Genomic DNA, 57,059 nt, shown 5'->3' with positions numbered 1-57,059 from the left:
CACCGCCGTGGCCGCGATCGCCCCGCGCACACCGCGCTTGAGTCGTTGCGACGCCACAGTCGCGTGTCACTCCTAACGTATGAACCGCCTGCCGGTCGGGCGTGCGTGTCCGCACCTGCCCGACAGATCTGGTCAGTTGCTCCGGCTCGGCACCCCGACAGGCCGATTCGGCGGTGAACCCGCGTCGCCGTCCAGGATGGACGGCTGCCCGCCGCGAGATCTCGGCCAGGTTACGAAAGGTGAGCCCCGGCGTCCACCCGCAGGGGCCGGAAATCCTTCCAGGTTGGCAACGATCCTCGAACGGCCGTCCCGTGACCTCACGGTGTGACCGCCCGTGGTGTGAAAAACACGGCCCGTGTCACACCCGTCCCAGGCGTGCCAGCAGCACCGCGGACGGCACCGGGTGCGCACCCCGCCGTCGGACGGAGTCCGCGACCGCCCGGTCGGACGTGACCACGACCACCGGACGGCCCTCCGGCTCCGCGGTGACCAGAGCACGGATCACGTCGTCGGCCAGCACGCCGGGATCGCTGAACAGCACGCGCACCCCGCGCGGCGCACTGGTCGGCACCGCCACCACGCCCGCGCCGTCGAACACCAGGGTCACCTCGGCCCCGGTCCGCGCCGCCAGCACGGCCAACTGGTGCACCAGCCGGTCGCGCTGGTCGGACAGCGACAGCTCCGGGTAGCCGGTCTTGGTGACGTTGTAGCCGTCCACGATCAAGTGCACGGCGGGCAGCGCCAGCAGGCGGTCCAGCGCCGCCGGGTCCTCCACCCGGCCCACCGCGCCCTGCGCCGCGCTCGCACCGCGCACCAGGTCCGCCGGGCGCGGGCCGGCGCCACCCAGGGCCAGTTCCCGGCGCAGTCCGTTCACCGCGCCGTCCAGCGTGTCCACCAGCAGCGCCAGGCGCACCTCGTCGGCCTGCCGGGCCTCCTTGGCGGACTGCCGCGCCACCTCGGCGTCGGCCTCGGCCCGTTGCGCCTTGGCGCGCTCGTTCTCCGCGCGCTCGCGTTCCCGGTCGCGTTCGGCGGTGATCCGGCGGACCTCCGCCTCCGCCTCGGCGCGCGCCCGTTCCGCCTCGGCCTGCGCGGACTCGGCCCGGTCCTTCGCCTCGCGCAGCCGCACGCCCTGCTCGCGCAGGCGCTTGCGCAGCCGCTCCAGCTCGACCTCGGCCTCCTCCCGGATCTTGTCCGTGACGCTGGTGGTCTCCGCCCGCTCCGCCTTGAGCCGCTCCAGCTCCTGGTCCAGCCGGTCCGCCCGCTGCACGGCGGCGTCGCGCTCCACCCGCAGCGAGGCCTCGGTCGCCCGCCGGGTCACCAGCTCGACGAAGTGGGCCGCCACCTCCTCGCCCTGCAGGATCGCCGCCGCACCGGCCGCGACCGGGTCGGGCGAGGTGGCCTCCAGCGCGGCGGGCCGGTTGCGCCGCAACCACTCGACCACGGCCGCCCGGAAGTTCGACGAGTTCCGCAGACCCGCGATCAACGCGCCGCCGCCCAACCGCGCGCGCTTGGTCGGCGCGAACCTGGCGACCGCCCTGAGCTGCTGCGGGACGTCGACCTTCGCCAGGTCGCCCAGGGCGTCCGCGCTCAGCTCCGCCAACCGGGCGCGCAGCTGCTCCGGCAGCGCCCCCCAGTCCACAGTGGACTCGACGGGCGCGTCCGGCTCTCCGGTCACGAGTCCGTCGTCGGGCGCTATCGGGTCCTGCACCCGTACAGGCTACGGCCCCGTGACCGTTGACACCGACTTCCCCGCCCCGTCGGCCGGCCTGCGGGAATCGAAGATTGTCGTACCCCCTCGCTACGGTGCGCGGCGATGACTACCCCGACCACCGCCCAGCTGACGTTCGACGAGCTGGGAACCCCGTTGCGGGACACCACGTTCGTCGTGTTCGACCTGGAGACGACGGGCGGCAGCGCGGCCGCGGACGCGATCACCGAGATCGGCGCGGTGAAGGTCCGGGGCGGTCGGGTGCTGGGCACGTTCTCGACCCTGGTCGACCCGGAACGCGGTATTCCACCGCAGGTGGTGGCGCTGACCGGGATCACCCAGTACATGGTGACCGGCGCGCCCCGGCTGGCGACGGTGCTGCCCGCCTTCCTGGAGTTCGCCGCCGGATCCGTGCTCGTGGCGCACAACTCCGGGTTCGACGTGGGGTTCGTCAAGGCCGCCTGCGAGCGGCACGGGTACCACTGGCCCCGGCCCACCGTGCTGTGCACGGTCAAGCTCGCCCGCCGGGTGCTGTCCCGGGACGAGGCGCCGAGCTGCCGGTTGTCCGCGCTGGCGCAGCTGTTCCGGGTCGGGACGGTGCCGAACCACCGGGCGCTGACCGACGCGCGGGCGACCGTGGAGGTCCTGCACCACTTGCTGGAACGGGTCGGTTCGGTCGGCGTGCACTCGCTGGAGGAACTGCTCGCGTACCTGCCGGAGGTGACACCGGCGCAGCGCCGGAAGCGGGAGCTGGCCGCGCATCTGCCTTCGTCACCCGGTGTGTACCTGTTCCGGGGTCCGAACGAGGAGGTGCTGTACGTCGGCACGGCTTCGGACCTCCGCAGGCGGGTGCGGCAGTACTTCACCGCGTCGGAGGGCCGGCGGCGGCTGCGCGAGATGGTCGCGCTGGCCGTCCGGGTGGACGGGGTGGTGTGCGCGCACTCGCTGGAGGCGGAGGTGCGGGAGCTGCGGCTGCTGACCGCGCACAAGCCCGCGTACAACCGGCGGTCGAAGAACCAGGGCGGCTGGTGGTGGCTCACGCTGACCGAGGAGCCGTTCCCCCGCCTCTCGCTGGTCCGCACGCCGCGTCCGGGGGCGGTCGGGCCGTTCCGGTCCCGGCGGGTGGCCGAGGAGGCTCAGGAGGCGCTGCTGGAGGCCGTGCCGCTGCGGGCCTGTTCGCAACGGATCCCGGCCCGGAACCCGAGTGGGACGCCGTGCGCGCTGTACGAGCTGGGTCGGTGCAAGGCTCCTTGCGCCGGGCGGCAGTCGGTGGACGAGTACGCGCCCGCCGTCGTCGCGTTGCGGGCGTTGGTGGCCGGTGAGGACACCGCGCCGTTGCGAGGGGTGGCCGCGCACCTGGAGGAGCTGTCGGGGGTGCACCGGTTCGAGGACGCCGCCGCGCGCCGGGACCGGTTGGCGGGCCTGGTGCGGGTGCTGGACCGGGGACAGCGGCTCGCCGGGCTGGCGGTCCTGCCGGAACTGGTGGCCGCGCGGCCCGATGGCGCCGGGGGTTGGGAGTTCGCCGTGGTGCGGCACGGCCGGCTGGCGTCGGCCGGAGTGGCGCGGCGGGGCGTTGCGCCGATGCCGGTGGTGGACGCGTTGGTCGCGTCGGCCGAGACGGTGCTGCCCGGGGACGGGCCGCTGTTCGGGGCACCCCCCGAGGAGGCCTCGGTGGTCCTGCGGTGGCTGGACCGGCCGGGAACCCGGTTGGTGTACTGCGACCGGCCCTGGACGTCCCCGGCGGGCGCCGCGGGGGCGTGGCGGGAGTGGGTGGAACGCGCCGAAGCCGGCCGGGACCAGTACCGGGTGGCGGGCCACTAGCATGTGGGCACCCCGACCTTGACCCAGGAGGACGCTGTGATCACCGCGATCGTGTTGATCCAGGCCGCCGCCGAGACCATCCCGGACGCGGCACAGGCGATCGCCGACATCGAGGGCGTCACGGAGGTGTACTCGTGCGCCGGTGACGTGGACCTGATCGCGTTGGTGAAGGTCGCCCGGCACGAGGACCTGGCCGAGCTGGTGCCCGGCCACATCTCCAAGGTGCCCGGCGTGCTCAACACGGACACCCACATCTCGTTCCGGTCCTACTCCAAGCGGGACACGGAAGCCGCGTTCTCCATCGGGCTCGACGAAGCCTGACGGCCGACCCCGGACGCACGGGAAAGGCCCCCGCACCGGTCGGTGCGGGGGCCTTTCCCGTGGGCTCAGTCCTCGGGCTGGGAGGGCTTGCCCGCCAGTTCGGCGGACGGCTTGTTCTCCCCCGTGAGGGAGTCCTTGGCACCGCCGGTGTCCTTGCGGGCCCGGGCCAGGGCCGCGGTCTCCTCCGGGGCGTCCGGCGTCAGGAAGCTGCCGGGCACCGGGTGGCCCGCCGAGCCGAGCTTGTTCATCTTCTTCGGCACCGGGGCGCCCTGGTAGGCCAGGGGCAGCGGGTGGCCGTGGTCGTCCACCGGGCCCAGCGGCTGGTGGAGTTCGATGAACTCGCCGTGCGGCAGGCGCTTGATGATGCCGGTCTCGACACCGTGCTCCAGGACCTCGCGGTCGGCGCGTTGCAGGCCGATGCAGATGCGGTAGGTCAGGAAGTAGGCGATCGGGGGGATCACCAGCAGACCGATGCGGCCCATCCACGTCGTCGCGTTCAACGAGACGTCGAACTTGTACGCGAAGATGTCGTTGGCGCCCATGACCAGCAGCACCATGAAGTACGAGATGGACATGACGCCGAGCGACGTCCGGACCGGCACGTCACGCGGGCGCTGGAGCAGGTTGTGGTGCGCGTAGTCCTTGGTCAGCTTCCGCTCGATCCACGGGTACGCGGCGGCGATGCCGGTCAGCAGCGGCAGGCCGAGCATGAACGGCAGGAACGGCTCGGGCACCGTGTAGTCGCCCAGGTACAGCTCCCACGCCGGCCACAGCCGGACCAGGCCGTCGGTCCAGCCCATGTACCAGTCGGGCTGCGAGCCGGCCGAGATGTGCCCCGCGTTGTACGGGCCGAAGTTCCACACCGGGTTGATCTGGAAGACGCCGCCCATGATCGCGGTGATCGCGACGACCACCGCGAAGAAGCCGCCGCCCTTGGCCGCGAACACCGGCATGATGCGCACGCCGACGACGTTGGTCTCCTTGCGGCCCACGCCCGGGAACTGGGTGTGCTTCTGGTACCAGACCAGCGCCAGGTGCGCGGCCACCAGCGCCAGGATGATCGCGGGGATGACCAGGATGTGCAGCGTGTAGAACCGCGGGATGATCTCCGTGCCGGGGAACTCGCCGCCGAAGGCCAGCCAGTTCAGCCACGTGCCGATGACCGGGAAGGACAGCAGCAGACCGGCCATCACCCGCAGGCCGGTGCCGGACAGCAGGTCGTCGGGCAGCGAGTAGCCGAGGAAGCCCTCGATCGCGCCGAGCATGAACAGCACGATGCCGATGACCCAGTTGATCTCGCGCGGGCGGCGGAACGCGCCCGTGAAGAAGATCCGGAACATGTGCACGACGATCGCGCCCATGAACAGCAGCGCCGCCCAGTGGTGCACCTGCCGCACGAACAGGCCGCCGCGGAAGTCGAACGAGATCTCCAGCGTCGACTCGTAGGCGCGCGACATCGGCACGCCCTGGAGGTTGGTGAAGGTGCCGTTGTAGATGACCTCCTCCATGGAGGGGTCGAAGAACAGCGCCAGGTACGTGCCGGACAGCAGCAGGATGATGAAGCTGTACAGCGCGATCTCGCCCAGCAGGAAAGACCAGTGCGTGGGGAACACCTTGTTCAGCTGTTTCCGCATGCCACCGGCCATGTGGAACCGGTCGTCAGCCCACTTCGCGGCGCCACCCGCCGCCCTGGCGGCGGCGTTCTGCCGCTTCGTCGGCGTGGTGATGCCGCTCATGACTTACGCTCCCAGAACGCCGGACCCACAGCCTCGATGAAGTCGCTGCGGGCAATCAAGTATCCGTCCTCGTCCACCGTGATCGGAAGCTGCGGCAGGGCACGGGTTGCCGGACCGAACCTGGGCTTGCCGTAGTGGAAGACGTCGAACTGCGACTGGTGGCAGGGGCACAGCAGCAGACCGGTCTGCTGCTCGTACAGCGATGCCGGGCACCCCAGGTGGGTGCAGATCTTCGAGAACGCGTACAGGTCGCCGTAGTTGAAGTCCTCTTGACCCGCACGTTTGACGACCTGCTGGCCCGGGCGGAACTTGAGCAGCAGCACCGGGGCGTCGACCCGCTTGGTGGCCATGATGAGCGCGTGCTCGTCGTTCCGCTCGGACTCCCGGAACGGGAAGACGGTCATGTAGCCGCCCGCGTCCAGGTCCTCCGGCCGCACCAGCTGCACGTCGTGCGGCTTGCCGGTGTAGTTGCGCAGGTAGACCTTCTCGCCGTGCTCCGACTTCCACCCGGTGTGCCAGAGCGAGTCCTTGCTGTCGCTGTCCGCCCACGGGTTGCGCACCAGGCTGCCCAGCGGCAGCGCGACCACGCCGAGGCCGAACACGCCGGCGCCCAGGCCCGCGGTCCGCTTGATCAGCGACCGGCGGCCGATGGTGGAGCGGCTGCCCGCGTCGGCCAGCTCGGCGAGCACGGTGGCCTTGTCGACCTCCGTGGAACCGCCGTCGTGGCGCTGCTGGACCGCCAGCTCCTCCGGGATGAACTTCTTCGTGTAGAGCAGCGCGCCCACGCCCAGGGCGAGCACCGACAGGCCGAGCGTGAAGCCGATCAGCGGGGTGTACAGGCTGTACACGAAGTGGTCCGGGGTGTTCGGCTGGTGGTACTTCCACGGCCAGAACAGGAAGGCGGCGAGGAACGCCAGGCCGGACAGGGCGGCGACGGTGAACCAGAGGGCCACGGTGCGCTCGGCGCGCTTCTCCGCGCGGGTGCCCTCGACCGGCCACCGCTCCTCGTAGTGGACCAGCTCGACACCGTCGAGGTTCGTGCCGAGCTTGACCAGCTCGTCCCTGCTCATCCCGGCGAGGGCGGCCTCGTCGGGCAGGTCCTTCGGCTTCTCGCCGCTCATGCCTTGGCTCCGATCCAGAGGGTCACACCGACCAGCGCGGCGATACCCACGATGAATGCGATCAGACCCTCCGATACCGGCCCGAGGCCGCCGAGGGGGGCGCCGCCGGGGTTGTTGTTCCCGTCGGTCACCGACTTGATGTACGCGATGATGTCTTCCTTCTCCTCCGGCGTGAGCTGCCGGTCGGAGAACTTCGGCATGTTCTGCGGGCCGGTGAGCATGGCCGTGTACACCTGCTCCTCGGTCACCCCGTCCAGCTCGGGTGCGAACTTGCCGGACGACAGCGCCCCGCCGCGACCGGTGAAGTTGTGGCACGCCGCGCAGTTGAGCCGGAACAGCTCGCCACCGCGGGCCGGGTCGTCGCCGCGCAGCGCCTGACCCCGCTCCTCGGGAGTGGTCGGGCCGCCGCCGCGGGACTGGATGAACGCGCCGAGCGCGTCGATCTCCTCCGGCGTGAACACCGCCGGCTTGCGCTGGGCCTGGGCCTCCTGGCGGGCCAACGGCATCCGGCCGGAGGACACCTGGAAGTAGACGGACGCCTCGCCCACACCGATCAGGCTCGGGCCGCGGGCCTCGACGCCGTCGAGGTTCTTGCCGTGGCACGAGATGCAGGTGTTGTTGTAGAGCTGCTCGCCCAGCCGCACCCGGGCCGGGTCGTCCTGCGCCTGCGCGGTCTGCGGCTGCGGCGCGAGCGCGGAGAACAGGAAGCCCGCGGACAGCAGCGCGAAGCCCAGCGCGAGCAGGCCCGAGATCCGCCTGCGCAGCTTGGTGCCGCGCTTCCGGGCCCGTGTGGTGTTGGTGGTCATGTGTGCGGCAACCCTTGCTGGTGTGAGTTCGGGGTTCGTGCTGGTCGTCAGGGCACGATGTAGATGACGGCGAACAAGCCGATCCAGACGACGTCGACGAAGTGCCAGTAGTACGACACGACGATCGCGGACGTCGCCTGCGCGGGGGTGAACTTGCTCAGCTTCGTGCGGACCAGCAGGTAGCCGAACGCGATCAGACCACCGATCACGTGCAGGCCGTGGAAGCCGGTCGTGAGGTAGAAGACGGTGCCGTAGGCGGAGCCGGCGATGGTGGTGCCCTCGTGGACGAGGTTGATGTACTCGCCCGCCTGGCCGCCGACGAAGATCGCACCCATGATCAGCGTCACCAGGTACCAGCGACGCAGGCCGAACACGTCACCGCGCTCCGCCGCGAACACGCCCCACTGGCAGGTGAACGACGAGGCCACCAGGATGATCGTGAAGAACAGTGCGTAGGGCACGTTCAGGTGGGTGGGTGCCGGGGGCCACGGTCCTTCGTTCTGGGCCTTCACCGTGAAGAACATGGCGAAGAGCCCGGCGAAGAACATGAGCTCACTGGACAGCCAGACGATCGTGCCGACGCTGACCATGTTCGGGCGGTTCAGCGAGTGCACGCGCTGGCCGATGGAGGGCGCTGCCGTTGTCACACGACGCATTATTGCTTGCAGGTTTTCGCTCCGCCCATCGGGTCCGGGGCTGTTCGGCCGGTCATCCTGGTCACACGGGCGGTGAGGTGTTCATGGGCTTGTTGCGCCGGTTGCGGGATCGACGTGCCCGACGGGGCGAACCCGCAGTGGGGATCGATTCACCCGGGCTGGTCGTCGTGGTGTCGGCGTTCGACGTCGCGGAGGCCGACTCGGCGGCCCTGGCCCGCTCGCCCCGGTGGCGCGCGGCGGCCCCGGCGGTGCTCCGCCACCACCTCGCACTGCCCCCTGACCAGGTCGAACGCGCTCGGGAGCTGCTCGCGCCGGACGGCTGGCAGGTGCGTGAAGGTGACGTTACTTACGCGTTGCGGGTGCAACTCCTGAGCGCGCTGTCGTGCGCCCGGGAGCGGTCCCGGATGGCGAGCCTGGCGCAGCGGCTGGGCGGCGACTGGATCGGTTGGGACGCTCTCCAGGTCCCGCAAGGGTCCGCATAGGTGGGCCGGATAACATCACGGTCACCTGGCACCCGACCCGCCGGAGGATCACGCAGATGAGCACGCAGACGACCAGGATCCTGGTGTTCAGCCACCGCCCCGAGGTGCGTGAGACGATCATCACTGCCGTGGGGCGGCGTCCGGCGCCCGACCTGGGCCGGGTGGAGTACGTCGAGGCGGCCACCATCGCCGACGTGCTGTACGAGGTGGACGGCGGCAACGTCGACCTGGCCATCCTGGACGGCGAGGCGCAGCCCACCGGCGGCATGGGCCTGTCCCGGCAGCTGAAGAACGAGATCACCGACTGCCCCCCGATCGTGGTGGCGGTGCGCCGCAAGGACGACCGGTGGCTGGCGACGTGGTCGCAGGCGGACGCGGTGCTGGTGCACCCGCTCGACCCGCTGGCCGCCGCCGAGACCGTGGCCGAGGTGCTGCGCTCGACGACCGTGCCCGCCGTGCGGGGCTGAGCCGCCATGACCGCCGAGCGCACGTGGCCGTTACTGCTCAACCAGCTCATCGACCGGGTGGACCTCACCGAGGACGACACGGGCTGGGCGATGGACCAGATCATGTCCGGCGCGGCCACCCCCGCCCAGGTGGGCGCCTTCGCGGTGGCGCTGCGGGCGAAGGGCGAGACCCCCGAGGAGGTCGACGGCCTCGCGACGGTGATGCTGAAGTACGCCCACCGGTTCACCGTGGACGTGCGGGCGGCGGACATCGTCGGCACCGGCGGCGACAGCTCGGGTTCGGTGAACATCTCCACGATGGCGACCCTGGTCGCGGCGGCGGCGGGCGTGCCCGTGGTGAAGCACGGCAACCGCGCGGCGTCGTCGAAGTGCGGCACCGCCGACGTGCTGGAGGCGCTGGGGGTGGCGATCGACCTGCCACCGCCGGGCGTCCAGGCGACCGTGCGGGAACTGGGCATCGGCTTCTGCTTCGCCCCGGTCTTCCACCCGGCGTTCAGGTACACGGCGGGGCCGCGGCGGGAGATCGGCATCCCGACGTCGTTCAACCTGCTGGGGCCGTTGACCAACCCGGCGCAGCCCAAGGTGGGGCTCATCGGGTGCGCCCGCGCCGCAGCGGCGCCATTGATCGCCGGGGTGTTCGCGCGACGGGGCAACACGGCCCTGGTCGTGCGCGGCGACGACGGTCTGGACGAGATCACCACCACGACCACCACGTCCGTGTGGGTGGTCGACGGTGGCGCGGTGCGGACCGACCGGATCGATCCGGGCGTGCTGGGCATCCAGCCCGCGATGCCGGACGACCTGCGCGGTGGGGACGCGGCGGTCAACGCCGAGGTGGTGCGCGAGCTGGTGGCCGGCAAGCCGGGTGCGGTGCGGGACGCGGTGCTGCTCAACGCGGCCGGCGCGATCGCCGCGCACAGCGGGTTGAGCGGTGACCTGCACGCCGACCTCGCGGGTGCGCTGGGCAAGGCCGGCGAGGCGGTCGACTCGGGCGCGGCGGCGGACCTGCTGCGCCGGTGGGCGGCGCGGTCGACGGAGCTGAAGGGCCGACTGGCCGAAGGCTGAGCACTTCCGGGGCACCGCGACCCGCTGCGGTACCCGACCGGGTGGTCGGAGCCCGCAGCTCGCCGTGTCCCGCGGGACCGGGCCGCGGTCGTCAGCCGTTCGTCGCGCGGCCGGCGGCGCGCAGCGGCGTCGACCTCGGAGCAGGGCCGGTGGTGGCGGCGACACGGGCGAGTGAGGTATCAGCCACCTTTTTACTGCCCGGTAACGGTCTCGGGGGATGCTGTTCCCATGCTCTACACGGTGATGAAGCGGGTGGTGGCGCCGACGGCGCGGCTGGTGTGGCGGCCCCGGGTCGAGGGGCTGGAGAACGTGCCGGCGGAAGGCCCCGTGATCCTCGCCGCGAACCACCTGTCGTTCATCGACAGCATCGTCATCCCGATGGTGGTGCCGCGCCGGGTCTCGTTCCTGGCCAAGGCCGAGTACTTCGAGGGCACCGGCCTCCGGGGAGCCCTCTCCCGGTACTTCTTCGGCTCGCTCGGCCACGTTCCGGTACGCCGGGGTATCGGGAGGGCGGCCAGGGCCTCCCTGGACACCGCCGCCGACATCCTGGCCGCGGGCGGCGCGTTCGCGATCTACCCGGAGGGCACCCGCTCGCTCGACGGCCGGCTGCACCGCGGCCGCACGGGGGTGGCCCGGATGGCCCTGGAATCCGGCGCGCCGGTGGTCCCGGTCGGCCTGATCGGCACCGACCAGGTCCAGCCGGTGGACGCGAGGCTGCCCCGGATCCGCCCGGTGACCATCCGGTTCGGCGAGCCGCTGGACTTCTCCCGGTACGCCGGGATGCACGACTCGCTGCCGGTGCTCCGCTCCGTCACCGACGAGGTCGTCTACCGGATCCTCGACCTGTCCGACCAGGAGTACGTCGACCGCTACCAGGGCTCAGACAAGGCCGCCTGACCCGGCGGGGCCGCCCGGGAACCCCCGGACACGCCGATGGCCGCCGCTCCCGCGAGGGAACGGCGGCCATCGGCGTCGGGCAGGTCAGTCGTGGTTCGGACCGGTGTGGTACTCGAACACCAGGCCGCCCACCGCGATCAGCACCAGCACCACCGCGATCACCAGCAGCCACACGTGCCAGAACGCCATCGCCACGCCGGCCGTCGCGGCGGCCGCGGCCAGGCCGATCGGCCAGTACGAGCCGGGGCTGAAGAAGCCCAGCTCGCCCGCGCCGTCGGAGACCTCGGCGTCCGCGTTGTCCTCCGGGCGCACCTCGATGCGCCGGGCGACGAACCGGAAGTACGTGCCGACGATCAGCGCCAGGCCGCCGGTCAGCGCCAGGGCGACCGTGCCGGTCGGCTCGACGGCGCCCGTGTCGGCCCACGTCCAGTAGCCGTAGACCACGGCCACCAGGAACGAGAACGCCATCACCAAGTCAAAAATGCGGGCTTCGACCTTCATCGCAGCGTTCTCCTACTTGCCGCCGCCGGACGCCTCGCGGACGGTCCGGTCGGTTTCAAAGGGCTTGGTCGTGACCGCGTGCGGCGTGCACAGCTCGCCGCAGTCCATCTCGGCCAGCGCCTCGGCGGCGGTGTACGGCTGACCCGTCTTCGGGTTGTCCTTCTCGCGCAGCGACATGTACTCGTCGAACTGGGCCGGTTCCAGCGCGCGGACCTCGAAGTTCATCACCGCGTGGTAGACGCCGCACAGCTCGGCGCAGCGGCCCACGAACGACCCGGTGCGGTCGATCTGGCTGATCTCGAACGAGTCGTCCTGGTTGTTCTTCTTCGGCGCCGGGAAGACGTCCCGCTTGAAGTGGAACTCCGGCACGTAGAACGAGTGGATGACGTCGGTGGACGACAGGTTGAACCGGACCGACCGGCCCTGGGGCAGCACCAGCAGCGGGATCTCGCCGGACGAGCCGATGGTGCTCACCGGCTGGTCCGCCCGGTCCGTCTTGTACTGGGGGTACTTGAACTCCCAGTTCCACTGGAACGCGACCACGTCGACCGTCACGTCCGGATCCCCGGTCTTCTTCGTGACGTAGTTCTGGGTGACCGCGGTGAAGTAGAACAGCACCGCGACGATGATGGTCGGCACGACGATGAGGACGAGCTCCAGCGGCAGGTTGTAGGCCACCTGGCGGGGCAGTTCCTCGCTCTTCTTGCGGTGGAAGGCGATCGACCAGAGGATCAGCCCCCAGACGATCACACCGACCGCGAGCGCGGCGACGACCGACCAGGTCCACAGCTCGCGCATCCGCTCGGCCTGCGGCGTCACGGCCACCGGCCAGCCGAAGCGCAGCACCTCATCCGTGGAGCAACCGGTGGCCCCGACGCCGACCAGGCCGACCAGCCCGACGACCTTCGCCAGCCGCGCTGCCCTGGTGCCCTCCTTCAGGCCCACTGCTCGCCGCCTCCTCGTTGAAAGCTCACCGCCGCCGGGAAGCGGCGATCAGACGCAGGCAGGAGCGAACCTCAGCCCCTGCCGGATCATGCGGGAGCGTAGCTCAGCCGGTGCGTGAGCACCCCTCGGGGGCGGCCCCCGTGCGGTGCAGTTTCGGTCACACGAAGGGCTCCCGGCATACTGGGTACTTCCTCCACACCCCACGAAAGGTGCGACGGCGTGTGCGGCCTGGTTGGACTGGTTTGCCCTGGCGAGAACGAAGCCGAGCAGGCGCGCTCGGCGGTGGCCGCCGCTATGCGCTGCCAGCGGCACCGCGGCCCCGACGAGACGGGCACCTGGCAGGGCGGCGAGGTGGTGTTCGGCTTCAACCGGCTGGCCATCATCGACATCGAGCACTCGCACCAGCCCCTGCACTGGGGCCCGCCGGAGCTGCCCGGCCGGTACACCGTCAACTTCAACGGTGAGATCTACAACTACCTGGAGCTGCGGGCGGAGCTGACCAAGCAGTTCGGCGCGGTGTTCGCCACCGACGGCGACACCGAGACCATCGTCGCGGCCTACCACTACTGGGGCCCGGCGGCGGTGGCGAAGCTGCGCGGCATGTTCGCGTTCCTGATCTGGGACTCCGAGCGCCGGGTCGTGTTCGGCGCGCGAGACCCGTTCGGCATCAAGCCGCTGTACTACGCGGACGGCCCCGGCGGGGTGGCGTTCTCCAGCGAGAAGAAGTCGGTGCTGGAGCTCGCGCCGACCCTGGGCATCCGCCCCGAGGTGGACCGCAAGGCGCTCCAGCACTACCTGATCCTCCAGTACGTGCCCGAGCCGGAGTCGATGCACGGCCAGATCCACCGGGTGGAGTCGGGCACGTCGTTCACCGTGCAGCCGGGCGGCAAGCCGGTGTTCGAGCGGTACTTCCCGGCCACGTTCCGGCCGCGCGTCGTGCACGGCGAGGCGGACGAGAACCGGCTGTACGACGAGATCACCGAGGCGCTGCGGGACTCGGTGGCCAAGCACATGCGGGCGGACGTGACGGTCGGCTCGTTCCTGTCCGGCGGCATCGACTCGACGGTGGTCGCGGCGCTGGCCAAGGAGCACAACCCGGACCTGATCACGTTCACCACCGGGTTCCAGCGGGCCGGGTACTCCGAGATCGACGTGGCGGCCGAGTCGGCGGCGGCGATCGGCGTCAAGCACGTCGTGCGCGCGGTGACGGCGCAGGAGATGATGGACGCGCTGCCGCTGATCACCTGGTACCTGGACGACCCGGTGGCCGACCCGGCGCTGGTGCCGCTGTGGTTCATCGCCCGCGAGGCGCGCGAGCACGTGAAGGTCGTGCTGTCCGGCGAGGGCGCGGACGAGCTGTTCGGCGGCTACACGATCTACCGCGAGCCGCTGTCGCTGGCGCCGTTCGAGAAGGTGCCGGGCGCGCTGCGCAAGGCGATGGGCAAGGTGTCCACGAAGATCCCGCAGGGCGTGCGCGGCAAGGACCTGCTGCGGCGGGGCGCGCTGACCCTGGAGGAGCGCTACTACGGCAACGCCCGGATCTTCCTGGACGACCAGCTGCGGCAGGTGCTGCGCAGCTACGACCCGAACGTGTCGCACCAGGACGTGACCGCGCAGCCGTACCGCGAGTCGCAGGGCTGGGATCCGGTCACCCGGATGCAGCACGTGGACCTGTTCACCTGGCTGCGCGGCGACATCCTGGTCAAGGCCGACAAGGTGACCATGGCGAACTCGCTGGAGCTGCGGGTGCCGTTCCTGGACCCCGAGGTGTTCCGGATCGCGTCCCAGGTGCCGTCCGAGCTCAAGCTCACCCGGGAGACGACCAAGCACGCGCTGCGCCGGGCGATCCGCGACATCGTGCCCGCGCACGTGCTGAACCGGCGCAAGCTGGGCTTCCCGGTGCCGATCCGGCACTGGCTCAAGGACGAGATGCACGAGTGGGCGATCGACATCGTGCGCCAGTCGCAGACCGACCAGTACATCGACAAGAACGCCGTGCTGCGGGTCATCGAGGAGCACCGCTCCGGGGTGGCCGACAACAGCCGCCGCATCTGGGCGCTGCTGGTGTTCATGCTCTGGCACGGCATCTTCGTGGAGGGCCGGATCCGCCCGGTGGTCCCCGAGCCGCACTACCCGGTCAAGCTCTGACCCGCACGGACGAAAGCCCCCGGCACACCGCCGGGGGCTTTTCCGTCGCCCGCCCGGCGCTCACACCGCGGTCGCCCGGCCGGCCAGGCGCGCCGCGGTCTTGTCCGCCAGGTGACCGCCGGCCCGCCCCGACGCGCCCCGGCCGGCCGGTACTTCCGCGCACTTCCCGGCCAGGTGCTCCGAGCGCCTGGCGTCCAGGATCACCTCCACGTCCGCGACCAGCCGGGACAGGTGGGCGCGGCTGCGCTCCAACGCCTCGATGCGCTGCTCGACGGTGCCCAGTTCGTCCTGGAGCATCTCCAGCAGCGGCACGCAGCCCGCCTCGTCGTCCGGCAGCTCCACCTCCTCGCCGAACGCGTGCGCGAGCACCAGCCGCGCCAGCCGGACGTTGAGGCCCGAAGCGATCAGGCAGCGGACGCTGCGGACGCGTTCCACGTCGGCCTCGTCGTAGACGCGGTAACGGGACTCGGTGCGCTGGGGCGTGAGCAGGCCGTGCTGCTCGTAGTAGCGCAGCATCCGCACGGTCGCGCCGGTCCGCTCACTCAGCTCGCCGATCAGCATGTATTCCCTCCTGGGGACAAAAGAGCCGTCCATCACCCGAGCTTGACCCTGACGTCAGTGTCACACTTTACGGTCGCTCACGTGATCGCCTTCGTCCTGATGCTGTGCGCATTCGCCGTGGGAACCTCCGAGTTCATCGTCGTCGGAGTGCTGCCCGAGGTCGCCTCCGACCTCGACGTCGCCCTGCCGACCGCGGGCCTGCTGGTCACCGCGTACGCCGTGTCCGTCGCCGTCGGCGGACCCGTGCTCACCGTCCTCACCGGGCGCCTGCCGCGCCGGTCCCTGCTCATCGCCGTGATGGTCCTCGCGCTGCTCGCCTCCTCGGCGTGCGCGCTGGCCGGCGACTACACCACCCTGATGGCCGCCCGCATGGTCGCGGCGCTCTCCCAGGGCCTGTTCTTCGCGGTCGCCTCCCAGGTCGCGGTGGCCGCCGTGCCGCCGGAGAAGCAGACCGCGGCCATCGCCAAGGTGGTCAACGGGGTGGCGCTGTCCACCATCCTCGGCATCCCGATCGGCACCCTGATCGGCCAGAACTACGGCTGGCGCGCGTCGTTCGCGCTGGTCGCGGCGCTCACCCTGGTCGGCCTCGTCGGGGTCCTGCTGGGTGCCCCGAAGGTCGACCACGAGCCGGACGCCGGCGTGCGGGCCAGCCTGTTCGCGTTCGGCCGGAAGACCGTGCTGCTCGGCCTGGCCACCACCGTCCTGTCGTTCACCGGCATGATCACCGCGTTCACCTACGTGGCGCCGGCCCTGCGGGACATCACCGGCTTCAGCCCGGCCTGGGTGACCGGCGTGCTGCTGATCTACGGCCTGGGCACCATCGTCGGCAGCACCATCGCGGGCCGCGTCCCGCCGGGCGCCATCGCCAAGGTGCTGCCCATCCCGCTGGCCGCGCTGACCGTGCTGCTGCTCGCGCAGGGCTTCCTGCTGGAGACCAAGGTGACGGCCATCGTGGCGGTGTTCGTGCTGGGCGCGAGCGCGTTCGCCTCGGGCCCGCTGCTGCACACGTTCCTGATGGGTCAGGCGGGCTCGGCGGCCGGCCTGGTGGCGTCGGTGAACATCTCGGCGTTCAACGTCGCCGCGGCCCTCGGCCCGATGATCGGCGGCGTCGTCATCACCAGCGGCCTGGGCCTCCAGTGGACCGCCGCGGTCGGTGCGGTCCCGACCGTCCTGGGCGTGCTGGTCGCCCTGCTCATCGGCCGTCTGGTGCGCCGGGGTGCCGCACCGGCCGAGCCGACGCCGGTGACCCTCGCCCACGCGTAACGCACCCGACAGCCCTACCGGACGGCTACCGTCCGGTAGGGCTGTTGTCAAGGCAAATATCCGCCTAACGTCCCAACGGTGAGGAACACCGAGGCGGACACGCTGGACGAGTTGATCGACGACTGCACCGCGATGCCCGCGGAACTGCGCCCGACGGCCGGGGAACTGCCCGAAATGAGGGCGGCGTCCCCGTCCCCCTGGCAGGTCACCGACGCCTGTGTGGCCCAGGTCGACGACCTGGACGCCTACGTCTGACCCGATCGAGGCCCTCACCCACCAGGTGAGGGCCTCGGCACACGAAAGGCCCCCGCCACCAGGCAGGGGCCTTCGCATCAATCTCGTCGAGCCCTCTCGGGCCCTGTCACGCTCGGTGAACCCGTCTGCCGACTCAGTGGAACGAGTCGCCACAGGCGCACGAACCGCCCGCGTTCGGGTTGTCGATCGTGAAGCCCTGCTTCTCGATCGTGTCCACGAAGTCGATCACCGCGCCTTCCACGTACGGGGCGCTCATGCGGTCCACGGCCACCTTGAGGCCGCCGAAGTCGCGCAGGGCGTCGCCGTCCAGCGTGCGCTCGTCGAAGAACAGCTGGTAACGCAAGCCGGCACAGCCACCGGGCTGCACGGCGATGCGCAGGTGCATGTCGTTGCGGCCCTCCTGGTCGAGCAGCGCCTTGGCCTTCACGGCAGCCGCATCGGTCAGCTTCACGCCGTGGGTGGGCGGTGCGTCAGGAGTCGAGGTCGCTGCATCCTGAGCGGTCGTCATGGCTCTCCCTCAGAGGTCCTTTGCGGGCATCTATCCCCAGCAAACACGGGCGGTACCCGCTTTGTTCCTTACCCCATGCTCCCACAGTCGTCAGGACCGGGAGTGTGACCACTGCCTCGCCACCTCCGAGGCCAGGTCGGACAGCGTCCCGGCCGGGTCGCCCACGGACTTCGCCACGGATCCGGCGTGCTCGGCCACCGAGTACGACTCCCGCACCCCGACCGCCCCGGCCTCCCGCCGACCGACGCTCACCTGACCGGCCAACACCAGGCACGGCAGCCCCCGTTCCGCGGCCCCGCCGGCGACCTCCGTGACGAGCTTCCCGCGCAACGACTGCCAGTCGAAGCTGCCCTCACCGGTGACCGCCAGGTCGGCCGTGTCCAGCGCCTCGTCCAACGACGTCAACCGCCGGACCAACCCGGCCCCGGACGTGACGGAGGCCCCCAACGCCATCAACGCCGCCCCGAGCCCGCCGGCCGCACCCGCCCCGGCCAGGTCCCGCACCGGTTCGAGCACCGCCATCCCCGCCAACCGGGCCTCCAGCCGCTCCACGACCTCCGGCGAAGCGCCCTTCTGCGGACCGAACGCGAACGCCGCCCCGTGCGGCCCGAGCAGCGGGTTCTCCACGTCAGAGGCCGCGACGAGCCGCACACCCACCGCGTCGACCACTTCCAGCAACCCGGCGCCGCCGTCCGTCGTCGCCGAGCCACCGAGCCCCACCACGACCGTCCCGACACCGGCCCGGACGGCCTGCGCGACCAACTCCCCCACACCCCGGGTCGTCACCGTCTCGACCGTCGCGGCCCGCTCCTCCCGGGGGACCAGGTGCAGCCCGCACGCCTGGGCCGACTCGACGTAGGCGGTCCCCTCGTGCTCCAGCCACGACGCGGTCACCGCCTCCCCACGCGGCCCGGTGACCGTCGTCTCGTGCAGCACACCGCCCAACGCAGCGTGCAGCACTTCGACGAACCCAGGCCCGCCATCCGCCAACGGCCGGAGCACCAACTCGTCGGAAGGCACCGCCCGCCGCCAACCGGAGGCGATCGCCTCAGCGGCCTCCCGAGCGCTCAACGTCCCACCGAAGCAGTCCGGCGCAATAACAACTCGCACCTCGCGAAGGGTACGTAACGGGCCATCTCCTACTCTGGGGGCGTGAGGTTCCTGCGCCGCAACGCCGACGAAGCCACTCCGACCGCCGAAGACACCCCGGCGGAGGTGACGCCCGTCGATCCCGCGCGCACAGCAGGCAAGGGCAAGCCGACCCCGAAGCGCCGCGAGGCGGAGAGCAAGCGCCGGGGCCCGGTCCCCCCACCGCCCCGCACCCAGCGCGAGGCGCTCAAGCGCATGCGCGGCAACAAGGTCTCCAAGGAGGAACGCCGAGCCGCCGCCGTGGAACGCCGCCAGCGCATGATGGCCGGCGAGGACAAGTACCTCCTCCCCCGCGACCGGGGCCCGGTCAAGGCCTACATCCGGGACCTGGTCGACTCCCGCCGCAACCTCATGGGCCTCTTCATGCCCCTGGCGATCCTCGTCTTCGTGGCCCTGCTGGTCCCGATGCCCCAGGTCCAGCAGTACGCCACCCTCGTCACCACGTTCATGCTGCTGGCGATGGTCGTCGAAGGCGTGGTCCTGGGCCGCCTGGTGACCAAGCGGGTACGCGCCAAGTTCCCCCAGGACACCACGCGAGGCCTCTCCATCGGCTGGTACTCGTTCATCCGAGCCAGCCAACTACGCCGCCTGCGCGTCCCCAAGCCCCGCGTCACCTACGGCGCCAAGGTCTGAGGCCCACACAGCGCGCCACGCGCGCACCCCTCCCTGCTGCCCACCCACCTTCAAGCTCTTCGAGCTCCAAAGCTCGAAGAGCTTTGCCAGCATCCTCGGCGGCCTGCCCGTCCGGCGAGGACGCTTTTCGCCCTTTGGAGATCCTCACCCCCACTTCATTAGCAACCCGAACGACCGCTCACTAGACTCCACCGCATGGAGTTCCGACGCCTCGGCCGCAGTGGCCTGAACATCAGTGAGATCTCGTACGGCAACTGGCTGACCCACGGTTCCCAGGTCGAGGAAGAGCAGGCCACCGCCTGCGTGCGCGCAGCGCTGGACGCCGGCGTGACCACCTACGACACCGCCGACGTGTACGCCAACACCAAGGCCGAAGAGGTGCTCGGCCGCGCGCTGAAGGGCGAGCGCCGCGAGTCCCTCGAGATCTTCACCAAGGTCTTCTGGCCCACCGGCCCCGGCGGCCCCAACGACAAGGGCCTGGGCCGCAAGCACATCACCGAGTCGATCAACGGCTCCCTGAAGCGCCTCCAGACCGACTACGTGGACCTCTACCAGGCACACCGCTACGACCGCACCGTGCCGCTGGAAGAGACCATGCAGACCTTCGCCGACCTGGTCCGCCAGGGCAAGGTGCTCTACATCGGCGTCTCGGAGTGGAACGCCGAGCAGATCGCCCGCGCCGCCGCGCTGGCCCGTGAGCTGAAGGTCCCGTTCATCTCCAACCAGCCGCAGTACTCGATGCTGTGGCGGGTCATCGAGTCCCAGGTGGTGCCGACCTGCGAGCGCGAGGGCATCAGCCAGATCGTCTGGTCCCCCATCGCGCAGGGCGTGCTGACCGGCAAGTACCTGCCCGGTCAGCCGGTCCCCGCCGGCTCCCGCGCCACCGACGAGAACGGCTCGAAGTTCATCGCCCGCTTCATGCGCGACGAGGTGCTGGAGAAGGTCCAGCAGCTCAAGCCGCTGGCCGAGGAAGCCGGCCTGACCCTCGCGCAGCTGGCCGTCGCCTGGGTGCTCCAGAACCCGAACGTCGCCTCGGCCATCGTCGGCGCGTCCCGCCCCGAGCAGGTCACCGAGAACGTGAAGGCCGCCGGCGTGAAGCTGGAGGCCGAACTCCTCCAGAAGATCGACGCCATCCTCGGCGACACCGTCGAGTCCGACCCGCGGCTCACCGTCACGCCCTGACGCCCCCGCGCACAGGCATCACGGAAAGACCCACCCGACGAACAGTCGGACCACGAACAGACGCACCGACAGACGGACGAACGAACGCCCCGGCCCTGGCTCACCCAGGGCCGGGGCGTCACTCCACCGGCGCCAACGACATCGGCCCGTACACCTCGGACTCGCTCCGCAGCAGCGTCACCTGCGCCACCCCGGCCGCCCGCAGCGACGTCCACTCCACCCCGAACCAGTCCTCGGCCGCCGTCTGATCCGGGAAGACCTCCTGCGGGCCGTCGACTTCCCGCCCCTGCTCGTCCTGGTACCGCCAGCGGTACTCCACGACGGCCTCCTCAAGCTGCCCTCCGGGTAACGTTCCCGGTCAGGCTATGTCGAATGGAAAACCGGATGGGGTGCGGTGTGACGCGTCGGACACTCGTGCTGGGCGGCGCGCGCTCGGGCAAGTCGGCGCACGCCGAAGGCCTGGTCACCGACGACGTCGTCACCTACGTCGCCACCGCCCGCCGCTACCCCGACGACGCCGACTGGGAACTGCGCATCGCCCAGCACGTGGCCCGCCGCCCCACCACCTGGCACACCGTGGAGGCCCCGGCCCCCGGTGACCTCCCCGCCCTGCTCACCGCCACCGCCGAGACCGATCCGCCGATCCTGGTGGACGACCTGGCGACCTGGCTGGCCGGCGCGCTGGACGACGCCGGCGCGTGGGAGGGCCACGGCACCGGCGAGGTCGAACGGCACTGCACCGCCCTGGTCGACGCGGTGTCCCAGACCCGCACCCGGCTGGTCGTCGTCTCCGCGGAGGTCGGACTGGGCGTCGTGCCCGGCACGCACTCTGGCAGGCTCTTCCGGGATCACCTCGGCTCGCTCAACGCGCGGCTGGCCGAGGTCTGCGACGAGGTGCTGCTGGTCGTCGCCGGAATCCCACTGCGACTGCGCGAAGCCGGAGGTAGTCGGTGACCATCGAGTTCCCGCCCGTCCAACCGCCGAACGACGACGTCCGCCGCCAGGCGGTCGCCCGCCACGGGGTGTTGACGAAGCCCGCGGGTTCGCTGGGCAAGCTGGAGGAGTTGGGCGTGTGGGTGGCCGCGTGCCAGGGCGAGTGCCCGCCCCGGCCGTTCAGCCGGCCCCGCGTCGTGGTGTTCGCCGGTGACCACGGCGTGGCCGGGCGCGGCGTGTCGGCCTACCCGAGCGAGGTCACCGGCCAGATGGTGGCGAACTTCCTGGCCGGCGGCGCGGCGGTGAACGTGCTGGCCACCGTCGCCGGCGCGACCGTCCGGGTGGTGGACGTCTCGGTCGACTCCGATACCGCCGTGGGCGAGCACCGGATCCGCCGCGGTTCCGGCTCGATCGACCGCGAGGACGCGCTGACCCGCGAAGAGGCCGAGCAGGCCGTCGAACTGGGCCGCACCCTCGCCGACGAGGAGGTCGACGGCGGCGCGGACATCCTGATCGCCGGCGACATGGGCATCGGCAACACCACCCCGTCCGCCGTGCTGATCGCCGCCCTGACCGGCTCCGAACCGGTCGCCGTGGTCGGTCGCGGCACCGGCATCGACGACCGGGGCTGGATGCGCAAGACGGCGGCGATCCGCGACGCCCTGCGCCGTGCCCGCCCGGTGATCAGCGACCCCGTGCAACTGCTGGCCACCGCCTCGGGCGCGGACCTGGCCGCCGTCGCGGGCTTCCTCGCCCAGGCCGCCGTGCGACGCACGCCGGTGATCCTGGACGGCCTGGTGGTCGGCGCGGCGGCGATCGTGGCCGAGGAACTCGCCCCGGGCTCCCGCGAGTGGTGGGTGGCCGGCCACAAGTCCGCGGAACCCGCGCACGCCCTCGCGCTGAACCACCTGAGCCTGGAACCCTTGCTGGACTTCGACCTCCGGCTGGGCGAGGGCTCCGGGGCGGTGGCAGCACTGCCGCTGGTGGCGATGGCGACGAAGATCCTGGCGGAGATGGCGACCTTCGACGGCGCGGGCGTCTCCGGACCGGCCTGATGCGGCTCGCCCTGTCGTGGCTCACGGTCCTGCCGGTGCGAGTCGACGACGTCGGCACCGCGGCGGCGCGCCGGGCGATCACCTGCGCGCCGGTCGTCGGCGCACTGCTGGGCCTCGCGGCGGCGGGCGCGCTCCACGGCCTCTCCCGGCTGGGCGCGCCCGCCCTGCTCGCCGGCTTCCTCACCGTCGGAGCGCTGGCCCTGGCCACCCGCGGCATGCACTTGGACGGCCTGGCCGACACCGCCGACGGCCTGGGCTGCTACGGGCCGCCGGAACGCGCCCTGCGCGTCATGAAGGACGGCGGGGCGGGCCCGTTCGCGGTGGTGGCGCTGATCGTCGTGCTCGGCGGGCAAGCCGCCGCCCTCCCGGAAGTCCCGTGGACCGCGGTGGTGCTCGCGCTGACCACGGGCCGGGCCGCCTTCGTCCTCTGCTGCCTCCGGGGCACCCCGCCGGCCCGGCCCGAAGGCCTCGGCGCCCTGGTGGCGGGCACGCAGTCCCTGCCGGTCGCCCTGGCCTGGTGGACCGCCCTGGCCGCGGCGGGGTTCCTGGTCGCCCCCTGGCACGGCCCGGTCGCCGTGGTCCTGGCCGGTGCCCTGGTGCTGCTGCTGACCAGGCACACCCGCAAGCGCTTCGGCGGCGTCACCGGCGACGTGCTGGGCGCGGCCTGCGAGACGGCGAGCCTCACCGTGCTCGCCGTCTGCGCCCTGGCGTGATCAGGTCAGCTCGGTCATCCACCCGTGCGAGTCCTCGACCAGACCCTGCTGGATCCCGGTCAGCCGCTCCCGCAGCCGCAGGGTCACCTCACCGGTGGCGCCACCGGAGACGCTGAACTCCCCGTCGGCGTGCTTCACGTGCCCGACGGGCGTGATCACGGCCGCCGTGCCGCACGCGAACACCTCGGTCAGCTCACCGGACTCGGCCTTCTTCTCCCACTCCTCGGTGGAGAACCGCCGCTCCTCCACCCCGTAGCCGAAGTCCGCCGCCAGCCGCAGCAGCGAGTTCCGGGTGATGCCGGGCAGCAGCGCACCGGACAACTCCGGCGTCACCACCCGCGCGTCCGGCCCGGAGCCGAGGACGAAGAACAGGTTCATCCCGCCCATCTCCTCCACCCACCGGCGCTCCACGGCGTCCAGCCAGACCACCTGGTCGCAGCCCTGCTCGGCGGCCTGCGCCTGCGCGACCAGCGAGGCCGCGTAGTTGCCCGCGAACTTGGCCGCGCCGGTGCCACCGGGGGCGGCGCGCACGTACTCGGTGGACAGCCACACCGTCACCGGCTTGAGGCCGCCCGCGAAGTAGGAGCCGGCGGGTGAGGCGATGAGCACGTACAGGTACTCGGTCGCGGGCCGCACGCCCAGGCCCTTCTCGGTGGCGTACAGGAACGGCCGCAGGTACAGCGAGTCCTCGGCCACCGTGGGCACCCACCGGCTGTCCACGGCGAGCAGCTCGCGGATGGACCCCAGGAACAGCTCGTCGGGCAGTTCGGGCATGGCGAGGCGGCGCGCCGACGCGCGGAAGCGCTCGGCGTTCGCCTGCGGGCGGAAGGACGCGATCGTGCCGTCGGGCCGGCGGTACGCCTTGAGCCCTTCGAAGATCGCCTGGCCGTAGTGCAGCACCATTGCCGCCGGGTCCAGTTCCAGCGAGTGGTAGGGCTCGACGCGGGCGTCGTGCCAGCCTTGTTCGCGGTTCCAGCGGATCGTCACCATGTGGTCGGTGAAGTGCTGCCCGAAGCCCGGTTCGGCGAGTACCTCCGCGACCCGTTCCGGGGTCGCCGGCTGCGGGTTGGGGGTCCGGGTGTAAGGCAACGCGGTCGTCATGCCAGCACAGTAGCTCGCACTGGGAGTTCGGAAAATCGCTGTCCCGACGCTCGGACGTCCGACCAACGGCGAAGGGTCAGCCCACCGGTTGCCGGATCCGGCCCAGACCGAACAGCCCGGTCCCCACGGCCAGCCCCACGGCGGTGACGAGCAACGCGTCGGCGGGTGCGCTCATGGCCAGCAGCACGGACATCCCGAGCCCGAAGCACGCCGTGCGCATCGGCCACGTCCGGTCCTCCTGGAGCAGCACGCGGGCGGACGCGTTCGTGAAGCCGTAGTACAACGCCGTGCCGCACGCCCCGACTGCCAGCGCGGTGGCCGGGCTCAGCAGCAGGAACGCCGAGGCGGCGAGCGCGACGCCGATGACGTCGAGCGGCCACTGCGCGCGCATCGCGGGCAGGTCGCCGGTCTCGGTCAGGCCCAGCAGCGTCCGCCGTGCGCCGGCGAGCACGAACACCAGCGACGACACCGCGGCCACGGCCGCGCCGACGGCGAGGACCGGCAGCAGCACCCGGCCGTCCGCGGCGACCAGGGCGTCCCGCAGCGGGGCGGGCGACAGCGCGAGCCGCGCTGCGCCGAGCTGGTGCAGCACCGCGGCACCGACCGCGAGCGCCACCGCGAACACGATCCCGATCAGCGCCGGAACGGCGAAGTGCAGCACCCGGGCGGGAAACGCCCGGTCCTCGTGGGACGGCACGGTGATCCGCTCGAAGCCGGTGAACACCACGAACAGCAGGCCGGCCGCGCCCATGACCCCGTCGAACCCGGGACTCCCGAGACCGGGACCGCCGAATCCGGGGCCGCCGAATCCGGGGCCGCCGAATCCGGGGCCGCCGGTGGTGACCGGGCCCTCCGGCGGTGCCACCGAGAAGCACACCAGCACGACCATCGTCAGCACGCCGAGCCCCACCAGCGCCGACGCCCACCCGATCCGGCCGCGCAGGTACCGGCCGAAGACCGCGGTGGCCACCAGCAACGCCAGGCCCGCCAGGACGCGATCTCGCGGGAACACGTACGCACCGAACGCCCCGGCGAGCGCGGCGGCCACGCCCGCGCGGCCGATCAGGTGCGCGCTCGCGCCGATCCGGGCCGGCCACGGTCCGAGCTGGTTGCGGATGTGGGCGTAGCCGCCGGGGGCGTCCGGGTACGCGCGGTGCTGGTCGGCGGTGGAGAACGCGCAGCAGAGCGCGGTGGTGGCGGCGAGCGCCAACGCCAGGAGGAACCAGGGGCCGGCGAGGGCGGCGGCCGGGCCGAATCCGAGCAGGATTCCGGTCCCCGTGGTGGCGCCGAGCGCGAGCACCACGGCCCCGGCACGGGGCGTGACTGTCACCGCCCCACGGTGTCATACGGACCGGGTGACTGCGAACACCCGCCCGGTCGACCCTCATTCGTGTTAATTGTTACTCCCCGCGATCGCAGGTGCCGCCGTCACCTGGGCGAACGAGACCTTTAGCATTCTTCACGATCCACCCACGTTCCCGCCGCACGACCAGGAAGTGCCGGGAGGACCCTCCCCGTCAAGGAGCCGCAGTGACCGCGCCCAAGCTGGCCATCACCGACAGTGACCCGAGTACCACGAACGCCGACGCCGTAGTGGTGGGGACCATCCAGGGCCCGGACGGACTCGCCCTCGCGGGTGCGGCCGACGCGGTGGCCGCCGCGTTCGACGGCGGCCTGCTGACCGTCCTGAACACCGTGGGCGCCACCGGCAAGGCCGACGAGGTCGTGTCGGTGCCCACGTTCGGCAAGATCGGCGCGCCCGTCCTGCTCGCCGTGGGACTGGGCAAGCCGACCGACGGCGTCGTGGGCGAGGAGCAGGTGCGCCGGGCGTCCGGTGCCGCCGCCCGCGCGTCGACCGGCAAGAAGCGCGTCGTGACGACGTTGTCCGCGCTGCACCTCGGTGCCGCGGTCGAGGGCACGTTGCTCGGCGCGTACCAGTTCACCGCCTACAAGTCCGCCGCCGGCGACGCGCCCGTGGCACGGGTCGACCTCGTCGCCCCGGCGGAGGGCACGATCAAGGCCCACCGCGCCGCGGTGAAGGCCTCGACCGCGATCGCGGAAGCCGTGGCGGCCACCCGCGACCTGATCAACACCCCGCCCAACGACCTGTTCCCGGCGTCGTTCGCGGAGCGGGCGACCGCGCTGGCCAAGGGCCTCGACGGCGTCGAGGTGGAGGTGCTGGACGAGAAGGCGCTGCGCAAGCAGGGCTTCGGCGGCATCCTCGGCGTCGGCGGCGGTTCGTCCCGCCCGCCGCGCCTGGTCCGGATCACCTACCGGGGCGCGAAGGCGGGCAAGAAGGTCGCCCTGGTGGGCAAGGGCATCACGTTCGACACCGGCGGCATCTCGATCAAGCCCGCCGCCGGGATGGACGAGATGACCTCCGACATGAGCGGTGCCGCCGCGGTCGTCGCGACCGTGCTGCTGGCGGCGAAGCTCAAGTACCCGCTGGAGGTCACCGCGTGGGCCCCGCTGGCGGAGAACATGCCGTCCGGCACCGCCTACCGGCCCGGCGACGTGCTGACCATGTACGGCGGCAAGACCGTCGAGGTGCTCAACACCGACGCCGAGGGGCGGTTGGTGCTGTCCGACGCGATCGTGCGGGCCTGCGAGGACGGACCCGACTACCTGATCGAGACGTCCACGCTGACCGGCGCCCAGGTGGTGTCGCTGGGCAAGCGCACCGCCGGCGTCATGGGCACCGAGGACTTCCGGGACCGGGTGGCGGCGCTGGGCCGCGCGGTCGGCGAGCAGGCGTGGGCCATGCCGCTGCCGGACGAGCTGCGGGCGGACCTGGACTCGCGGCTGGCCGACATCGCCAACGTCGCGGGGCACCGGTTCGGCGGCATGTTGGCGGCCGGGATCTTCCTGCGCGAGTTCGTGGCCGAAGGTGTGCCGTGGGCGCACGTCGACATCGCCGGGCCGTCTTTCCACACGGGTGCGCCTTACGGCTACACGACCAAGGGCGGCACCGGCGTACCGGTCCGCACGCTGGCTGCCGTGTTGGCGGATATCGCCGCCAACGGCTGATCGGGGTTCCTCCGAGCAGCAGCGGGACACGCCCGCGGGTGGCACGACGCCACCTGCGGGCATCCCGTATTTCCAGTTCACCGGCGCACGAAGGAGTTCGAGAGACCCCGCTGCCGCCCGGGCGGCTCTGCAAGAATCATCGTGACGGTCGCGCCGAAGATTTCCGGCCGCCCTCGTAGAAGCGCTGACGAATTGAAATCAAAACGTCGCGGAATCGGCGACGCGGTATCCGGTCAGCCGTTCTGGTTCTTGCGGCGGGTGTACTCGCGCATCCGCTTCGGGTAGCCGACGATGCCGGCGTCGTAGATCGGGATGCGCAGCTTCTTCGCCAGCTTCTTCGCGCCCTCGGTGCCGTCGATGCGCCGGCGGGTCCACTCGCCGTCGTGCGCGACCAGCACGACCGTGGTGTCCGTCACGGTCGTCTTCGGCTCGACGTACGCCTCCACGCCCCTGCGCGCCGCCGCCCACTGCTCCAGGTGACCGGTGTCCGTGGACGTGGCCGTCCGCAGCACGCCAGGGCGCTGCTTCCTGCGAAAACGGTCGAACAGCCCCACCGGACAACCTCCTGTTGCGGCTCGTGTCGACCATGGTGCCGGCGTGCGTGTGAAGGCGTGGCCAAATCCTCCCAAGAGGACACCGCGTCGCCGCCGCCGGCGAAGTAGTGACAAGATGGCAACCACCCGCGCGCACCCGCGCGGAGTAAGGCATCAAGCCCTCCAGGGAGATCCCGTGACCGACACCTCCGCCGACCTCGTGATCCTCGGTGGCGGCTCGGGCGGCTACGCCTGCGCGTTCCGCGCGGCGGAGCTCGGCCTGTCCGTCGTCCTGGTCGAGAAGGACAAGTTGGGCGGCACCTGCCTGCACCGCGGCTGCATCCCGACCAAGGCGCTGCTGCACGCGGCGGAGGTCGCGGACAACGCCCGCGAGGGCGACCAGTTCGGCGTGAAGTCCTCGCTGGAGGGCATCGACATCGCGGGCGTCAACTCCTACAAGGACGGCGTGGTCAGCCGGCTCTACAAGGGTCTGCAGGGCCTGGTGAAGGCCAACAAGGTGACCCTGGTGTCCGGCGCCGGCACGTTCGTCGGGCCGAACGCGGTCGAGGTCGACGGGCAGCGGTACACCGGCAAGAACGTCGTGCTGGCCACCGGCTCGTACGCGCGCAGCCTGCCCGGCCTGGAGATCGGCGGCCGGGTCGTCACCAGCGACCAGGCGCTCAACCTGGACTTCATCCCGGAGAAGGTCGTGGTGCTCGGCGGCGGCGTCATCGGCGTCGAGTTCGCCAGCGTGTGGGCCTCCTTCGGCGCGGAGGTGACCATCGTGGAGGCGCTGCCCCGGCTGGTCCCCGCCGAGGACGAGTACGCGTCCAAGCAGCTGGAGCGCGCCTTCCGCCGGCGTGGCATCAAGTTCAAGACCGGCGTGAAGTTCACCGGCGCGAACCGGACCGACTCCGGCGTCTCGGTGTCCCTGGAGTCCGGCGACGTGCTGGAAGCCGACCTGCTGCTGGTCGCGGTCGGTCGCGGCCCCAACACCGCCGGCCACGGGTACGAGGAGGCAGGCGTCCGGATCGACCGCGGCTTCGTGGTCACCGACGAGCGGCTGCGCACCAACCTCCCGAACGTCTACGCCGTCGGCGACATCGTGCCCGGCCTCCAGCTCGCGCACCGCGGGTTCCAGCAGGGCATCTTCGTCGCGGAGGAGATCGCCGGGCAGAACCCGAAGGTCATCGACGAGGCGGGCATCCCGCGCGTCACCTACTGCAAGCCGGAGGTCGCCTCGGTCGGCCTGTCCGAGGCCGCGGCCAAGGAGAAGTACGGCTCGGTCGAGACCTTCGTGTACGACCTGGCGGGCAACGGCAAGTCCCAGATCCTGAAGACCGCCGGCGGCGTCAAGCTGGTCAAGGCGCCGGACGGCCCGGTGGTCGGTGTCACCATGGTCGGCGAGCGGGTCGGCGAGCTGATCGGTGAAGCCCAGCTGATCTACAGCTGGGAGGCCTACCCCGAGGACGTGGCTCCGCTGATCCACGCCCACCCGACCCAGACAGAAGCCCTCGGCGAGGCCTTCCTCGCCTTGGCCGGCAAGCCGCTGCACGTGCACGGCTGACCGTCGCACCCCAGTCAGCCGATCCCCGACCCACGCACGAGGAGTCAGCGAACGATGGCCTTCTCCGTCCAAATGCCCGCACTCGGCGAAAGCGTCACCGAGGGCACGGTCACCCGCTGGTTGAAGCAGGAGGGTGACCGCGTCGAGGTCGACGAGCCGTTGCTGGAGGTGTCCACCGACAAGGTCGACACCGAGATCCCCTCCCCGGCGGCGGGCGTCCTCCAGAAGATCGTCGCCCAGGAGGACGAGACCGTCGAAGTCGGCGCCGAGCTCGCCGTCATCGGTGACGGTGCGGAGGCGCCGTCCGGTGGGGACGAGTCGACCTCCGGCGGCGGCACCACCCCGGCCGAGGAAGCGCAGCCGGAGCCCCAGTCCGCGCCCGAGCCGCAGGCAGCGCCCCAGCCGCAGTCCGCCCCGGAACCGCGGGCCGAGGCGCAGAGCGAGCCGCCGGCCCAGTCGGGCGGCTCCGCGGAAGGCACGCCGGTCACCATGCCGGCCCTGGGCGAGAGCGTCACCGAAGGCACCGTCACCCGTTGGCTCAAGCAGGTCGGCGACGCGGTCGAGGTCGACGAGCCGCTGCTGGAGGTCTCCACCGACAAGGTGGACACCGAGATCCCGTCCCCGGTGGCCGGCACCCTGCTGGAGATCAACGCGGGCGAGGACGAGACCGTCGAGGTCGGCGGCAAGCTGGCCGTGATCGGTTCCGGTTCCCCGGCTGCCTCCGCTCCCGCGCCGAAGCACGCCCAGCCCGAGCCGGCCCAGTCCGAGCCGACACAGCCCGAGCCGGCCGAGTCCGAGCCGACCAAGCCCGAGCCGGCCCAGCAGGCACCCGCCCAGCAGGCACCGACTCAGCAGGCACCGGCCCAGCAGTCCCAGGCCGCGCCCGCGCAGTCCGCCGCTCCGGCGCAGTCCGCCGCGCAGCCCTCGGCTCCGGCAGAGGGTGCCGGTGAGGACGCGAACGGCGCGCCGTACGTGACCCCGCTGGTGCGCAAGCTGGCCTCGGAGAACGGCATCGACCTGGCGGGCCTCAAGGGCAGCGGCGTCGGCGGCCGGATCCGCAAGCAGGACGTGCTGGCCGCCGTCGAGGCCAAGAAGGCCCCGGCGCCCGCCCCGGCCGCCCCGGCTCCGGCGGCGAACGCCCCGGCGCAGCGGGTCGCCTCCGCGCCCGCCGCGGACAGCAGCGGCAAGCGCGGCACCGTGCAGAAGCTGCCCCGGCTGCGCCAGATCGTCGCGCAGCGCACCCGCGAGTCGCTGCAGGTCTCGGCCCAGCTCACCCAGGTCTTCGAGGTGGACGTCACCAAGATCGCCCGGCTGCGCAACCGGGCGAAGGCGGCGTTCGAACAGCGCGAGGGCACCAAGCTCACCTTCCTGCCGTTCTTCGCGAAGGCGGCCGTCGAGGCGCTCAAGCAGCACCCGGTGCTCAACGCGTCCATCGACGAGGAGAAGAAGGAGGTCGTCTACCACGGCGCCGAGCACCTGGGCATCGCGATCGACACCGAGCGCGGCCTGCTCAACGCGGTGATCGCGAACGCGGGCGACCTCAACCTGGCCGGCCTGTCGCACAAGATCGGCGACCTGGCCGCGCGGGCGCGGGGCAACAAGCTGACCCCGGACGAGCTGACCGGCGGCACGTTCTCGCTGACCAACCTGGGCAGCAACGGCGCGCTGTTCGACACCCCGATCATCCAGCAGCCGCAGGTCGGCATCCTGGGTGTGGGCGTGGTCAAGAAGCGGGCCGTGGTGATCACCGACGAGAGCGGCGACGACACCATCGCGATCCGCTCGATGGCGTACCTGGCCCTGACCTACGACCACCGCCTGGTCGACGGCGCGGACGCGGGCCGGTTCCTCACCACCGTCAAGAACCGGCTGGAGGAGGGTTCGTTCGAGGCCGACCTCGGTCTCTGACGCCCCCGCACGAACCCGCCGAGGCCGCTCCGGACACCCGTCCGGGGCGGCCTCCGCCGTTCGGGGACGGTCGCGCCGAGGACGCGGTGCGGTGCCGGCGGCCCGACCGGACGAGCCCAGTGGCATGCATGACACTTCCGCCGCTGTGCAACACCCCGCGCGCTGCGAGACGATCAACTCATGCGGGTAGTGGTCGCGGGTTCATCGGGCTTCATCGGCACCAGCCTGGTGGCCGCCTTGCGCGGAGCGGAGCACGAGGTGATCCGCCTGGTCCGCCGCCGCCCCGCCGCCCCGGACGAACGCGAGTGGGATCCGCCCGCCGGTCGGATCGCCCCGGACGCCCTGACCGGCGCGGACGCCGTGGTCAACCTGTGCGGTGCCGGGGTGGCCGACAAGCGCTGGAACCACGCCCGCAAGCAGGTGCTGCTGGACAGCCGCACGGTGCCGACCGAGGTGCTGGCGACGGCCGTGGCCGAGCAGCGGATCCCCACCCTGGTCAACGCGAGCGCGGTCGGCTACTACGGCGACACGAAGGACGAAGTCGTGGACGAGTCGGCGCCGTCGGGCACCGGCTTCCTGGCCGAACTCTGCCGCCAGTGGGAAGCCGCCACCGCGCCGGCCGCCGGCCAACGCGTGGTCAGGCTCCGCACCGGCCTGGTGATCAGCCCCTCCGGCGGCCTGTTCGGCAAGCTGAAGCCGCTGTTCCGGTTCTTCCTGGGCGGGCGGCTGGGCGACGGCCGCCAGTACATGCCGTGGATCTCCCTGGACGACGTGATCTCGGCGATCCGCTACGTCCTGGAGCACGACGCCATCCACGGCCCGGTCAACCTGACCTCGCCCAGTCCGGTCACCAACGCCGAGTTCACCCGGACGGTCGGCCACGCCCTGCACCGGCCGACCCCCTGGGTGGTGCCCGGTTCCGTGCTCAAGGCAGTGCTGGGCGAGATCGCGGAGGAAGGCGTCCTGGCAGGTCAGCGGGCGGTGCCCAAGGTCCTCGAACGCAACGGCTTCCACTTCCTGCACCCGGCTCTCGGCGCGGCGGTGGCGGCGGCCGTGCACGGATGACCCGGAGGCGGTGACGAAAGCCCTGGGACCGAGGACGTTCCTGGCCGGCGTGGGCGCGGTGATGGCGCTGGCGTCCGTCGTGCTGGGCTTCTCCGTCCACCGGGACATCCCGGAGCTGGACGCCGCCCTCCGCGACGTCGCGGTCTCCATGGGCCCGAACACGACCCCGGTGGCGACCGTGGTCAGCTTCCTGCTGAGCCCCGGCATGGCGGTGGTCGCCCTGGCTTCGCTGACCCTCCGGGCCTTCCTCGCCCGGGACGTGCTGATCTTCAAGGGCGCGGTCCTGCTGGGCACCTCCTGGTCGACCGTGCTGGCCCGCTACACCTACGACCGGGTGCGGCCGGTCGAGCACCACCTGCCCTCCTACCCCAGCGGGCACGTCACGGCGGTCACCGCGGTCGTGTTCACGGGAGTGGTGCTGTGCGCCCACCTGGCCCGTCACCTCCTCCGGAAGGCCGTCGCCATCGCGGTGACCGCCATCGCGCTGACCGCCGCCAGCCGGGTGGCGCTGGAGGTGCACTGGTTCACCGACACGGTGGGCGCGGTGCTGGCCACCACGGGCGTCGGGCTGCTCGCAACCCTGGCCCTGCGACTGCTCCCGGTGGGCGTAGGGTCGAACCGTGAGCAGTCCTGAACTCTCCTGCCGCACCTCGACGGACCCGATCGACGTGCGTGAGCTGGGCACCATCGACTACCTGGCCGCGTGGGAACTGCAACGCGAACTGGCCGACGCCCGCGCGGACGGCGACGTCGGCGACACCATGCTCCTGCTGGAGCACCCGCCGGTGTACACCTGCGGCCGGCGCACCGAACCGGAGGAGCGGCCCAAGGGCGGCGACATCCCGGTGATCGACGTGGACCGGGGCGGCAAGATCACCTGGCACGGTCCGGGGCAGCTGGTGGGCTACCCGATCGTCGGGCTGATCGAGCCGCTGGACGTCGTGCAGTACGTGCGGCGGCTGGAACAGGCCCTGATCCACGTGTGCGACCAGCTCGGCGTGCGCACCGGCCGGGTCGACGGCCGCAGCGGCGTGTGGATCGCCGCCGACGACCGGGGCGTCGAGCGCAAGATCGCCGCGATCGGCATCCGCGTGCAGCGCGGCGTGACGATGCACGGCTTCGAGATCAACTGCAACGCCGACCTGGCCGGGTTCGGCGCGATCATCCCCTGCGGCATCCGGGACGCGGGGGTCGCGTCGCTGTCGCGGGAGCTGGACCGCGACGTCACGGTCGCCGAGGTGCTGCCGCTGGCGCGCCAGGCCGTGATCGACGCGCTGAACGGCGACCTGCCGTTGACCGACCGCACGCTCATCCGTGAACAGCCGGTGGCCGCCGGCGTGACGTTCGCGGTGCAAACCCGCTGACAACCGCGACACCTCCCCTCTAGTATTCCGGAATTACGGACTACCAGAGGGGAGATTCGTCGTGCTCCTGACTCGACGGCACCTGCTCTCCGCCTTCGGTGTGGCGGGCGGCACCCTGCTGCTGCCCTCCCCGCCCGTGGCGGCACGGGAGGACCAACCCGACGACTGGCTCCGCTGGCTGCGGGCGAACCGGCAGCACGCGGCCGTGGTGGTGGACGACGGTCGAGGCGGCCGGGTCGCCCACAGACCCCACGAACGCCAACCCCTGGCGTCCGCCGTGAAGGTCGTCCACCTCGCCGGGTACGGGTCGGCGGTCGGCCGGGGCCTGGCCGGGCCGGACGAACGGGTGGCGGTCGGCGAGTGGGAGAAGTACTACCTGGCCCTGGACGGGGGCGCGCACCAGCAGGCGCTCAAGACCCTGGACCTCAAGTCAAGCAACGGTCACACCGCCGACGACCCGCACGCGACGGTCACCCTGGACGACCTCGCGAGGGTCATGGTCCGGCACAGCGACAACGCCGCCGCCGACTACCTGCGCCACCGGCTGGGCGAGCGCACCCTGCGCCACGCCGCCATCCGCGCGGGCTGGCCGGACGCCCCGGTCCCGTCCATCCTCGGCACCTGGCTCCGGCTCGTCCTGGACCGGGAGGTCGACCCGGAGCGCTACCTCGGCGACCCTCGGCTCCAGCTCGAGGTGATCGGCCGCTTCCGGGACGTCCCGAAGACCTACGACGGCCAACGCCCCTGGGCCCGCGGCACCTGGCGGGGCACCGCAGCCGGCCTGCACCGGCTGCACCGCTCCCTGGACCGGTTCCCCGCGGCGCTGAGGCACCTGGAGAACGACCCGGACCTCCCGCCGGGCGTGGCGGGCATCGGCTTCAAGGGCGGCTCGCTGCCCGGCATCGTCACCGTCGGACTCCGGGTCCGGTGGCAGGACGGCCGGGTCGGCACGGCGGCGGTGCTCACCGAGGAGGTCGACGAACAGCGCTTCCGGACCGCCGCGAGCCTCGTCGACCTGGTGCGACGAGCCTTGCTCGACCCCGCTGTGCTGCGGGAGTTCCAGGTCAGCCTCTCGTAGGATGACCACGGTGGACCTGGTGCAGCGACTTGCCGAGTTGGAGCAGCGCGTGGCGGCCCTGGAGGGCGACGGGCGCGAGGCGCTCGCGCTGCCCGAGGCCGAGGACGGCGGCGGCGCGTTCGGCTACGGCGGCCGGGTCGCGCTGGGCGGCGGGCGCGTGACGTGGCAGATCGACGTGACGCCGGAACGCGCGCTCTCCCTCGCCGACCGGCCCCGCATCGAGGTGCTCGCCGCGCTGGCCCACCCGGCGCGGGTCGACATCGTCCGGTCCCTGCTCGCGCAGGGACCGCAGCCGGCGGCGGCGCTCCAGGAGGCCGCCCGGCTCGGCTCGACCGGTCAGCTGTACCACCACCTCAAGGCGCTCACCGGCTCCGGCGTGGTCGAGCAGGACAAGCGCGGCAGCTACCGGTTGCGGACCGCCGCCACCATCCCCGTGCTCGTCCTGCTCACCGCCGCCTCGGACGTGGCGGGTCAGCTGGGCGGCTGACGTCCGCCGCAGCCGCCCCGCGGGATCGCTTCGAGCCGCGCGGGCGACCCGCCGGCCGCCTGACCGGCCCACCGAGGTCCGGTCAGCCGCGCAGCCGCCGCACGAAGTCGCGTCCAGCCGCGCGGGCAACCCCGCCGACGCCACGTCGGCGCAGTCGACCCGCCGGCTGATCCGGCGTCAGCCGCGCAACCGCGGCGCGACCTCGGCGGCCACCAGCTCCAGGTGATCGAGGTCCGAGAGGTCCAGGAACTGGAGGTAGGCCCGGCTGATCCCGGTCTCCGAACGCCACCGGGCCAGCCGTTCGGCCACCTCGGCGGGCGTGCCCGCGAGCCCGTTCTCCTTCAACTCGGACACGTCGCGCCCGATGGCCGACGCCCGGCGGGCCACCTCGGCGTCGTCCCGCCCGACGCACGCCACCAGCGCCACGGACCGGGTCATGGTGGCCGGGTCGCGCCCGATCGCCCGGCACGCCGCGTCCACCCGCTCGAACTGCTTCGCCGCGAGCTCGGCGGTCGGGAACGGCAGGTTGAACTCGGTGGCGTGCTTCGCGGCCAGCGCGGGCGTGCGCTTCGCACCCGTGCCACCCACCACCACGGGCACCGGCGACTGCACCGGCTTGGGCAGCGCGGGCGAGTCCACCAGCGTGTAGTGCTTGCCGTCGAACGAGTAGGTCTCGCCGACCGGCGTGCCCCACAGCCCGGTGATGATCTCCAGCTGCTCCTCGTACCGCTCGAACCGCTCCCCCAGCGGCGGGAACCGCAGGCCGTAGGCGGTGTGCTCCTCCTCGAACCACCCGGAGCCGAGACCGAACTCGACGCGCCCACCGGACATCCGGTCCACCTGCGCGACGGAGATCGCGAGCGGTCCGGGGTGGCGGAACGTCGCGGCGGTCACCAGCGTGCCCAGCCGGATGGTCTCGGTCTCCCGCGCCAGGCCGGCGAGCGTGATCCACGCGTCGGTGGGTCCGGGCAGGCCGTCGACCGAACCCATCTTGAGGTAGTGGTCGGAACGGAAGAAGGCGCCGTAGCCCGCGTCCTCGGCGGTGCGTGCGACACGCAGCAGGTCGTCGTAGGAAGCCCCCTGCTGGGGCTCGGTGAAGATGCGCAGTTCCACGGGACCAAGCTAATCGCCCGCGAACCGGTACCGCGATCCGGCGGCTAGCGGCGGCGCGACCGGGACCGGTGCTCGGAGCGCGACTCGACCACCCGGGGCGGCGCCTCGCTCACCCGCAGCCCCTCCACCACCCGCACGATGGTCCGCTCCACCTCGGCGCTGGCCTTGCGGGGATCGGCGGCCCCGGCGATGGTGCTCGCCCCGGCGGACAGCGCGCCGAACAGCAGTCGGGCCATCGTCTCCACCGGCAGCTGCTCCAGCTCGCCGTTGTTGATCAGCACCTCGATGGTCGTGCGCAGCAGCCCGTAGCTGAAGTGCTCCTCGGCCTCGCGCCACCGCTCCCAGCCCATCACCACCGGGGCCTCGTGGATGACGATCCGCTGGTAGGACGGCTCCAGGCAGACCCGCACGTAGGCGCGCAGCCCGGCGATGGCGGTGTCCCACGGGTCGCCGGGCGCGCTGACGATCTCGCCGAGCTTGCGCATGAACGCGTTCTCGACCGAGTCGAAGGCGGCCTCGAACAGCGCCTGTTTGCCGCTGAAGTGGTGGTAGAGCGCGCCCTTGGTGAGGCGGGCCCGCTTGGCCACCTCGTCCAGCGACGTGCCCGCGTACCCCCGTTTGGTGAAGAGCTCCACGGCGCTGGCCACGAGGGCCTGCCTCGTGGACTCGGAGTACTCGACACGCCTCGACCGCACTGTCACCACGTTCACAACCGTACGACATACCGACGGTACGTACCCGTGGTATGTTCGCCTCATCGGCCATACCGGCGGTATGTTGGAGACCTCGGGTATGACGCCGGTCACCACGAAGAGGGAGGCGTGATCATGGGTTGGACCGACTTCTACCGACGGCGTGACGCTCTGGACGCCGTGCTCCGCGCCGCCGCGGGCAACCCCGCGGCACCCCTGACCTGCGACCGGGACCTGTTCGCCGACGAGGCCGAACTGCTCCTGGCCCTGCACTACCGGTGGATGCAGCAGCTCACCGGACGCCTCGGCGCCGCGCTCCAGGACAGCGAGGACGACCGGGTGGAGGTCGTCACCCGCACCTGGCGGGCCCTGGCCGCCGAGCAGCCCGTGCTGCGGGCCGTGCTGGACGAGCACCTGACGTCCACCGAGGCCGTCGAGCGCGAGCAGCGCCTGCTGGCGCTCACCGCGGGCCTGGCCGAGCTGTCCGAGCCGAGCGCCACGATCTCGCGCGTCGGCGCGGCGTTCGCAGCCCTGATCCGCACCGGCCCGGCCGTCGCGAGCCCGGTCCGGCACCGCGGGCTCGCCAAGAGCGCCTGAGCCAGGGTTAGGTGGTGACCATGACCTGGACCGAAGGCGACATCCCAGACCAGACCGGCCGCACCGTCCTGGTGACGGGGGCGAACTCGGGGCTGGGCCTGCGCACCGCCGAGGTGCTCGGGGCCAAGGGCGCCCGCGTCCTGCTCGCCTGCCGGTCCCCCGAACGCGGGCGGCGCGCCCTGGAGCGCGTGCTCGCGGGCGGCGGCACGGCGGAGCTGGTCGCACTCGACCTGGCCGACCTGGCGTCGGTCCGCGACGCCGCCGCGGCGGTGCGGGAGCGCACCGGCAGCCTGGACGTGCTGATGAACAACGCCGGGGTGATGGCGGTGCCGCTGGGGCGCACCGCCGACGGCTTCGAGCGCCAGTTCGGCACCAACCACCTCGGCCACGCCGCGCTCACCTGGCAGCTCATGCCGCTGCTGCGCGCGACGCCGGGGGCACGGGTGGTCACCCTGTCCAGCCTCGCCCACACGGGCGGCTCGCTCGACCTGGCCGACCCGAACTACGAGGTGCGCCGGTACTCGTCCTGGCGCGCGTACAGCCAGTCCAAGCTGGCCAACCTGCTGTTCGCCCGGGAGCTGGACCGGCGCTGCCGCAGCGCGGGCGTGGACGTGACGTCCGTCGCGGCGCACCCCGGCATCACGGCCACCGAGCTGAGCGCCAACATGGCCCGCTCCCGCGGCAACCCGCTGGTGGCGCTGGGTGCCAAGGTCGGCGACTTCTTCGCGCAGAGCGTCGAGAAGGGTGCGTTGCCGCAGCTCTACGCCGCGACGTCGCCGGACGTGGAGGGTGGCGGGTACTACGGCCCGGACGGCTGGCGCGGCATGCGCGGACACCCCACCCGCGCGGACTCCTCGGCGGCGGCCCGCGACGAGCTCGCGGCCGCCCGGCTGTGGGACCTGACGGCCGAGCTCACGGGCGTCACGCCCGACCCCTCGTGACGTAGGGTTGGCGTCGTGACCGTCGTACCTGAGGGTCGGAAGCTGCTGCGACTGGAAGTCCGCAACAGTCAAACGCCCATCGAGAAGAAGCCCTCGTGGATCAAGACCAAGGCGAAGATGGGCCCCGAGTACCGGGAGCTCAAGGGCCTGGTCAAACGCGAGGGCCTGCACACGGTGTGCGAAGAGGCCGGCTGTCCCAACATCTACGAGTGCTGGGAGGACCGGGAGGCCACCTTCCTGATCGGTGGCGAGCAGTGCACCCGCCGCTGCGACTTCTGCCAGATCGACACGGGCAAGCCCGCCGACCTGGACCGCGACGAACCGCGCCGGGTCGCCGAGTCCGTCCAGGCGATGGGGCTGCGCTACTCGACGGTGACCGGCGTGGCGCGGGACGACCTGGAGGACGGCGGCGCGTGGCTCTACGCGGAGACCGTCCGCCAGATCCACGCCCTGAACCCCGGCACCGGCGTCGAGCTGCTGATCCCGGACTTCAACGCGGTGCCCGAGCAGCTCGCCGAGGTCTTCGCCGCGCGCCCCGAGGTGCTGGCGCACAACCTGGAGACGGTGCCGCGGATCTTCAAGCGCATCCGCCCGGCGTTCCGCTACGAGCGCTCGCTGGAGGTGATCACCCGCGCCCGCGAGGCCGGCCTGGTCACCAAGTCCAACCTCATCCTCGGCATGGGCGAGACCCCGGACGAGGTCACCGAGGCGCTGGCCGACCTGCACGAGGCGGGCTGCGAGGTCATCACGATCACCCAGTACCTGCGCCCGTCACCCCGGCACCACCCGGTGGAGCGCTGGGTGAAGCCCGAGGAGTTCGTGACCCACAAGGAGACCGCCGAGTCCATCGGCTTCTCCGGCGTCATGGCGGGCCCGCTGGTCCGCTCCTCGTACCGCGCGGGCAGGCTCTACGCGCAGGCCGTGCAGAAGCGCGGCGACGTGCTGCCGGACAACCTGCACCACCTGCTGGAGGCAGGCAGCGCGGCCCAGGAGATCACCTCCCTGCTGTCCCGCTGAGAGAGCTCCGACGACGCCCGGCACCGGCTCGGTGCCGGGCGTTCCTCATGCGGTCAGCGGGGCGTTCCTCATGGGGTCGGCCGGCGCCGCCGGACGGAACTGCCCACCACCAGCAGCACCCCCACCGCGGTCACCGGCACGGCCCAGGCCAGCCGCACCTCCCGCAACCGCTCGCAGATGCCGACCAACGCGGCACCCTCCGCCTCGGCCGACACCTCGTCGAACCCCATCCCGACACTGTTCCCGCAGGGCACCGCCAGCCCCGAGGGCGAGTCCGCGGTCAACGGCAGGAGCATGATCAGCAAGCCCGCCAAGAAGAACGCGACACCGACCACTGCGGCGACCGTCCTGGGCGACATGGCGTCAAGCTACGGGGACGAGGGCCCCTCGGCATAGGGGAGGAAGCACCTAACCCGCCCCCTCCCGGAACCCCCGGTCGGCAGTCTCGTACGGCACCTGTTCGAGCAGCTTCGGCAGCTCGACGTCCAGGTCCGGCACCTCCAGCCCCATCCGGGCCAACCGCCGCGCCACCTCCGGCACGGGCAGCTCGAACCACAGGGCGGTCGCCAGCAGCCGGTGCGGCCTGATCGGCTTGACAGTCCCCACCTTGTCGGCCAGGTCGAAGTCCAGTCGGTCGAAGCTCTCGTGCCCCGCCTCGGGGCCGCGCACCCGGAACCCCATGGCCCCCAGCCGCTGCACCGCGTCCGGCACGGTCCAGGTGCCCGGCCTGGCCACCTTCAACGCGTGCGCGAACGGCACCGTGCTGCCGGCCGGCAGCGTCACCAGCACTGCGCCGTCCGCGTTCAGCAGCTGGTAGTCGATGCTGCTCAGGACCTGGTTCAGGTGCGCCAGGTCCGGCACGCCGAACCCGAGTGCCGCGAGTCGTCCGGCGATCTCGTCGGGGCTGCGTTCCAGCTCGTAGGCCACCGCGATCAGCACGTTCGCGTCGAACGATTCGACCGCCCAGCCCGTCCGGGCCCCCAGGTGGTCGAGGAGGCCGTGGTCGAAGTCGTCCAAGCCGTTGCGCACCGCGGCCATCGCGACGACGTCGAAGCCGAGTCCGGTGAGCCGGTCGGCGACCTCGACCAGCGTGGCCCCGGTCTCCTCGGACACCTTGACCAGGTGCCCGACGGCCACCGACAGCCGGCCCGGTGGCAGCCCGGCGATGTTCTCCACCCTCGGCAGCAGCGCCCGGTCGGCGGGCTCCAGCCGGTCGGGCAGGTCTTCCGGCGGCGGCACCCGCAAGCCCAGGTCGCCCAGCCTGCGCGCGACCTCGCCGGGCGCGGTGTCCCACTGGTCGGCGAGGTTGACCAGTTGGGACAGCGCCACGACCCCGTCCGCCGCCGGCATGGACCCGGCGGACCCCAGCAGACCGGTGACCTCCGGGGTGATCCGGTCGACCCAGTCCGGTTCGAGGTTGCCCGGTTCGACCCGGAAGCCCAGGTCGTCCAGCCGACCGGCCACCGCCCGCACCGTGGTGCGCAGCACGTGGGCGGCGCGGTAGACGTGGTGGAGCCCGACCCGCTGCTCTTCGGACAGCCAGGGGGAGGTGCCGTCGAGGTCCCGGCTCAGCAGCACGTGGTCGTCACGGGAGAACCGGTGGGACACGCCGGTCGGCAGACTGGTCTGGTACGAGTACCGCAGCAGCCGCTCGACGACCTCCGGCACCGTCCGGCCGGTCCGCTGCTGGGCGGCGAGCACGTGCCCCAGCGGCACCGGCCGGTCCGGTTCGAGCCAGGGGCGCTTGCCGTCCAGGTCCCGGCTCAGCAGGGTGAGGTCCACCGGGTCGAACGACCGCCGGTCCGGGAACCGCCCGACGTCGCCCACCGGGAAGCCGAGCACGCTCAGGCGCTCCGCCACCGAGCGCGGATCCCTGCCCAGCGTCACCGCGGCCACCACCACCCCACCCACGTCGACGTGCCACGTCTGGTCGGGGGACCTCGAAAGACCGAAGGCGAGCTCGATCAGCACCTGGTCGGACGGGAGCGCCGGCAGCAGCGGGCGGGCGTCGGCAGGCGTCCCGCCGAGACCGTCGCCCCCGCCGAGGGCCAGCAGCCGCCACAGCAGCAACCGCGCTTCCAGCGAGTCACCGTCCTTCCGGCCGCGGAACCGTGAGCCGTACACCGCGCGCGAGCGCCGGGACAGGTCGCGGTCCAGGGGCAGGCACCCGGTCACCGCCAGGTCGAACGACCCGACCTTGGACGACAGGCGGTACCCGTCGCGGGCGGCGACGGACGCGATCACGTCGGCGATGCCCGGACTCGTCTCCGCCACCGAACAGAGCCAGTCGAAGTCGAACGCGTCCTGCCCCTCCGCCAGCAGGTCGGCCGCCGCGCCGGCGAGCAACTCCCCGACGTGCCCGGAGACGTCGCCCAGCACCGACTTCCGGTCGACCGTCAGCGGCGGGGCCCGGTGCCCGGTGAGGTTCACCACCGCGCCCCGGATGTCGGACGCCCCCTTCATCCGCGCCAGCGGACCCCGGCCGCCCGGTTGCCGGACGTAGAGGCCGTCGACCAGCAGCGCGCCGCCCTCCCGGCACCAGATCACCTCGCCGCCGTCGGCCGGGCGGCTGGACACGAGAGGTCCGCGCACGTCGATGCCCTCCTCTTCACCGGGACGGGAGGAACGGGGCTTGAAGGTCGACGGCTCCCAGTCGACCGGCGGACCGTCGTGCTCGGCGCTGGTGGGGAACTCGGCGATGCCCAGCAGCCGCTGGAGCGCCCCCACGCACGAAGGCGCCTCGGCGCCGTCCCGCAGGTAGAGCTTCACCGTCGTGCCGTGACCCGCGAGCCCGTGGTCCCCCGGGCCGTCCAGCCGCTCGATGCGGAACAGGTGGCCGGGCCCGGCGATGGAGACCCGCAGCGGCGGGCCGGCCTCGTCACCGCGCTGGTCCATCCGGGAGGTGGTCACCTCGATCTCGTCGGCCAGCATGAAGTAGCTCATCACGCCGATGCCGAACCGGCTGTTCGGGTGGAACTCCACGCCGGCCTTCGCCCAGCGCGCCTTCTCCTCCAGGAACTCCGGGCGGTCCGCGAACCGGATGCCCGCCTGGGAGAACACCTCCCGCAGCTCCGACTCCCCCATGCCGATCCCGTTGTCGGTGCAGCTCAGGTAGTACCTGCCGTCGACCGGGTCCACGTCCTGCACGAAAGTGATCCGGCCCTCCCACCTGGACAGCAGTTGGGAGGTCTCCTCCAGGTACTCCAGCCGGGCTTTCGCGTAGCGGCACGCGTCGAGCGCGTTCTGGTACAGCTCCCGGATGGCGAGCGACTTGTCGCCGTAGAGCTGCTCGCCCATGAGCAGCTCGCGCACCCGTGACTCGTCCAGCCGCAGCCGGGTCACCGGCACCACGAACACCGGTTTGCCGTCGACCACGGCGGGCTCCACCAGATCGGCCGAGGCGCGGGCCGGTAACGCCCGCAGCGGCTCCAGCAGGGCGTCGTACTCGGCGGCGGCACGGATGGCGCCCAGCATCACGTCGGTCCGCCCGACGTGTTCGCGCAACGCCTCCAGCACGGCCTCGTGACGGCACTCGGCGACCAGGCCGAGGCCGATCGCGATCGGATCCCAGTAGGCGTCGTGCAGGGTCGCCCGCAGCTGGGCGAGGTCGACCGGTTTCGAGATGCCGAGGTGCTCCACCAGCGTGGAGGACAGGCTCATCAACTCGATGGCCTGCGCGTGCGCCACCGCGAGCAGCAGGCCGACCAGGTCCTCGCGGACGCTCTGCTGGGCCGCGGTGACCCGCGCGTACGAGGCCTTGGCCTTGAGCTTGCGGCGCTGGCCGTCCCGCAGCCCCTCCGGCGGCAGGCGGAACAGCCGCACCAGCCGTTCCAGCGACTCGGTGAGCATCTTGCGCAGCGGCTGGTCGTCCAGGGCCAGGTCGTCCACCACCATCGCCACCGTGACGTCCTCCGGCCGGCTCTCCGCCCAGCGGTGGAACAGCAGCCACCACGCGATGTCGTCGGCGTCGTCGGCGGCGGCGGGCTGCCGGGTGCGCGCGACCAGCCGACGTTCCTCCCGGTTGGCCAGGAACCGCTGGTATTCGTCCCGGTCCTGGTCGTCCTCGTCGTCGCGGTGCCGCAGGTCCGTCGGCGCGACCCCGGACAGCTTCGCCGCCAGGACCGCCGACCGGACCTGGTGCGCCAGCGGAGCCAGCGCCACCAGGGCCGCCTCCGCCGCGGTGAACTCCAGGTGCCGGGTCTGCAAGGTGGTCCCGATGAGCGTGGTGACCCAGGCGGTCATCCGTTCGGCGAGGGTCTCGTCCAGCCACGGGTCGCCGTCCAGCGACGCCACCGCTTTGCGATAACGCTCGTGCAGGCGTCCGGCGACCTCGGCCACGCGGTGCCGCAGCTGGTCGGCGTCGGCGGCCCGGTCCCACACGACGTGGTGCTCCACCAGCGCGACCCAGGGGTCGGGGCCGGGAGGCGGCGGGAGCGGCACGGCCGTCTCCAGCCGACCGTGGGCGTCCCGCCAGTACTCCGGCTCGGTGTTGACCGACACGCGACGGCCGTTGGCGCGGGCGTGCTCGGCGCACACCCGCACCACCGCGAGGACCAGGTCCAGGTCCGGCGGGCGGGTGGTGATCTTGGCGTTGAGCAGGTCCCAGATCGAACTGGTGGCACGGCCGGTGCGCGACTGGAGGTGTTTCAGGGTCGGTTTGCCGCATTCGACGTGCAGCCTGGCGAGGTCGGCGCAGAACTGCGCGAGGCCGGGCACGGCTTCCGGGGGCATCCGGGGTTTCCCTTCCCTGCGGCCGTCCGGCCGGACGGCGCCGGACGGCGGGTCGACCAGGTCCGACCCCGTTGTCCGGGGTGGTTCTTCCGAGGTCGTCCGGGAGCTGTGACGACCGGGGCCGGCGGGCGGCACCTTCTCTCCCGAAAGGTCGAGAGAGGGAGAAAAACCGTGAACCTGTGGTTGGAGTTGGCGACGGCCGCGCTGCAAACGGCCTCGGCGGCATTGGCGGTGGCCGCCGCGGTGGCCGGGGTGCGTGCGCGTCGACGGGACCGGGGCTGATCAAGGACCCGGACAGCTTAAACACGACGACGGCCGCCGTTGCCCGCAATGGGTCGGCGGCCGTCGTCAGGACGGGCTCGAATCACTCGAACAGCCCACTACCGCTACTCGGCAGTGCCGTTTCCGGTGGCGCCGGCCGGGTCCGGGGCCCGGCTCACCAATTGCGCACTGCCGTCCGGCACTCCCCACAGTTCCAGCAGGCTGGACACGGCGTGGCGGATGCCCTCATAGCGGTCGCCCGGCAGGTCGGGCGGGAGCTCGACGTGTAGCTCCGGATTGCGCATGCGTCCAGCGTCCCCGGACCGCCGACGGTGACGCAATAGCTCGATCGGGGCGTTCACGAATGATTGATCGAGCAATAAGAAAATAGCCGCGCGGAACCACCTGCGACGATTACGGAGAGATTTCGATCATTGGTCTTGAAACGTGAAGCCGGCCACAGTCCCAAGTGGACGGACAGCCCGGTCCGGTCGACGAGAACGGTGGTGAAGATCGAGCGAGCAGGGCGCACGACGAACGTGGGACGACAACGGGCGCGCCCGGCGGGAACAACGGTGGGTACGCACGAGAACGGTGGTGGGCGCGACAGGATTCGAACCTGCGACCGCTCGGGTGTAAACCGAGTGCTCTTCCGCTGAGCTACACGCCCTGGTGCGCCGCCCGCGACGGGACGACGCGGGAACGCTATCAGGCCTTCAGGGCCGCCACGGCCTTCTTCCACGCTTCCTGGTCACGCGGCTCGCCGGGCGCGTTGACCTCGGCGTACCGGACGATGCCCCGGGCGTCGACGAGGAACGTGCCGCGGTTGGCGAGGCCCGCCGCCTCGTTGAACACGCCGTACCGCGCCGCCACCTCGCCGTGCGGCCAGAAGTCCGACAGCAGCGGGAACTGGTAGCCCTCCTGCTCGGCCCACGCCTTCAGGCTGAACGGGGTGTCCACCGAGACACCGAGGACCTGGACGTTCTCGTCCTCGTACGCCGCCAGCTCGTCGCGCACCTGGCACAGCTCGCCGGTGCAGATACCGCTGAACGCGAACGGGTAGAAGACCAGCAGGACGTTGCGCCCGCCGCGGAACGACGACAGCGTCACCGGCTGCTTGTTGTAGTCGTTGAGCGTGAAGTCCGGAGCTTCCGAACCGACCTCGACCGCCATGCCTTAGCCCTCCACCGGAAATCCGTGCACCCGACAAGACGGGCTCCACGCGTGCGGAGCCCGCCGTCGAGCCTAGCGGCACCGGGGACGGGCGGTCTGGTCAGCGCTTGCTCTTGGCCGACTTCGGCGCCACCAGACGGGTGGCCATCCAGTCGGTGCTCACGCTGACGTTGGAGGTCTGGGCGAGTCCCGCGGTGGCCACTGATTCGGCGATGTCGCTGGGCTCGACGTGGCCCTCACGCCCGGTCTTGGGCGTCAGCACCCAGATCACGCCCTCCTCGGCCAGTGGACCGGTGGCGTTGATCAGGGCGTCGACCAGGTCGCCGTCGTCGTCCCGCCACCACAGCAGGACCACTTCCACGACCTCGTCGGCGTCATCGTCGAGCAGATCGCTGCCGATTCGCTCTTCGACGGCGGCACGCAGGTCGTCGTCGACGTCCTCGTCCCAGCCGATCTCCTGGACCACGCTGCCCGGTTCGATCCCGAGCCTGTCGGCGACACCGATCTTGCCGGCGTCTTCCGCGGCGACCACGGCTTCCACTCCTCCAAGTACACAAGAGCGGCAGCCGGTTCGACTGCCGCGCGATGTCACTACCAGTCGCGGTTAGCGAACACTGTCGGGCCTGCTAAGCGCAACCGTAAGGCCCGTGACACGCCGCATCGGGTACCCCCGGATGCGTTCCGCCATCCGGATGAGGCACGCTCTACATACCTCCTATTCGCGCGCGCGAGAGGCACGATCCGGAACTACTCACCGGTAGCGGTGACGGGATCGGGCTCCGAAGGTGACGATGGGAGTCAGAGACCCCAGGAACGAGGAGATCCCTTGAGCCCCCAGAACACTCCCGAACGGGTGCGCGTCATCCGTGACGGCCTGGCCGCCCACCTCCCGGACATCGACCCGGAGGAGACCGCGGAGTGGCTGGAGTCCTTCGACGCCGCGCTCAACGGCGGCGGGCAGCAGCGGGCCCGCTACCTGATGCTGCGGCTGCTCGAGCGGGCCAGGGAGAGCCACGTCGGCGTACCGTCGCTGACCAGCACGGACTACGTCAACACCATCCCCACCGAGCGCGAGCCGTGGTTCCCCGGCGACGAGGAGGTGGAGCGCCGGTACCGGGCGTGGATCCGGTGGAACGCGGCGATGACGGTGCACCGCGCCCAGCGGCCGGGCGTCGGTGTCGGCGGTCACATCTCGACCTACGCCTCGTCCGCGAGCCTCTACGAGGTCGGCTTCAACCACTTCTTCCGCGGCAAGGACCACCCCGGCGGCGGCGACCACGTGTTCATCCAGGGCCACGCCTCGCCGGGCGTCTACGCCCGCGCGTTCCTGGAGGGCCGGCTGTCCGCCGAGCAGCTCGACGGCTTCCGCCAGGAGTTCTCGCACGCGGGCCCCGGCGGCGGCCTGCCGTCCTACCCGCACCCCCGGCTGATGCCGGACTTCTGGGAGTTCCCGACCGTCTCCATGGGCCTGGGCCCGATGAACGCGATCTACCAGGCGCGGTTCAACCGCTACCTGCGCGACCGGGGCATCAAGGACACCTCCGACCAGCACGTGTGGGCGTTCCTCGGCGACGGCGAGATGGACGAGCCGGAGTCGCGCGGCCTGCTCCAGGTCGCCGCGAACGAGCAGCTGGACAACCTGACCTTCGTGGTCAACTGCAACCTCCAGCGGCTGGACGGCCCGGTCCGCGGCAACGGCAAGATCATCCAGGAGCTGGAGGCGTTCTTCCGCGGCGCGGGCTGGAACGTCATCAAGGTCATCTGGGGGCGCGAGTGGGACGCCCTGCTGCACGCCGACCGCGACGGCGCGCTGGTGAACCTGATGAACACCACGCCGGACGGCGACTACCAGACCTACAAGGCGAACGACGGCGCGTACGTCAAGGAGCACTTCTTCGGCCGCGACCCCCGCACCAAGGAACTGGTCGCGCCGATGACCGACGACGAGGTGTGGAACCTCAAGCGCGGCGGCCACGACTACCGCAAGGTCTACGCGGCGTACAAGGCGGCGGTGGAGCACCACGGCCAGCCGACGGTCATCCTCGCCAAGACCATCAAGGGCTACGGCCTGGGCCCGCACTTCGCGGCGCGCAACGCCACGCACCAGATGAAGAAGATGACCCACGAGGACCTGAAGCTGTTCCGGGACAGCCTGCGCATCCCGATCTCGGACGCGGACCTGGACCCGTACCTGCCGCCGTACTACCACCCCGGCCAGGACTCCCCGGAGATCCAGTACCTGCTGGAGCGGCGCAAGCAGCTGGGCGGCTACGTGCCGGAGCGGCGGACCAAGTCCAAGGCGCTGGTGCTGCCCGGCGACAAGGTCTACGACGTGATCCGCAAGGGCTCGGGCAAGCAGGAGGTCGCCACCACGATGGCGTTCGTCCGGCTGGTGCGGGACCTGGCCAAGGACCCGGAGATCGGCGGCCGGATCGTGCCGATCATCCCGGACGAGGCGCGCACGTTCGGCATGGACTCGATGTTCCCGGCGCAGAAGATCTACAACCCGAACGGGCAGCTCTACACGTCCGTGGACGCCCAGCTCATGTTGGCGTACAAGGAGTCCGAGCAGGGTCAGATCCTGCACGAGGGCATCAACGAGGCGGGTTCCACCGCGTCGTTCACGGCGGCGGGCACCTCGTACGCCACGCACGGCGAGCCGATGATCCCGATCTACATCTTCTACTCGATGTTCGGGTTCCAGCGGACCGGTGACGGCCTGTGGGCGGCGGCGGACCAGATGGCGCGCGGCTTCGTGCTGGGCGCGACGGCGGGCCGCACCACGCTGACCGGCGAGGGCCTCCAGCACGCCGACGGGCACTCGCTGCTGCTGGCGCACACCAACCCGGCCGTGGTCGCCTACGACCCGGCGTGGTCGTTCGAGGTGGCGCACATCGTGCGGGACGGTCTGCGGCGGATGTACGGCGAGGAGGCCGAGAACGTCTTCTACTACCTGACCGTCTACAACGAGCCGTACCAGCAGCCGGCGGAGCCGGCGGACCTGGACGTGGAGGGGTTGCTCAAGGGCCTGTACCGCTACCAGGTGGCGTCCGGCACGGGCCCGCGCGCGCAGATCCTGGCGTCCGGCGTGGGGATGCCCTGGGCGATCAAGGCGCAGCGGCTGCTGGCCGAGGACTGGGGCGTGCACGCCGACGTCTGGTCCGCGACGTCGTACTCGGAGCTGCGCCGCGAAGCCGTGGCGGTGGACCGGCACAACCTGCTGCACCCCGACCAGGAGCCGCGCGTGCCGTACGTGACGCAGGCGCTGTCCGACGCGGCGGGCCCGGTGGTGGCGGTGTCGGACTGGATGACGGCCGTGCCGGACCTCATCCGGCCGTACGTGCCGACCGACATGACCACGCTGGGCACGGACGGCTTCGGCTTCTCCGACACCCGGCCGGCGGCGCGGCGGCACTTCCTGGTCGACGCGGAGTCGATCACCGTGGCCACGCTGGCGGCGCTGGCGAAGCGCGGCGAGGTGCAGCAGTCGCTGGTCGTGCAGGCGGCGCGCAAGTACCGCATCGACGACGTGACCGCGGCCGGGCCGTCCACGTCGGACGCGGGCCTGGCCTGACCTCCGGACCTCCCCGCGTGGGGCGCCACCCGATCGGGTGGCGCCCCACGCGCCTTTTTGCGGTCCTCGCCGGTGCGGGCGCTCCTACGATCCCCGAGGTGATCACCGAGCGGGCGGGGGTGGACGCCCAGCCACGCCATAACGGCCCCTGAAACGCCCATGGGGCGCCACGCGACCGTAAGGGCGGGTGCCGCAGCGTCGTGACGGCTCCGCAGCGCTGAGCGGCCGGCTGGTGCGCCGGGCGGGCTTCGGTGGTCGGCGCGGCGGGCACGCCGCGGGCCGGCAGCCAGGGCGATCCGGCCCGCCGGCTGTGACCGACACCATAGGATCGGCGGAAGACTTCCGACGAGGGGGGCAATGGGGACGCCGCGGCCCGCGGTCCACCGGACGATGTTGGCGGTGGACGTGTCCGGCTTCGGCGCGCGCGACCTGAGCCAGCAGCGGGCCATCCGGCACGGGCTGTACGAGGCGCTGCGCAGTGCGTTCGCCGAGTGCGGCATCGAGTGGACCGACGACTGGGACGGCACCTACCACGAGGACCGGGGCGACGGGCTGTTCGTGCTGGTGCCCGCCGGGGTGCCGAACAGCCGGGTGGTCAGCGCCCTGCCGCACGCCCTGGTCGGCCAGCTGCGCCGGTACAACGCCATGTTCACGCCCCAGGCCGGGATCCGGTTGCGCGCGGCGATCACCGCGGGCGAGGTGCTCAACGACGGCAACGGCGTGATGGGCGACGGGCTGGTGCTCGCGTTCCGGCTGCTGGACTGCGAGGCGCTGCGCGCGGAGCTGAAGCGGCGGCCGGGCGTGCTCGCGCTGATCGTGTCCGACCGGTTCTTCCAGGACGTGGTCCGGCAGGACCCGGGGTGCGACCCGGACTCGTACCGACCGGTCGCGGTGGACGTGAAGGAGGTCCGCGGCACCGCCTGGATCTGCCGGCCGGACCACCCCCGCACGCCCCCGGAACCCGGCCGCACGCGGCGCACGCCGAGGTTCGCGGTGCCCGCGCTGACCGTGCTGCTGGCCGTCCCGCTGTTCTGCGACGTGCTGCTGGGCACCCCGCCCGCGTCACCGCCGTGCCCGGACTCGGTCCAGCTCAACGTGCTGGCCTCGGTCGAGAAGGCGGACGTGGTGCGCGGGCTGGCGGCCGACTTCGAGGAGGGCACCCGCGGACCGGACGACAGCGGCTGCAAGCAGGTGGACGTGCACGTCGCGGTCGGCCCGTCGGCGCGGACCGCGGCCGTGCTGGGTCGCGGCTGGCCGGACGGCGACCTGGCCGCCGCCGGACCCGAGCCGCACGTGTGGCTGCCGGACACCCGGTGGGAGGTGCAGGAGGTCCGCAACACCCTGACCGGCGGCGGGCGGGCCGACGTCGCGCTGGACGACCACGGCTCGATCGCCTACTCCCCGCTGGTGCTCGGCGTCGCGCCCGGACGTGCCCGCGAGCAGGAGTTCCGGTGGCGCGACCTGGCCGCGTTCCGGCCGCTCGCCCCGGTGGACGCGGGCGAGTCCGGTGCCGGGCTGGCGGCGGCCGCCGCGCTGCTGCGGTCCGAGCTCGGCGTCACCGCCCTGGGCCGGACCACGCTGCACGGACCGGGTGTGGCGAGCCGGCTGCGGGAGGCGGTGCTGCGGACCGCGCCGACCCCGACCGACGTGTGCCCGGCCGCCGACCGGGCGGTGCTCGCCTCGGAGAAGGCCGTCCGCGACCTGGCGTGCCTCAAGCCGCTGTACCCGGCGGAGGGCACGCTGCACCTGAACCACCCGTTCATCTCGGTGCGCCGGCCGGCCCGGCCCAACGAGCGGCGGGACCGGGTGGTCGGGCGGTTCCTGGCGCACCTGGTCGCCGGGCCCGCCCAGGAGGCGTTCCGGCAGGCCGGCTTCCGGGACCGGGAGTGGGTGCCGCAGACGCACGAGGGCATCCGACCGGACCGGCAGCCGGAGCTGGCGGTGACCGTCGACCCGGCGGCGGTGCGCGCCGCGTGGGCGGCGGCGAGCCGACCGACCGGGCTGGTGCTCGCGGTGGACGGGTCGGAGCGGGCGAACCGGCTGGCCGACCGGATCACCGGGCAGGTCGGGGCGCACGGCGAGGTGCACCGCCTGGACTTCTCACCCGCCGACCTCGGCGAGGTGGTCGAGCGCGCGGTGCTGGCGCACGGGGCGGACCTGCCGATCGTGATCCTGAGCGGCACCACCCCGGACGCCGCGCCGCAACCGGCGGTGCTGGCCGCGCCGGTGACCGTGTTCAGCGTCGGGTTCGCCGCCCGCGCCTGCTCGGCGGTCACCCAGCTGGGCGCGTTCCGGGCCTCCTACCGGGGCGACTGCTTCGAGGAGCAGGACGTCGACCGGGCCCTGGACCTGGTGGCGAACGGGCTGTGGGGCTCGCATGGCTAGGCACCGGTGGCTGCTGTGGGTGCTGTGCCTGCTGACGGCGTGCACGGTGCACGCGACCGACCCGGCGCACGAGGGGCGCGGGCGCATCACCTTCGTGGACAGCCAGGACCTGTCCTCGGGCAGGGTGATCAAGCAGCGGGTGGACGAGTGGAACCAGCGCGCCAGCCGGCGGGAGCAGGTCACCTACGTACCGATGCCGAGGTCCACCGACGCGTACCGGGCGCAGCTGATGGCCCGTGCGCAGGACCTGGCGGGCGCGCGGGACGACGTCCGGTCCCAGTGCTACGACGTGATGACCCTGGACGTGGTGTGGACGACGGAGTTCGCCGAGTCCCGCTATCTGGTCCCGCTGTCGCGCGGCGAGTTCGGCACCGACCGGTTCCTGCCGGCGGCCGTGGAGTCCGCCTCCACCACCGACGGCCGGCTGTGGGCGGTGCCGTGGCGGGCCGACGTCGGGGTGCTCTACTACCGCTCCGACGTGCTGACCGCCGAGCGCGCCGACCCGCCGTCGACGTGGCAGGCGCTGGAGGGGATGGCCACCGCGTTCGGGCCGGAGTACGGGCTGGCGGGCTACGTGGGACAACTCGGGCAGTACGAGGGCCTGACGGTGAACGCGCTGGAAGCGGTGTGGGCGCACGGCGGGGACGCGACCGGGCTCGGCACCCCGCAGGCCAAGGCGGGCGTCGGGATGCTGGCCGAGGGGCTCCGGAAGGGCTGGATCCCGCAGGCCGTGCTGTCCTACGACGAGACGGCGAGCCTGCGGGAGTTCCTGGAGGGCCGGGCGCTGTTCATGCGCAACTGGCCGTACGCGCGCTCGGTGCTGGAAGCCTCCCCGCTGAAGGGGAAGTTCGGCATGGCCGCGCTGCCCGGACACGGCGCGCTGGGCGGCTGGAACCTCGCCGTGTCCCGGTGTTCGGCGCACCAGGCCACGGCGCGGGACTTCATCCGCTTCCTGGCCGGCGACGACAGCCAGCGGGTGCTGCTGGAGCAGGCGGGCTACCCGCCGACGCTGCGCCCGCTGTACCTGGAGCCCGACCTGAACAGCCGGCTGCCGCACCTCGCCGTGTTGCGGGTGGCCGTGGAGAAGGCGCGCAACCGACCGCACGCCGTGCACTACGACAAGGTCACCCGGATGATGCAGGGGGCGCTGCACAACTGCCTTCGCAACCCCGAAGCGCGCGACGCCGAGATGGACCAGCTGTCCTGGAACGTGGCCAAGGCGCTCAGCGGGCGGTAGCGGCGACCGCCGCCGCGCGCCTGGCCTCCCGGTTCCAGTCGATCCAGCCCCGGATGACCAGCACCGCGAACACCGAGTAGACCAGCGCGCTGAAGTACAGCCCGGACTGGATCTGCAGCGGCACGCCGATCGCGTCCACCACCAGCCACACCAGCCAGAACTCCACCAGGCCGAAGCCCTGCAGGGCGAACGCCAGCACGGTGCCGACGAAGAGCGCCGCGTCCGGCCACGGCGCCCAGGAAGCGTCCAGCGCGTCCAGGACCAGCGCGAAACCCGTGGTGCCGACCACGAACACGGCCGCCACCGCGATGCGTTCGCGGGTGGTGCCCTTGCGCACGACGACGCCGAACACCGGGTCGCGGCGACGGGTCCAGGCCCACCAGCCGTACAGCGTGATCAGCGCGATCACCACCTGGCGGGAGGCCGTGCCGCCGAGGTGCGCGGAGACGTAGACGACGAAGAGCAGGGTGACCGACACCAGTTGGACCGGCCACGTCCACAGCGACCGCCGTTGCGCCAGGTAGACCACCACCAGGGCGAACACCTGGCCGATGAACTCGGCGTAGGAGACCTTCTGGCCGAAGACCGTGAAGCCGTGATCCATCAGGACGTGCATCGCGTTCTCCCATCGTCTCTTCGCGGGGAACATCGGGCGGCGCCGCCGGATTCCCGACGTAACGTGCCCCACAGCCCTCGTGGACACCTTGACTCCAGCAGGCGCACACCGTCACCGCCTACCTTCCCACCGCATGAGAGCCGTCGCGTCGGCCTCGTGCCGCCGCTCGTCGTCGCCGCCGTGCCCGTCGCCCGGACCCGTGCGTTCGCGGACGACCCGGGCTGACCGGAACGCGAGGAGCCCCCGCCCGGGTGGGGCGGGGGCTCCGGTACCGACTTCCGCTGTCGGATCGACTTCCCGATGTGCGGCCGGCCGGCTGTCGCGGGGCCGGTCGGCCATCGCCGGATCGAGCTCCCGCTGCCGGATCGGCTCCCGGCCGCGGGCCGGCCGGCTAGCGGCGCTCGGTGGGCGGGATCGGCAGCCCGGCGGGCGGCGTGGGGGCGTCCATCTGGCGGGTGGAGGTGCGTGCGGAGGCGGAGGTCGAGGCGGTCACCGGCTCCTGGGACTTGCGCGGGGCAGGGGCGTGGCTGGAGGCCTCCTCCTGCATTCGCCGCAGCCACCCCTCCCACCGCTGCTGCATCGGCCGGACCAGACCGCCGCCGACACCGACGACGATGACACCCGCGACCGTGGCCAGCACGGTGATCAGCACCGGCATGGTCACCGAGACCGCGATGCCGAGCTGGTTCAGCGCCGCGATGACACCGAGGGCGACGATGAAGCCGTAGGTGATGCCGCCGAGCAGCCTGGTGTACGGCCGGTCACCGAGCGCGCCGGCGACCAGGCCGCGCAACGCCTTGCCGATCGCGGCGGCGACCAGCACCAGCACGATCGCCACCACGATGCGGGGCAAGTAGGCGATGACGTCGTTCAGCAGGGCGCTCACCGCGTTGTCGCTGTCGAACGCCCCGAAGGCGAGCTGCAAGGCGATCAGCAGCACGAAGTAGTAGACGAGTTTGACGATCAGGCCGGACGCGTCGATCGGTGACCGGTCCATCGCGCCGCCCAGACCCGACTTCTCCACCAGCCGGTCGAAACCGACCCGTTTGAGCAGGAACCCGACCCCCTTGGCGAGCGCCTTGGCGATCAGCCAGCCGATGAACAGCACCACAAGGAAGCCGAGGAGTTTCGGCACGAACGTGGCGATCATCGCCCACGCCTGGCCGAGTCCTTCGGAGATCTGGGAGCCCACGACGCCCCTCCTCGAAAAGTCGCACGACGTTGCCGGGGGGATCGTTTCCCAGCCCGCTTCACCCGGCAACCTGAAGTGCCGGCACGAAAGAGTGACTGACGTGGCGCGGGAGGCGGGAACAGTCCAGAGTGGAATCACCGGTGGGGACCGGGGAGAGGGAAACGCCCGACGCGCTTCGTGCGCGTCGGGCGTTTCCGGTTCCCGGGGGTGTTCGCGGGCCTAGTCGCCCTGGTTCCACGCGGCGAGCCCGCGACCGTCCAGATAGGACTTCACGTGCACGGCGGAGGACGGGTTGCCGGAGGTGGGGCGGGGGTCGCCGGGGCACTCCGAGCTGCTGTCCGGCAGCACGCCGTCCACCAGGTAGCGGTCCACCTCCGCGTTGACGCACCGGTTGCCGGCGCCGTAGATGCCGTGCCTGCCCTCGTCCGTGACGGTGATCAGGCTGTGGCCGAGCCGGGACGCCATGGCCGGCCCGCTCTCGTACTGGGTCTGCGTGTCGCCCTCGGCCTGCACGACGACCCCGATCGGGTACCCGTCCCGACGCAGGGGCACGGCGGGCTCCGGCGGCGTGAACGAGCGGTAGGTGCAGCTCGCCGGAGCGGCCCGGACCACGCCGAAGCCGTACGGGTAGCGCTCGCGGAACACCCGCATGTCCTCGTAGTAGGTCTCCACGTCGGTGGGCCAGTCCACCTCGCACGTGACGGTGCTGAACACGCCGGAGACCAGGTCACCCTCCGCTGCGCGTGCCATGAGCTGGGCGGACTCGGCGGGCGAACCGTCCTTGAGGTTCCGCACGGCCGCCGCGATGTCCGACCACAGTGGACGGTAGCGGGAGCCGACGCCCACCGCGGAGTCGAACATGGTGCGGTTCTGGTCGCCGATCGGCTTCACGGCCAGGCGCGCGGCGATCTTCTCCAGCACGGCCATGACTTCGGCGGCCGTCGTGCCGAGCGAGAACACGTCGTTGCGCGCCGCCACCCACTCCGCCCAGATCTCGACGTTGCGGCGGTAGGCGACGGCCTGCGCGCGGAACTGCTCGCGCCACACCCACTCGGGGTGCACGGCGGAGTCGAGCACGTTCCGGTCCAGCCGCTGCGGGAACAGGCTGCCGTAGACGGCTCCCAGGTAGGTGCCGTAGGAGTAGCCGAGGTAGTTGAGCTTCTCCTCGCCGAGCACGGCGCGGATCACGTCCAGGTCCCGCGCGGTGTTCGGGGTGTTGATGTACGGCCGGATGGCACCGCCCGAGCGTTGGCAGGCGTCCTCCGCGGCGCGCGCTTCCGCTGCCCACTTGGGGAAGTCCGCGTCCGTCGGGCGGGAGTCGACCGAGGCGAGGTCGGGGGCCATGCGGCAGTTCAGCGCGGTGGAGCGGCCCACGCCTCGCGGGTCGAAGCCGATCAGGTCGTAGACGGCCGCGGGGGCGGATTGGGACAGGAACTGCGGCATCCGGATGCCGGAGCCGCCGGGGCCGCCGGGGTTGAGCACGAGGATGCCGCGCCGACGGGTCGGATCGGAGGCTTTCAGGCGGCTGATGCGGACGGAGATGCGGTCGGCGCTCGGGCGGGAGTAGTCGAGGGGGAGGATGACGTCCGCGCATTCGAGCATCTTCTCGCAGCGGGACCACGTGAGTTGCTGTGTCGTGAACTGGGCCAGCGGGTCGGTTGTGCCGAACGAAGGGGCGGTGGCTGTCGACAGCACCGCGGCGACTGCCAAGCCGACTGACACGTACCTGCGCACGGAGAACCTCCAGGTAGTGGCGAACTCCCATCGAAGGTAGGGCGGCCCGCTCCCACTGACAGCGCGTGTCACTCGTTGGTGTGGGTTCACTTCCGCCGACCGAGCCGACCACCTTCGCGCACATACGCACACCAGGAGGACCACCCGTACCCACCCGCAGAATCACCCTTCCGCGCCCGACCACTCTCGCCGGCACGCCCACCCAGACCGCCCGTGCGCGCGCACACAGACCCGTCGCCTCGTGTTCTCCCCGTATGGCCTGCCCGGAGGGCTACCGCGCTTGTCCGGGTAGTGCAAGCACGCTTCACCGCTTGCACTACCCGGACAAGCGCGGTGGTCTTTGACAGGCCATGCGGGGAGAACACGACCGCCCTTTCTTTGTTTTTCCTCCCCGGAGGTCTGCCAAGCGGCGAGCGTCGCTCTTATTTCTAAGATCCATGCGGCACCAAGTTTGAAAAGCGTCCTCGCCGGACGGGCAGACCGCCAAGGATCCCATGAAAGCCAAAGCCTAAAAGATACGAGCAGGCTGTGTGTCCTCCCCGCATGTCCTGGTCAAAGACAACCATGGCGGTGTCATACGGTCATGGCGACAGCGGTTTTGATCTTGTCCGTCGGGTGGTGGGGTTGTCGTATGGCCGGTGGCGTGTTGTTGTCGTTCGAGGAGCGGGAGTTGATCTCCCGGGAGTTGAGTCGGAACGCGCGTTGTTCGACCCGTGTCCTGGGGGTGCTCCTGGGTCGGC

General features: G+C 71.8%; 53 protein-coding genes and 1 tRNA gene (1 of these 54 running past the window's edge). 28 read left to right on the top strand and 26 right to left on the bottom strand.

Annotated elements, in window-relative coordinates; all coding sequences use genetic code 11:
* Nucleotides 1-57 carry the 5' end (the start) of a C40 family peptidase gene (locus FHS29_RS38350; RefSeq protein WP_184697327.1) on the bottom strand. Its footprint begins 975 nt before the window's first position, so only the first 57 of its 1,032 coding nucleotides appear in the window; it begins with the start codon at nt 55-57; its stop codon lies beyond the left edge, outside the window.
* 301 nt (nt 58-358) lie between these two features.
* On the bottom strand, nt 359-1,708 hold the full coding sequence (locus tag FHS29_RS31970) for an NYN domain-containing protein (RefSeq protein ID WP_376774488.1): 1,350 nt from the start codon (nt 1,706-1,708) through the stop codon (nt 359-361).
* Between the two features lie 105 nt (nt 1,709-1,813).
* On the opposite strand from FHS29_RS31970, the gene FHS29_RS31965 reads away from it, so the two are divergent.
* Together FHS29_RS31965 and FHS29_RS31960 are read left to right on the top strand one after the other, a co-directional pair.
* Nucleotides 1,814-3,529: a DEDD exonuclease domain-containing protein gene (locus FHS29_RS31965; protein ID WP_184697324.1), complete on the top strand. Its 1,716-nt coding sequence runs from the start codon at nt 1,814-1,816 to the stop codon at nt 3,527-3,529.
* Between the two features lie 36 nt (nt 3,530-3,565).
* A complete protein-coding gene (locus tag FHS29_RS31960) occupies nt 3,566-3,850 on the top strand; it encodes an Lrp/AsnC family transcriptional regulator (protein WP_184697321.1) in 285 nt (94 codons plus the stop codon).
* Between the two features lie 65 nt (nt 3,851-3,915).
* Here FHS29_RS31960 and qcrB read toward each other — a convergent pair whose 3' ends face one another.
* The 4 genes from qcrB to ctaE are packed head-to-tail and all read right to left on the bottom strand — an operon-like array spanning nt 3,916 to nt 8,169.
* Nucleotides 3,916-5,586 carry a cytochrome bc1 complex cytochrome b subunit gene (gene qcrB, locus FHS29_RS31955; RefSeq protein WP_184697318.1) on the bottom strand — a complete coding sequence of 557 codons (1,671 nt, stop codon included), beginning with the start codon at nt 5,584-5,586 and terminating at the stop codon, nt 3,916-3,918.
* Nucleotides 5,583-6,707 carry a cytochrome bc1 complex Rieske iron-sulfur subunit gene (qcrA, locus tag FHS29_RS31950; protein WP_184697316.1) on the bottom strand — a complete coding sequence of 375 codons (1,125 nt, stop codon included), beginning with the start codon at nt 6,705-6,707 and terminating at the stop codon, nt 5,583-5,585. Before qcrA ends, qcrB begins: the two co-directional genes overlap by 4 nt.
* Nucleotides 6,704-7,513, bottom strand: a complete 810-nt coding sequence (gene qcrC / locus FHS29_RS31945; protein WP_184697313.1) for a cytochrome bc1 complex diheme cytochrome c subunit — start codon at nt 7,511-7,513, stop codon at nt 6,704-6,706. The genes qcrA and qcrC overlap by 4 nt, the downstream gene beginning before the upstream one ends.
* A gap of 47 nt (nt 7,514-7,560) precedes the next feature.
* Nucleotides 7,561-8,169 carry an aa3-type cytochrome oxidase subunit III gene (ctaE, locus tag FHS29_RS31940; RefSeq protein ID WP_184697310.1) on the bottom strand — a complete coding sequence of 203 codons (609 nt, stop codon included), beginning with the start codon at nt 8,167-8,169 and terminating at the stop codon, nt 7,561-7,563.
* Nucleotides 8,170-8,252: 83 nt separating this feature from the next.
* On the opposite strand from ctaE, the gene FHS29_RS31935 reads away from it, so the two are divergent.
* From FHS29_RS31935 to FHS29_RS31920, 4 genes are all read left to right on the top strand, one after another.
* Nucleotides 8,253-8,651 (top strand): hypothetical protein, encoded by a 399-nt coding sequence (locus tag FHS29_RS31935; RefSeq protein ID WP_184697308.1) that lies wholly within the window; start codon nt 8,253-8,255, stop codon nt 8,649-8,651.
* Nucleotides 8,652-8,707: 56 nt separating this feature from the next.
* A complete protein-coding gene (locus tag FHS29_RS31930; RefSeq protein ID WP_184697305.1) occupies nt 8,708-9,118 on the top strand; it encodes a hypothetical protein in 411 nt (136 codons plus the stop codon).
* A gap of 6 nt (nt 9,119-9,124) precedes the next feature.
* Nucleotides 9,125-10,183, top strand: a complete 1,059-nt coding sequence (gene trpD / locus FHS29_RS31925) for an anthranilate phosphoribosyltransferase (RefSeq protein WP_184697302.1) — start codon at nt 9,125-9,127, stop codon at nt 10,181-10,183.
* Between the two features lie 228 nt (nt 10,184-10,411).
* Nucleotides 10,412-11,080 carry a lysophospholipid acyltransferase family protein gene (locus FHS29_RS31920; RefSeq protein ID WP_184697298.1) on the top strand — a complete coding sequence of 223 codons (669 nt, stop codon included), beginning with the start codon at nt 10,412-10,414 and terminating at the stop codon, nt 11,078-11,080.
* A gap of 84 nt (nt 11,081-11,164) precedes the next feature.
* Here FHS29_RS31920 and FHS29_RS31915 read toward each other — a convergent pair whose 3' ends face one another.
* Complete coding sequence (locus FHS29_RS31915; protein ID WP_184697295.1) at nt 11,165-11,581, bottom strand: cytochrome c oxidase subunit 4; 417 nt, start codon at nt 11,579-11,581, stop codon at nt 11,165-11,167.
* A 12-nt stretch (nt 11,582-11,593) separates the two neighbouring features.
* Nucleotides 11,594-12,526 carry an aa3-type cytochrome oxidase subunit II gene (gene ctaC / locus FHS29_RS31910; protein WP_184697292.1) on the bottom strand — a complete coding sequence of 311 codons (933 nt, stop codon included), beginning with the start codon at nt 12,524-12,526 and terminating at the stop codon, nt 11,594-11,596.
* A gap of 219 nt (nt 12,527-12,745) precedes the next feature.
* Here ctaC and asnB point away from each other — a divergent pair, with 219 nt between their 5' ends.
* Nucleotides 12,746-14,674, top strand: a complete 1,929-nt coding sequence (asnB, locus tag FHS29_RS31905) for an asparagine synthase (glutamine-hydrolyzing) (RefSeq protein ID WP_184697289.1) — start codon at nt 12,746-12,748, stop codon at nt 14,672-14,674.
* A 60-nt stretch (nt 14,675-14,734) separates the two neighbouring features.
* Here the strand turns inward: asnB and FHS29_RS31900 are convergent, their stop codons facing one another.
* Nucleotides 14,735-15,235 carry a MerR family transcriptional regulator gene (locus FHS29_RS31900; RefSeq protein ID WP_184697286.1) on the bottom strand — a complete coding sequence of 167 codons (501 nt, stop codon included), beginning with the start codon at nt 15,233-15,235 and terminating at the stop codon, nt 14,735-14,737.
* Nucleotides 15,236-15,316: 81 nt separating this feature from the next.
* Between FHS29_RS31900 and FHS29_RS31895 the strand changes: the two genes are divergently transcribed.
* Together FHS29_RS31895 and FHS29_RS31890 are read left to right on the top strand one after the other, a co-directional pair.
* Nucleotides 15,317-16,498: an MFS transporter gene (locus tag FHS29_RS31895; RefSeq protein WP_312865192.1), complete on the top strand. Its 1,182-nt coding sequence runs from the start codon at nt 15,317-15,319 to the stop codon at nt 16,496-16,498.
* A gap of 78 nt (nt 16,499-16,576) precedes the next feature.
* Nucleotides 16,577-16,753 (top strand): hypothetical protein, encoded by a 177-nt coding sequence (locus tag FHS29_RS31890; protein WP_184697283.1) that lies wholly within the window; start codon nt 16,577-16,579, stop codon nt 16,751-16,753.
* 133 nt (nt 16,754-16,886) lie between these two features.
* Here FHS29_RS31890 and FHS29_RS31885 read toward each other — a convergent pair whose 3' ends face one another.
* Both FHS29_RS31885 and FHS29_RS31880 read right to left on the bottom strand, forming a co-directional pair.
* The gene (locus FHS29_RS31885) at nt 16,887-17,261 is read right to left on the bottom strand and encodes a HesB/IscA family protein (RefSeq protein WP_184697280.1); all 375 of its coding nucleotides are present in this window, start codon (nt 17,259-17,261) and stop codon (nt 16,887-16,889) included.
* 90 nt (nt 17,262-17,351) lie between these two features.
* A complete protein-coding gene (locus tag FHS29_RS31880; protein WP_184697277.1) occupies nt 17,352-18,371 on the bottom strand; it encodes a glycerate kinase family protein in 1,020 nt (339 codons plus the stop codon).
* 42 nt (nt 18,372-18,413) lie between these two features.
* Here FHS29_RS31880 and FHS29_RS31875 point away from each other — a divergent pair, with 42 nt between their 5' ends.
* The gene (locus FHS29_RS31875; protein ID WP_184697274.1) at nt 18,414-19,043 is read left to right on the top strand and encodes a DUF3043 domain-containing protein; all 630 of its coding nucleotides are present in this window, start codon (nt 18,414-18,416) and stop codon (nt 19,041-19,043) included.
* 195 nt (nt 19,044-19,238) lie between these two features.
* Nucleotides 19,239-20,225, top strand: a complete 987-nt coding sequence (locus tag FHS29_RS31870) for an aldo/keto reductase family protein (protein ID WP_184697271.1) — start codon at nt 19,239-19,241, stop codon at nt 20,223-20,225.
* Nucleotides 20,226-20,343: 118 nt separating this feature from the next.
* Here the strand turns inward: FHS29_RS31870 and FHS29_RS31865 are convergent, their stop codons facing one another.
* Nucleotides 20,344-20,544 (bottom strand): hypothetical protein, encoded by a 201-nt coding sequence (locus FHS29_RS31865; RefSeq protein ID WP_184697268.1) that lies wholly within the window; start codon nt 20,542-20,544, stop codon nt 20,344-20,346.
* Nucleotides 20,545-20,621: 77 nt separating this feature from the next.
* Between FHS29_RS31865 and cobU the strand changes: the two genes are divergently transcribed.
* Genes cobU through cobS form a run of 3 tightly spaced genes read left to right on the top strand, consistent with a single transcriptional unit; the run spans nt 20,622 to nt 22,926 of the window.
* The gene (gene cobU / locus FHS29_RS31860) at nt 20,622-21,179 is read left to right on the top strand and encodes a bifunctional adenosylcobinamide kinase/adenosylcobinamide-phosphate guanylyltransferase (RefSeq protein WP_184697265.1); all 558 of its coding nucleotides are present in this window, start codon (nt 20,622-20,624) and stop codon (nt 21,177-21,179) included.
* Entirely contained in the window at nt 21,176-22,213 is a 1,038-nt protein-coding gene (gene cobT, locus FHS29_RS31855; RefSeq protein ID WP_184697262.1) for a nicotinate-nucleotide--dimethylbenzimidazole phosphoribosyltransferase, read from the top strand. The genes cobU and cobT overlap by 4 nt, the downstream gene beginning before the upstream one ends.
* Nucleotides 22,213-22,926, top strand: a complete 714-nt coding sequence (gene cobS, locus FHS29_RS31850) for an adenosylcobinamide-GDP ribazoletransferase (RefSeq protein ID WP_184697258.1) — start codon at nt 22,213-22,215, stop codon at nt 22,924-22,926. Before cobT ends, cobS begins: the two co-directional genes overlap by 1 nt.
* Here cobS and FHS29_RS31845 read toward each other — a convergent pair whose 3' ends face one another.
* Both FHS29_RS31845 and FHS29_RS31840 read right to left on the bottom strand, forming a co-directional pair.
* Nucleotides 22,927-24,027: a branched-chain amino acid aminotransferase gene (locus FHS29_RS31845; protein WP_184697255.1), complete on the bottom strand. Its 1,101-nt coding sequence runs from the start codon at nt 24,025-24,027 to the stop codon at nt 22,927-22,929.
* Nucleotides 24,028-24,103: 76 nt separating this feature from the next.
* Nucleotides 24,104-25,357 (bottom strand): APC family permease, encoded by a 1,254-nt coding sequence (locus tag FHS29_RS31840; RefSeq protein WP_184697252.1) that lies wholly within the window; start codon nt 25,355-25,357, stop codon nt 24,104-24,106.
* A gap of 200 nt (nt 25,358-25,557) precedes the next feature.
* Between FHS29_RS31840 and FHS29_RS31835 the strand changes: the two genes are divergently transcribed.
* A complete protein-coding gene (locus FHS29_RS31835; RefSeq protein WP_184697249.1) occupies nt 25,558-27,054 on the top strand; it encodes a leucyl aminopeptidase in 1,497 nt (498 codons plus the stop codon).
* 233 nt (nt 27,055-27,287) lie between these two features.
* Here FHS29_RS31835 and FHS29_RS31830 read toward each other — a convergent pair whose 3' ends face one another.
* Nucleotides 27,288-27,608 carry an oxidoreductase gene (locus tag FHS29_RS31830; protein WP_184697246.1) on the bottom strand — a complete coding sequence of 107 codons (321 nt, stop codon included), beginning with the start codon at nt 27,606-27,608 and terminating at the stop codon, nt 27,288-27,290.
* A 175-nt stretch (nt 27,609-27,783) separates the two neighbouring features.
* Here FHS29_RS31830 and lpdA point away from each other — a divergent pair, with 175 nt between their 5' ends.
* The 7 genes from lpdA to FHS29_RS31795 all read left to right on the top strand — a co-directional run bounded on the left by lpdA (nt 27,784) and on the right by FHS29_RS31795 (nt 35,056).
* Entirely contained in the window at nt 27,784-29,154 is a 1,371-nt protein-coding gene (gene lpdA, locus FHS29_RS31825) for a dihydrolipoyl dehydrogenase (RefSeq protein WP_184697243.1), read from the top strand.
* Between the two features lie 54 nt (nt 29,155-29,208).
* Nucleotides 29,209-31,062 carry a 2-oxoglutarate dehydrogenase, E2 component, dihydrolipoamide succinyltransferase gene (gene sucB, locus FHS29_RS31820; protein ID WP_184697240.1) on the top strand — a complete coding sequence of 618 codons (1,854 nt, stop codon included), beginning with the start codon at nt 29,209-29,211 and terminating at the stop codon, nt 31,060-31,062.
* A gap of 180 nt (nt 31,063-31,242) precedes the next feature.
* Nucleotides 31,243-32,127 (top strand): TIGR01777 family oxidoreductase, encoded by an 885-nt coding sequence (locus tag FHS29_RS31815; protein ID WP_184697237.1) that lies wholly within the window; start codon nt 31,243-31,245, stop codon nt 32,125-32,127.
* 10 nt (nt 32,128-32,137) lie between these two features.
* A complete protein-coding gene (locus FHS29_RS31810) occupies nt 32,138-32,761 on the top strand; it encodes a phosphatase PAP2 family protein (protein WP_312865191.1) in 624 nt (207 codons plus the stop codon).
* Nucleotides 32,748-33,491: a lipoyl(octanoyl) transferase LipB gene (gene lipB / locus FHS29_RS31805; RefSeq protein ID WP_184697234.1), complete on the top strand. Its 744-nt coding sequence runs from the start codon at nt 32,748-32,750 to the stop codon at nt 33,489-33,491. The genes FHS29_RS31810 and lipB overlap by 14 nt, the downstream gene beginning before the upstream one ends.
* A gap of 61 nt (nt 33,492-33,552) precedes the next feature.
* Nucleotides 33,553-34,569, top strand: a complete 1,017-nt coding sequence (locus FHS29_RS31800) for a serine hydrolase (protein WP_184697231.1) — start codon at nt 33,553-33,555, stop codon at nt 34,567-34,569.
* Nucleotide 34,570: 1 nt separating this feature from the next.
* Nucleotides 34,571-35,056, top strand: a complete 486-nt coding sequence (locus FHS29_RS31795) for an ArsR/SmtB family transcription factor (protein ID WP_184697228.1) — start codon at nt 34,571-34,573, stop codon at nt 35,054-35,056.
* A gap of 177 nt (nt 35,057-35,233) precedes the next feature.
* Here FHS29_RS31795 and FHS29_RS31790 read toward each other — a convergent pair whose 3' ends face one another.
* Nucleotides 35,234-36,169 (bottom strand): LLM class F420-dependent oxidoreductase, encoded by a 936-nt coding sequence (locus tag FHS29_RS31790; RefSeq protein WP_184697225.1) that lies wholly within the window; start codon nt 36,167-36,169, stop codon nt 35,234-35,236.
* 44 nt (nt 36,170-36,213) lie between these two features.
* Entirely contained in the window at nt 36,214-36,864 is a 651-nt protein-coding gene (locus FHS29_RS31785; RefSeq protein WP_184697223.1) for a TetR/AcrR family transcriptional regulator, read from the bottom strand.
* A gap of 132 nt (nt 36,865-36,996) precedes the next feature.
* Between FHS29_RS31785 and FHS29_RS31780 the strand changes: the two genes are divergently transcribed.
* From FHS29_RS31780 to lipA, 3 genes are read left to right on the top strand one after another with little or no spacing between them, the layout of a single operon-like run.
* Nucleotides 36,997-37,458 carry a hypothetical protein gene (locus tag FHS29_RS31780; RefSeq protein ID WP_184697220.1) on the top strand — a complete coding sequence of 154 codons (462 nt, stop codon included), beginning with the start codon at nt 36,997-36,999 and terminating at the stop codon, nt 37,456-37,458.
* 20 nt (nt 37,459-37,478) lie between these two features.
* Complete coding sequence (locus FHS29_RS31775; protein WP_184697217.1) at nt 37,479-38,399, top strand: oxidoreductase; 921 nt, start codon at nt 37,479-37,481, stop codon at nt 38,397-38,399.
* Nucleotides 38,400-38,414: 15 nt separating this feature from the next.
* Nucleotides 38,415-39,416: a lipoyl synthase gene (lipA, locus tag FHS29_RS31770; RefSeq protein WP_184697215.1), complete on the top strand. Its 1,002-nt coding sequence runs from the start codon at nt 38,415-38,417 to the stop codon at nt 39,414-39,416.
* Nucleotides 39,417-39,484: 68 nt separating this feature from the next.
* On the opposite strand, the gene FHS29_RS31765 is transcribed toward lipA, so the two are convergent.
* The 6 genes from FHS29_RS31765 to FHS29_RS31740 form a co-directional block, all read right to left on the bottom strand.
* Nucleotides 39,485-39,775, bottom strand: coding sequence for a hypothetical protein (locus FHS29_RS31765; RefSeq protein ID WP_184697212.1), 291 nt, complete (start codon nt 39,773-39,775; stop codon nt 39,485-39,487).
* Between the two features lie 49 nt (nt 39,776-39,824).
* Nucleotides 39,825-44,147: a wHTH domain-containing protein gene (locus FHS29_RS31760; RefSeq protein WP_184697209.1), complete on the bottom strand. Its 4,323-nt coding sequence runs from the start codon at nt 44,145-44,147 to the stop codon at nt 39,825-39,827.
* Between the two features lie 386 nt (nt 44,148-44,533).
* Nucleotides 44,534-44,713 carry a hypothetical protein gene (locus tag FHS29_RS31755; RefSeq protein ID WP_184697206.1) on the bottom strand — a complete coding sequence of 60 codons (180 nt, stop codon included), beginning with the start codon at nt 44,711-44,713 and terminating at the stop codon, nt 44,534-44,536.
* Between the two features lie 290 nt (nt 44,714-45,003).
* Nucleotides 45,004-45,078 (bottom strand) — tRNA-Val (locus FHS29_RS31750).
* Nucleotides 45,079-45,116: 38 nt separating this feature from the next.
* Nucleotides 45,117-45,581, bottom strand: coding sequence for a peroxiredoxin (locus tag FHS29_RS31745; protein WP_184697203.1), 465 nt, complete (start codon nt 45,579-45,581; stop codon nt 45,117-45,119).
* A gap of 100 nt (nt 45,582-45,681) precedes the next feature.
* On the bottom strand, nt 45,682-46,113 hold the full coding sequence (locus FHS29_RS31740; protein ID WP_184697200.1) for a DUF3052 domain-containing protein: 432 nt from the start codon (nt 46,111-46,113) through the stop codon (nt 45,682-45,684).
* Nucleotides 46,114-46,407: 294 nt separating this feature from the next.
* Between FHS29_RS31740 and aceE the strand changes: the two genes are divergently transcribed.
* From aceE to FHS29_RS31725, 3 genes are all read left to right on the top strand, one after another.
* The gene (gene aceE / locus FHS29_RS31735) at nt 46,408-49,155 is read left to right on the top strand and encodes a pyruvate dehydrogenase (acetyl-transferring), homodimeric type (RefSeq protein WP_184697197.1); all 2,748 of its coding nucleotides are present in this window, start codon (nt 46,408-46,410) and stop codon (nt 49,153-49,155) included.
* Between the two features lie 357 nt (nt 49,156-49,512).
* On the top strand, nt 49,513-51,540 hold the full coding sequence (locus FHS29_RS31730) for a substrate-binding domain-containing protein (protein WP_184697194.1): 2,028 nt from the start codon (nt 49,513-49,515) through the stop codon (nt 51,538-51,540).
* Nucleotides 51,533-52,777, top strand: a complete 1,245-nt coding sequence (locus FHS29_RS31725) for an ABC transporter substrate-binding protein (protein WP_184697191.1) — start codon at nt 51,533-51,535, stop codon at nt 52,775-52,777. The genes FHS29_RS31730 and FHS29_RS31725 overlap by 8 nt, the downstream gene beginning before the upstream one ends.
* On the opposite strand, the gene pnuC is transcribed toward FHS29_RS31725, so the two are convergent.
* The 3 genes from pnuC to FHS29_RS31710 form a co-directional block, all read right to left on the bottom strand.
* Complete coding sequence (gene pnuC, locus FHS29_RS31720; RefSeq protein WP_184697188.1) at nt 52,764-53,393, bottom strand: nicotinamide riboside transporter PnuC; 630 nt, start codon at nt 53,391-53,393, stop codon at nt 52,764-52,766. The genes FHS29_RS31725 and pnuC overlap by 14 nt on opposite strands.
* A 391-nt stretch (nt 53,394-53,784) precedes the next feature.
* Nucleotides 53,785-54,585, bottom strand: a complete 801-nt coding sequence (locus FHS29_RS31715; protein WP_184697185.1) for a mechanosensitive ion channel family protein — start codon at nt 54,583-54,585, stop codon at nt 53,785-53,787.
* A 219-nt stretch (nt 54,586-54,804) separates the two neighbouring features.
* On the bottom strand, nt 54,805-56,319 hold the full coding sequence (locus tag FHS29_RS31710) for an alpha/beta hydrolase (RefSeq protein WP_312865190.1): 1,515 nt from the start codon (nt 56,317-56,319) through the stop codon (nt 54,805-54,807).
* Between the last annotated feature and the right edge of the window lie 740 nt (nt 56,320-57,059).

This window comes from Saccharothrix tamanrassetensis (assembly GCF_014203665.1).
GTDB lineage: Bacteria > Actinomycetota > Actinomycetes > Mycobacteriales > Pseudonocardiaceae > Actinosynnema > Actinosynnema tamanrassetense.
This window is presented reverse-complemented; position numbering and strand designations above follow the sequence as displayed.

Coding starts and splice junctions, on each gene's coding strand:
- FHS29_RS31965 (WP_184697324.1), top strand. CDS start 1,814: ATGACTACCCCGACCACCGCCCAGCTGACGTTCGACGAGCTGGGAACC.
- qcrB (WP_184697318.1), bottom strand. CDS start 5,586: ATGAGCGGCATCACCACGCCGACGAAGCGGCAGAACGCCGCCGCCAGG.
- qcrA (WP_184697316.1), bottom strand. CDS start 6,707: ATGAGCGGCGAGAAGCCGAAGGACCTGCCCGACGAGGCCGCCCTCGCC.
- qcrC (WP_184697313.1), bottom strand. CDS start 7,513: ATGACCACCAACACCACACGGGCCCGGAAGCGCGGCACCAAGCTGCGC.
- ctaE (WP_184697310.1), bottom strand. CDS start 8,169: ATGCGTCGTGTGACAACGGCAGCGCCCTCCATCGGCCAGCGCGTGCAC.
- FHS29_RS31935 (WP_184697308.1), top strand. CDS start 8,253: ATGGGCTTGTTGCGCCGGTTGCGGGATCGACGTGCCCGACGGGGCGAA.
- FHS29_RS31930 (WP_184697305.1), top strand. CDS start 8,708: ATGAGCACGCAGACGACCAGGATCCTGGTGTTCAGCCACCGCCCCGAG.
- trpD (WP_184697302.1), top strand. CDS start 9,125: ATGACCGCCGAGCGCACGTGGCCGTTACTGCTCAACCAGCTCATCGAC.
- FHS29_RS31920 (WP_184697298.1), top strand. CDS start 10,412: ATGCTCTACACGGTGATGAAGCGGGTGGTGGCGCCGACGGCGCGGCTG.
- FHS29_RS31915 (WP_184697295.1), bottom strand. CDS start 11,581: ATGAAGGTCGAAGCCCGCATTTTTGACTTGGTGATGGCGTTCTCGTTC.
- FHS29_RS31900 (WP_184697286.1), bottom strand. CDS start 15,235: ATGCTGATCGGCGAGCTGAGTGAGCGGACCGGCGCGACCGTGCGGATG.
- FHS29_RS31885 (WP_184697280.1), bottom strand. CDS start 17,261: ATGACGACCGCTCAGGATGCAGCGACCTCGACTCCTGACGCACCGCCC.
- FHS29_RS31870 (WP_184697271.1), top strand. CDS start 19,239: ATGGAGTTCCGACGCCTCGGCCGCAGTGGCCTGAACATCAGTGAGATC.
- cobS (WP_184697258.1), top strand. CDS start 22,213: ATGCGGCTCGCCCTGTCGTGGCTCACGGTCCTGCCGGTGCGAGTCGAC.
- FHS29_RS31845 (WP_184697255.1), bottom strand. CDS start 24,027: ATGACGACCGCGTTGCCTTACACCCGGACCCCCAACCCGCAGCCGGCG.
- sucB (WP_184697240.1), top strand. CDS start 29,209: ATGGCCTTCTCCGTCCAAATGCCCGCACTCGGCGAAAGCGTCACCGAG.
- FHS29_RS31815 (WP_184697237.1), top strand. CDS start 31,243: ATGCGGGTAGTGGTCGCGGGTTCATCGGGCTTCATCGGCACCAGCCTG.
- FHS29_RS31795 (WP_184697228.1), top strand. CDS start 34,571: ATGACCACGGTGGACCTGGTGCAGCGACTTGCCGAGTTGGAGCAGCGC.
- FHS29_RS31780 (WP_184697220.1), top strand. CDS start 36,997: ATGGGTTGGACCGACTTCTACCGACGGCGTGACGCTCTGGACGCCGTG.
- FHS29_RS31775 (WP_184697217.1), top strand. CDS start 37,479: ATGACCTGGACCGAAGGCGACATCCCAGACCAGACCGGCCGCACCGTC.
- FHS29_RS31765 (WP_184697212.1), bottom strand. CDS start 39,775: ATGTCGCCCAGGACGGTCGCCGCAGTGGTCGGTGTCGCGTTCTTCTTG.
- FHS29_RS31760 (WP_184697209.1), bottom strand. CDS start 44,147: ATGCCCCCGGAAGCCGTGCCCGGCCTCGCGCAGTTCTGCGCCGACCTC.
- FHS29_RS31755 (WP_184697206.1), bottom strand. CDS start 44,713: ATGCGCAATCCGGAGCTACACGTCGAGCTCCCGCCCGACCTGCCGGGC.
- FHS29_RS31745 (WP_184697203.1), bottom strand. CDS start 45,581: ATGGCGGTCGAGGTCGGTTCGGAAGCTCCGGACTTCACGCTCAACGAC.
- FHS29_RS31730 (WP_184697194.1), top strand. CDS start 49,513: ATGGGGACGCCGCGGCCCGCGGTCCACCGGACGATGTTGGCGGTGGAC.
- FHS29_RS31725 (WP_184697191.1), top strand. CDS start 51,533: ATGGCTAGGCACCGGTGGCTGCTGTGGGTGCTGTGCCTGCTGACGGCG.
- pnuC (WP_184697188.1), bottom strand. CDS start 53,393: ATGCACGTCCTGATGGATCACGGCTTCACGGTCTTCGGCCAGAAGGTC.